Annotated in this window: 55 protein-coding genes (2 of these 55 cut by a window edge); 29 read left to right on the top strand and 26 right to left on the bottom strand. The window is 34.1% G+C overall.

Features of this window, described 5'->3' with window-relative positions:
- Window positions 1-25, bottom strand: the beginning of a protein-coding gene (locus ABD859_RS11200; protein WP_345144276.1) for an ArsR/SmtB family transcription factor. It extends 278 nt beyond the left edge of the window; the window shows 25 of its 303 coding nt (coding positions 1-25); it begins with the start codon at window positions 23-25; the stop codon falls past the left edge of the window.
- A 216-nt stretch (window positions 26-241) separates the two neighbouring features.
- Between ABD859_RS11200 and ABD859_RS11195 the strand changes: the two genes are divergently transcribed.
- From ABD859_RS11195 to ABD859_RS11185, 3 genes are all read left to right on the top strand, one after another.
- Window positions 242-733 carry a TlpA family protein disulfide reductase gene (locus ABD859_RS11195; protein WP_345144274.1) on the top strand — a complete coding sequence of 164 codons (492 nt, stop codon included), beginning with the start codon at window positions 242-244 and terminating at the stop codon, window positions 731-733.
- A 9-nt stretch (window positions 734-742) separates the two neighbouring features.
- Window positions 743-1,099 carry a hypothetical protein gene (locus tag ABD859_RS11190; RefSeq protein ID WP_345144272.1) on the top strand — a complete coding sequence of 119 codons (357 nt, stop codon included), beginning with the start codon at window positions 743-745 and terminating at the stop codon, window positions 1,097-1,099.
- A gap of 186 nt (window positions 1,100-1,285) precedes the next feature.
- Window positions 1,286-1,567 carry a lysozyme inhibitor LprI family protein gene (locus ABD859_RS11185; RefSeq protein ID WP_345144270.1) on the top strand — a complete coding sequence of 94 codons (282 nt, stop codon included), beginning with the start codon at window positions 1,286-1,288 and terminating at the stop codon, window positions 1,565-1,567.
- 66 nt (window positions 1,568-1,633) lie between these two features.
- On the opposite strand, the gene ABD859_RS11180 is transcribed toward ABD859_RS11185, so the two are convergent.
- On the bottom strand, window positions 1,634-2,017 hold the full coding sequence (locus tag ABD859_RS11180) for a hypothetical protein (RefSeq protein WP_345144268.1): 384 nt from the start codon (window positions 2,015-2,017) through the stop codon (window positions 1,634-1,636).
- 209 nt (window positions 2,018-2,226) lie between these two features.
- Between ABD859_RS11180 and galA the strand changes: the two genes are divergently transcribed.
- Window positions 2,227-5,049, top strand: a complete 2,823-nt coding sequence (gene galA, locus ABD859_RS11175; RefSeq protein ID WP_345144267.1) for a beta-galactosidase GalA — start codon at window positions 2,227-2,229, stop codon at window positions 5,047-5,049.
- A gap of 153 nt (window positions 5,050-5,202) precedes the next feature.
- On the opposite strand, the gene ABD859_RS11170 is transcribed toward galA, so the two are convergent.
- A complete protein-coding gene (locus ABD859_RS11170) occupies window positions 5,203-5,655 on the bottom strand; it encodes a PaaI family thioesterase (RefSeq protein WP_345144266.1) in 453 nt (150 codons plus the stop codon).
- A gap of 58 nt (window positions 5,656-5,713) precedes the next feature.
- Window positions 5,714-6,304, bottom strand: a complete 591-nt coding sequence (locus ABD859_RS11165) for a TetR/AcrR family transcriptional regulator (protein WP_345144264.1) — start codon at window positions 6,302-6,304, stop codon at window positions 5,714-5,716.
- A gap of 208 nt (window positions 6,305-6,512) precedes the next feature.
- Between ABD859_RS11165 and ABD859_RS11160 the strand changes: the two genes are divergently transcribed.
- Window positions 6,513-7,385: a helix-turn-helix domain-containing protein gene (locus ABD859_RS11160; protein WP_345144262.1), complete on the top strand. Its 873-nt coding sequence runs from the start codon at window positions 6,513-6,515 to the stop codon at window positions 7,383-7,385.
- Window positions 7,386-7,777: 392 nt separating this feature from the next.
- Entirely contained in the window at window positions 7,778-8,185 is a 408-nt protein-coding gene (locus ABD859_RS11155) for a cupin domain-containing protein (protein WP_345144260.1), read from the top strand.
- A gap of 170 nt (window positions 8,186-8,355) precedes the next feature.
- Here the strand turns inward: ABD859_RS11155 and ABD859_RS11150 are convergent, their stop codons facing one another.
- Entirely contained in the window at window positions 8,356-8,946 is a 591-nt protein-coding gene (locus ABD859_RS11150; protein ID WP_345144258.1) for a DUF4142 domain-containing protein, read from the bottom strand.
- An 85-nt stretch (window positions 8,947-9,031) separates the two neighbouring features.
- Here ABD859_RS11150 and ABD859_RS11145 point away from each other — a divergent pair, with 85 nt between their 5' ends.
- From ABD859_RS11145 to ABD859_RS11115, 7 genes are all read left to right on the top strand, one after another.
- Window positions 9,032-9,571 (top strand): hypothetical protein, encoded by a 540-nt coding sequence (locus ABD859_RS11145; RefSeq protein WP_345144256.1) that lies wholly within the window; start codon window positions 9,032-9,034, stop codon window positions 9,569-9,571.
- Between the two features lie 7 nt (window positions 9,572-9,578).
- Entirely contained in the window at window positions 9,579-9,896 is a 318-nt protein-coding gene (locus tag ABD859_RS11140) for a hypothetical protein (RefSeq protein WP_345144254.1), read from the top strand.
- 15 nt (window positions 9,897-9,911) lie between these two features.
- Window positions 9,912-10,784 carry an XAC2610-related protein gene (locus tag ABD859_RS11135; protein ID WP_345144252.1) on the top strand — a complete coding sequence of 291 codons (873 nt, stop codon included), beginning with the start codon at window positions 9,912-9,914 and terminating at the stop codon, window positions 10,782-10,784.
- 185 nt (window positions 10,785-10,969) lie between these two features.
- Window positions 10,970-11,209: a DUF7218 family protein gene (locus ABD859_RS11130; protein ID WP_345144250.1), complete on the top strand. Its 240-nt coding sequence runs from the start codon at window positions 10,970-10,972 to the stop codon at window positions 11,207-11,209.
- Between the two features lie 103 nt (window positions 11,210-11,312).
- Window positions 11,313-12,395: a DNA topoisomerase IB gene (locus tag ABD859_RS11125; protein WP_425554255.1), complete on the top strand. Its 1,083-nt coding sequence runs from the start codon at window positions 11,313-11,315 to the stop codon at window positions 12,393-12,395.
- Window positions 12,396-12,503: 108 nt separating this feature from the next.
- On the top strand, window positions 12,504-12,665 hold the full coding sequence (locus ABD859_RS11120; protein WP_035644678.1) for a DUF1328 family protein: 162 nt from the start codon (window positions 12,504-12,506) through the stop codon (window positions 12,663-12,665).
- A 295-nt stretch (window positions 12,666-12,960) separates the two neighbouring features.
- Window positions 12,961-13,386, top strand: a complete 426-nt coding sequence (locus ABD859_RS11115) for a helix-turn-helix domain-containing protein (RefSeq protein ID WP_345144246.1) — start codon at window positions 12,961-12,963, stop codon at window positions 13,384-13,386.
- 70 nt (window positions 13,387-13,456) lie between these two features.
- Here ABD859_RS11115 and ABD859_RS11110 read toward each other — a convergent pair whose 3' ends face one another.
- Window positions 13,457-13,993 carry a hypothetical protein gene (locus ABD859_RS11110; RefSeq protein WP_345144244.1) on the bottom strand — a complete coding sequence of 179 codons (537 nt, stop codon included), beginning with the start codon at window positions 13,991-13,993 and terminating at the stop codon, window positions 13,457-13,459.
- Window positions 13,994-14,181: 188 nt separating this feature from the next.
- Between ABD859_RS11110 and ABD859_RS11105 the strand changes: the two genes are divergently transcribed.
- The 3 genes from ABD859_RS11105 (at window position 14,182) to ABD859_RS11095 (ending at window position 16,281) form a co-directional block, all read left to right on the top strand.
- The gene (locus ABD859_RS11105; RefSeq protein WP_345144242.1) at window positions 14,182-14,763 is read left to right on the top strand and encodes a YciE/YciF ferroxidase family protein; all 582 of its coding nucleotides are present in this window, start codon (window positions 14,182-14,184) and stop codon (window positions 14,761-14,763) included.
- Between the two features lie 76 nt (window positions 14,764-14,839).
- Window positions 14,840-15,571 carry a DNA-formamidopyrimidine glycosylase family protein gene (locus tag ABD859_RS11100; RefSeq protein ID WP_345144240.1) on the top strand — a complete coding sequence of 244 codons (732 nt, stop codon included), beginning with the start codon at window positions 14,840-14,842 and terminating at the stop codon, window positions 15,569-15,571.
- Window positions 15,568-16,281 carry a DUF72 domain-containing protein gene (locus tag ABD859_RS11095; RefSeq protein ID WP_345144238.1) on the top strand — a complete coding sequence of 238 codons (714 nt, stop codon included), beginning with the start codon at window positions 15,568-15,570 and terminating at the stop codon, window positions 16,279-16,281. The genes ABD859_RS11100 and ABD859_RS11095 overlap by 4 nt, the downstream gene beginning before the upstream one ends.
- Before the next feature lie 397 nt (window positions 16,282-16,678).
- Here the strand turns inward: ABD859_RS11095 and ABD859_RS11090 are convergent, their stop codons facing one another.
- Entirely contained in the window at window positions 16,679-17,179 is a 501-nt protein-coding gene (locus ABD859_RS11090) for a pyridoxamine 5'-phosphate oxidase family protein (protein ID WP_345144236.1), read from the bottom strand.
- Between the two features lie 214 nt (window positions 17,180-17,393).
- Here ABD859_RS11090 and ABD859_RS11085 point away from each other — a divergent pair, with 214 nt between their 5' ends.
- On the top strand, window positions 17,394-17,825 hold the full coding sequence (locus ABD859_RS11085; protein ID WP_345144234.1) for a response regulator: 432 nt from the start codon (window positions 17,394-17,396) through the stop codon (window positions 17,823-17,825).
- Window positions 17,826-17,885: 60 nt separating this feature from the next.
- On the opposite strand, the gene ABD859_RS11080 is transcribed toward ABD859_RS11085, so the two are convergent.
- Entirely contained in the window at window positions 17,886-21,092 is a 3,207-nt protein-coding gene (locus ABD859_RS11080) for a PAS domain-containing protein (RefSeq protein WP_345144232.1), read from the bottom strand.
- 228 nt (window positions 21,093-21,320) lie between these two features.
- On the opposite strand from ABD859_RS11080, the gene ABD859_RS11075 reads away from it, so the two are divergent.
- Window positions 21,321-21,662, top strand: coding sequence for a hypothetical protein (locus ABD859_RS11075; RefSeq protein WP_345144230.1), 342 nt, complete (start codon window positions 21,321-21,323; stop codon window positions 21,660-21,662).
- Between the two features lie 284 nt (window positions 21,663-21,946).
- Window positions 21,947-22,741, top strand: coding sequence for a hypothetical protein (locus ABD859_RS11070; RefSeq protein WP_345144228.1), 795 nt, complete (start codon window positions 21,947-21,949; stop codon window positions 22,739-22,741).
- A gap of 155 nt (window positions 22,742-22,896) precedes the next feature.
- On the opposite strand, the gene ABD859_RS11065 is transcribed toward ABD859_RS11070, so the two are convergent.
- Together ABD859_RS11065 and ABD859_RS11060 are read right to left on the bottom strand one after the other, a co-directional pair.
- Window positions 22,897-23,157: a SemiSWEET family sugar transporter gene (locus tag ABD859_RS11065; RefSeq protein WP_345144226.1), complete on the bottom strand. Its 261-nt coding sequence runs from the start codon at window positions 23,155-23,157 to the stop codon at window positions 22,897-22,899.
- 147 nt (window positions 23,158-23,304) lie between these two features.
- Window positions 23,305-24,159 (bottom strand): SDR family oxidoreductase, encoded by an 855-nt coding sequence (locus tag ABD859_RS11060; RefSeq protein WP_345144224.1) that lies wholly within the window; start codon window positions 24,157-24,159, stop codon window positions 23,305-23,307.
- A gap of 366 nt (window positions 24,160-24,525) precedes the next feature.
- Between ABD859_RS11060 and ABD859_RS11055 the strand changes: the two genes are divergently transcribed.
- The 5 genes from ABD859_RS11055 to ABD859_RS11035 all read left to right on the top strand — a co-directional run bounded on the left by ABD859_RS11055 (window position 24,526) and on the right by ABD859_RS11035 (window position 31,146).
- Entirely contained in the window at window positions 24,526-25,746 is a 1,221-nt protein-coding gene (locus ABD859_RS11055) for a hybrid sensor histidine kinase/response regulator (protein ID WP_345144222.1), read from the top strand.
- A gap of 10 nt (window positions 25,747-25,756) precedes the next feature.
- Window positions 25,757-29,329, top strand: a complete 3,573-nt coding sequence (locus ABD859_RS11050) for a response regulator (protein ID WP_345144220.1) — start codon at window positions 25,757-25,759, stop codon at window positions 29,327-29,329.
- A 68-nt stretch (window positions 29,330-29,397) separates the two neighbouring features.
- Window positions 29,398-29,763 (top strand): response regulator, encoded by a 366-nt coding sequence (locus ABD859_RS11045; RefSeq protein ID WP_345144218.1) that lies wholly within the window; start codon window positions 29,398-29,400, stop codon window positions 29,761-29,763.
- 7 nt (window positions 29,764-29,770) lie between these two features.
- Window positions 29,771-30,580 carry a CheR family methyltransferase gene (locus ABD859_RS11040; RefSeq protein WP_345144216.1) on the top strand — a complete coding sequence of 270 codons (810 nt, stop codon included), beginning with the start codon at window positions 29,771-29,773 and terminating at the stop codon, window positions 30,578-30,580.
- Entirely contained in the window at window positions 30,562-31,146 is a 585-nt protein-coding gene (locus ABD859_RS11035) for a chemotaxis protein CheB (RefSeq protein ID WP_345144214.1), read from the top strand. The genes ABD859_RS11040 and ABD859_RS11035 overlap by 19 nt, the downstream gene beginning before the upstream one ends.
- Here the strand turns inward: ABD859_RS11035 and ABD859_RS11030 are convergent, their stop codons facing one another.
- Both ABD859_RS11030 and ABD859_RS11025 read right to left on the bottom strand, forming a co-directional pair.
- The gene (locus tag ABD859_RS11030) at window positions 31,147-31,917 is read right to left on the bottom strand and encodes a porin family protein (RefSeq protein ID WP_345144212.1); all 771 of its coding nucleotides are present in this window, start codon (window positions 31,915-31,917) and stop codon (window positions 31,147-31,149) included.
- A gap of 10 nt (window positions 31,918-31,927) precedes the next feature.
- Window positions 31,928-33,052 carry a hypothetical protein gene (locus ABD859_RS11025; RefSeq protein ID WP_345144209.1) on the bottom strand — a complete coding sequence of 375 codons (1,125 nt, stop codon included), beginning with the start codon at window positions 33,050-33,052 and terminating at the stop codon, window positions 31,928-31,930.
- A 318-nt stretch (window positions 33,053-33,370) separates the two neighbouring features.
- Between ABD859_RS11025 and ABD859_RS11020 the strand changes: the two genes are divergently transcribed.
- The 5 genes from ABD859_RS11020 (at window position 33,371) to ABD859_RS11000 (ending at window position 41,894) form a co-directional block, all read left to right on the top strand.
- Window positions 33,371-33,694 carry a DUF6660 family protein gene (locus tag ABD859_RS11020; RefSeq protein WP_345144207.1) on the top strand — a complete coding sequence of 108 codons (324 nt, stop codon included), beginning with the start codon at window positions 33,371-33,373 and terminating at the stop codon, window positions 33,692-33,694.
- Between the two features lie 120 nt (window positions 33,695-33,814).
- Window positions 33,815-36,955: an efflux RND transporter permease subunit gene (locus ABD859_RS11015; protein ID WP_345144205.1), complete on the top strand. Its 3,141-nt coding sequence runs from the start codon at window positions 33,815-33,817 to the stop codon at window positions 36,953-36,955.
- Between the two features lie 98 nt (window positions 36,956-37,053).
- Window positions 37,054-38,235, top strand: coding sequence for a TolC family protein (locus ABD859_RS11010; RefSeq protein WP_345144203.1), 1,182 nt, complete (start codon window positions 37,054-37,056; stop codon window positions 38,233-38,235).
- A 2-nt stretch (window positions 38,236-38,237) separates the two neighbouring features.
- The gene (locus ABD859_RS11005; RefSeq protein WP_345144201.1) at window positions 38,238-39,500 is read left to right on the top strand and encodes an efflux RND transporter periplasmic adaptor subunit; all 1,263 of its coding nucleotides are present in this window, start codon (window positions 38,238-38,240) and stop codon (window positions 39,498-39,500) included.
- A gap of 393 nt (window positions 39,501-39,893) precedes the next feature.
- Window positions 39,894-41,894: a heavy metal translocating P-type ATPase gene (locus tag ABD859_RS11000; RefSeq protein ID WP_345144199.1), complete on the top strand. Its 2,001-nt coding sequence runs from the start codon at window positions 39,894-39,896 to the stop codon at window positions 41,892-41,894.
- Window positions 41,895-41,920: 26 nt separating this feature from the next.
- On the opposite strand, the gene ABD859_RS10995 is transcribed toward ABD859_RS11000, so the two are convergent.
- From ABD859_RS10995 to ABD859_RS10930, 14 genes are all read right to left on the bottom strand, one after another.
- On the bottom strand, window positions 41,921-42,628 hold the full coding sequence (locus ABD859_RS10995) for a hypothetical protein (protein WP_345144197.1): 708 nt from the start codon (window positions 42,626-42,628) through the stop codon (window positions 41,921-41,923).
- Window positions 42,629-42,774: 146 nt separating this feature from the next.
- Window positions 42,775-43,179 (bottom strand): tautomerase family protein, encoded by a 405-nt coding sequence (locus ABD859_RS10990; protein WP_345144195.1) that lies wholly within the window; start codon window positions 43,177-43,179, stop codon window positions 42,775-42,777.
- 45 nt (window positions 43,180-43,224) lie between these two features.
- Window positions 43,225-43,875 (bottom strand): VOC family protein, encoded by a 651-nt coding sequence (locus ABD859_RS10985; protein ID WP_345144193.1) that lies wholly within the window; start codon window positions 43,873-43,875, stop codon window positions 43,225-43,227.
- A gap of 198 nt (window positions 43,876-44,073) precedes the next feature.
- Complete coding sequence (locus ABD859_RS10980; RefSeq protein ID WP_345144192.1) at window positions 44,074-44,496, bottom strand: hypothetical protein; 423 nt, start codon at window positions 44,494-44,496, stop codon at window positions 44,074-44,076.
- Window positions 44,497-44,682: 186 nt separating this feature from the next.
- Window positions 44,683-45,069: a hypothetical protein gene (locus ABD859_RS10975; protein ID WP_345144191.1), complete on the bottom strand. Its 387-nt coding sequence runs from the start codon at window positions 45,067-45,069 to the stop codon at window positions 44,683-44,685.
- Between the two features lie 172 nt (window positions 45,070-45,241).
- On the bottom strand, window positions 45,242-45,856 hold the full coding sequence (locus ABD859_RS10970; protein ID WP_345144189.1) for a hypothetical protein: 615 nt from the start codon (window positions 45,854-45,856) through the stop codon (window positions 45,242-45,244).
- A 336-nt stretch (window positions 45,857-46,192) separates the two neighbouring features.
- Window positions 46,193-47,335, bottom strand: coding sequence for a cytochrome-c peroxidase (locus ABD859_RS10965; protein WP_345144188.1), 1,143 nt, complete (start codon window positions 47,333-47,335; stop codon window positions 46,193-46,195).
- 234 nt (window positions 47,336-47,569) lie between these two features.
- The gene (locus tag ABD859_RS10960) at window positions 47,570-49,036 is read right to left on the bottom strand and encodes a hypothetical protein (protein ID WP_345144186.1); all 1,467 of its coding nucleotides are present in this window, start codon (window positions 49,034-49,036) and stop codon (window positions 47,570-47,572) included.
- Window positions 49,023-50,483 carry a RagB/SusD family nutrient uptake outer membrane protein gene (locus tag ABD859_RS10955; RefSeq protein ID WP_345144184.1) on the bottom strand — a complete coding sequence of 487 codons (1,461 nt, stop codon included), beginning with the start codon at window positions 50,481-50,483 and terminating at the stop codon, window positions 49,023-49,025. Before ABD859_RS10955 ends, ABD859_RS10960 begins: the two co-directional genes overlap by 14 nt.
- Window positions 50,484-50,487: 4 nt before the next feature.
- Entirely contained in the window at window positions 50,488-53,844 is a 3,357-nt protein-coding gene (locus ABD859_RS10950) for a SusC/RagA family TonB-linked outer membrane protein (protein ID WP_345144182.1), read from the bottom strand.
- Between the two features lie 10 nt (window positions 53,845-53,854).
- Window positions 53,855-54,958, bottom strand: coding sequence for a FecR family protein (locus tag ABD859_RS10945; protein WP_345144180.1), 1,104 nt, complete (start codon window positions 54,956-54,958; stop codon window positions 53,855-53,857).
- Between the two features lie 67 nt (window positions 54,959-55,025).
- A complete protein-coding gene (locus ABD859_RS10940) occupies window positions 55,026-55,625 on the bottom strand; it encodes an RNA polymerase sigma-70 factor (RefSeq protein WP_345144178.1) in 600 nt (199 codons plus the stop codon).
- Window positions 55,626-55,918: 293 nt separating this feature from the next.
- Entirely contained in the window at window positions 55,919-57,268 is a 1,350-nt protein-coding gene (locus tag ABD859_RS10935) for a DUF3526 domain-containing protein (RefSeq protein ID WP_345144176.1), read from the bottom strand.
- A gap of 1 nt (window position 57,269) precedes the next feature.
- Window positions 57,270-57,671 carry the end of an ABC transporter permease gene (locus ABD859_RS10930; RefSeq protein ID WP_345144174.1) on the bottom strand. Its footprint extends 1,050 nt past the window's final position, so 402 of the gene's 1,452 nt are visible here — the last part of the coding sequence; the start codon falls outside the window, past its right edge — the gene reads right to left on this strand; the stop codon is at window positions 57,270-57,272.

The raw sequence follows: 57,671 nt of genomic DNA, 5'->3' as shown, positions 1-57,671 counted from the left end.
CCTTAAAAATATCTATATTTTCCATGACACAAATATATCGACTTTTCCCGATATACCAATTTCCCGATATGCTTTTGTGATAATTTTATGATTGGAGCAGGGGAAGTTTTGTTTTTCAGAAGAATGTTTTCAAAGAAAAAATTATATTTGTTATTGATTTAATCTTGATAAGTCAAATCTTTTCTCATTTTATAAGATTATCAATTAATTAAAGCCCCAAACAAATAAACGTAATCCAATTATGAAAAAAATCTACTTAGTCTTAACTTTTACATTCTTTAATTTATTTATAAGCAACGCACAAGTCGTAGGAACAGATATTGGCGATATTGCTCCCGAAATTGATCTTCCTGATACTAAAGGAGAAAAAATAGCACTTTCTTCTTTAAGAGGTTCTCTTGTGTTGGTTGATTTTTGGGCATCATGGTGCGGACCATGTATAAAAGAACAGCCATTATTGCTAAAACTGTATAATGCTTATCCTGACAAATTATCGATTTACGGTGTTTCTATGGATACGAAAAAGCCATTATGGACGGCTGCAATTGCAAAAGGAAAATTACCATGGACAAATGTTAGCGATTTAAAATACTGGACTTCGCCTGTTGTGGGAGATTACATGCTTCAATCTGTTCCTTTGAATTTTTTAGTAGACAGAAACGGAATTATCATTGCAAAGAATATTCATGGAAAAGCATTAGAAGACATGGTTAATAGTTTACTGGCACAATAATTTAATTAAATGAAGTTTCATAATTTATATATAGATACTAATAATTCTTTAGAAATTTATCAGAAAATAACGGATTTGTTAGGAGTCGAACCTAGCGAAAAAGAAGAAGGATTTGATATATGGACTTATCAAATCGTTACAGATGAAAATGATAAATATTTTGATTTCATAAATGTCTTTTTAGATATACTAGAACCAAATTTTGAAAAACTTAATGATTTAAATATATCAAAAGATGATATAATGATTTGGCTTTTTTATGAATATAACCAGCAATGTTCAGTGTCATTTAGTCCTCAGGAAATGAAGAGATTAGGTGAAAGCGGAATTGCATTTAATATTGATTGTATTAAACAAAATGACTGATTAAATCAAATACTATACATAAAGATTTTTCTTTTTTGTATAAGAAAATATAAAGATGAAATTATGATACAAAAATCAATCTTATTACTTTTTTTTCTGACGTCTATATATTGTAATTCACAAACACTTGAAGCGGTATATAAAATGAAATCCGATTATCAAAAATGTTTGAACAAAGGCCAAAACATGCGTAACTGCGCCTTTGAATATTATAATAAGTCAGACAGTCTGCTGAATGTTTCGTATAAAAATCTTAAAGCGAAGATGAGTTCAAAAGAACAATCGAAGTTAAAGAAAGAACAATTAGAATGGCTTAAAAAGCGTGATCAGTTTTTTCAAAAAGTATACTCAGATACTAAAAAAGAAGGGAATTTTATTGAAGGAACACAAGACTTTGAGATGATTATTTATGATGAACAGGCAAAATTTGTGTTTGGCAGAGTTAAAGAACTTATTAATAAAGGTTAAACTTTTTAAGTATAATAAAAAAAGCCCATTTCGATAGAAATGGGCTTTTTGGTTGTTTACATTTAGTTACTCGTTTTCTGATGGAGTTTTCTTTACACCGCCAAAATTCGTTTTCATCATTTCCCTAATCTGAAACTGAGTTTTATTTCTGGTTACGCTTTTCCATTGGTCAAAATCATAAATATGAATTTGGTCTGCATATGGATTCGTTACAAAGAAAAGTCTTGATATAGAGAATTTGTAATATTTTAATTCATGCGAAATGTGGCGGTCGGGTACGACAATAAGAATCGTATCCCAATCCAGAAAATTCTTAGGAACATCCTCTCTTTCTGTTAATCCAAGAGATTCAAAAAAGGCCAGTATCTTTTGATCATTATTCTTATCGATCTTTTCATCGATTCGTTTAATGGTGCTAAGAAGCTTTTTTTCATCTTTAATAACACTCATATAATCTCTGTTTTTTAAATTTTTATATAAAATTACATCAAATCAAAATCATTTTATAAAGTATAGCCAATAGAATGATTCTAAATTTTAGGGACACATTTTAGGGGGTATAAGAGAGTTATTGTGTGTATTTTGATAAAATACTATTGAATTAAACCAATTCTGTGCGTTATTTTTATATTTTCTAACTTTGACTAACCTGCACTTTTATGAAAACTGTTTTCTTTAAAAGAATTTTTCTGTTTTATACTTTTTTGATTTCATGTCTGGCTTCTGCCCAAAATGAATCTGAAAGAGAATTGATTTTAATTGATAAAGACTGGCGTTTTTCATTTGGACATGTATACGATACAAAAAAAGATTTCAATCATGCCGAAGGTTATTTTTCATACCTCACTAAAACCGGATTTGGCGACGGGCCGGCTGCAAAAGATTTTGATGATCGTGCCTGGAGAAAATTAGATTTGCCTCACGATTGGGCAGTTGAACAGTCTTTTAGCGAAAGCGGCAGTTTCAGCCACGGATTTAAAACTGCTGGTAAAGGTTTTCCGGAAAAAAGTATTGGCTGGTATCGAAAAAAAATCAACATTCCGGAATCAGATAAAGGCAAAATTATAAGCCTGAAGTTTGACGGAGTTTTTAGAAATTCAAAAGTATTTTTTAACGGTTATTATCTGGGAACAGAAGAAAGTGGTTATAACGGATTTGAATACGATATTTCGGCTTATGTAAATTATGGCGGAGAAAACACAATTGTTGTCCGTGCCGATGCTTCAATGGAAGAAGGCTGGTTTTATGAAGGTGCCGGAATTTACAGACACGTTTATCTGCAAAAAACAAATCCGGTTTATGTGGCGCTAAACGGAACATATATTACTTCTGAAATTAAAAATAACGAAGCAAAAGTTACTGCACAAGTTACTATAGAAAATAAAGGAAACTATAAAGGTTTAATTGAAATTGTTCAGACTATTTTTGATGCCTCCGGTAAAGAAATTTCAATAACACAAGAAAAAGTAAAGGCACCTGATTTTTATAAAACAGCAGTTTTTACATCAAACCTAAATGTGAAAAATCCGCTTTTGTGGGATCTTGATTCTCCAAATTTGTATCGTTTAGTAACTCAGATTAAGCAAAGCGAAAAGGTGATTGACCGTTATGAAACTGCTTTTGGAATTAGAACCATTAAATTTGATCCTGAAAATGGCTTTTTTCTAAATGGAAAATCACTTAAGCTAAAAGGAACCAACAATCATCAGGATCATGCCGGAATTGGAACGGCTCTGCCAGACGAAATTCAATATTACAGAATTAAAAAACTTAAAGAAATGGGCTCAAATGCCTATCGCTGTTCACATCATCCGCCAACACCAGAATTGCTAAAAGCCTGTGATGAACTGGGAATGCTGGTAATTGATGAAACACGTTTAATGGGAATTAACGATTATCATTTAAATGATTTAAAGCGAATGATGGAGCGCGACCGAAATCATCCAAGTATTTTTTGCTGGTCGGTTGGAAATGAAGAATGGAATATTGAAGGCAATATTACGGGTGAACGTATAACGAATATTATGCAGGATTTTGCCAAAACTATCGATTCGACAAGATCTGTAACGGTGGGAATCAGCAGCGGATTTAAAAGTGGGATTTCGTCTGTGGTAGAAATTATGGGTTATAATTATCTCGGAAACGGCGATATTGATGCGCATAGAAATCAATTTAAGAATCAGCCGGGAATGGGAACTGAAGAAGGTTCGACTTTTGCGACACGAGGTATTTATTTTACTGATGATGCCAGACATTACCAAAGCGCTTATGACAAAAAACCACGCCCCACATTTTACAGTATTGAAGAAGGCTGGAAGTTTTATGCCGAAAGACCTTATCTGGTCGGAATTTTTATCTGGACAGGATTTGATTATCGCGGTGAGCCAACGCCTTATGGCTGGCCTTCGGTAACGTCGTATTTTGGAATGATGGATGTGTGCGGTTTTCCTAAAGACAATGTTTTTTATTTAAAATCGTGGTGGGGAAAAGAACCTGTTTTGCATTTGTTGCCGCACTGGAACTGGAGTGGGAAAGAAGGACAGGAAATCGATGTCTGGGCTTATTCGAATTGTGATGAAGTCGAACTTTTTCTAAATAAAAAGAGTTTAGGAAAAAAGAAAATGGAATTGAACAGCCATTTAGAATGGAAAGTAAAATACCAAGCCGGAACTCTGGAAGCAGTAGGTTATAAGAATGGCAAAAAAGTTTTAACCGAAACTCAAAAAACAACCGGAAATCCGGAAAATATCAAACTTTCTTTAGATAAAGAAAATTTGCCTAAATCAAAAGTAAGTGTGATTACGGCTGAAGTTACAGATAAAAAAGGACTTCGTGTTCCAACAGCCGATAATGAAATTACATTCGATATAAAAGGAGGGAAAATTTTAGGAGTTGGCAACGGCGATCCAACTTCGTTAGAAAAAGATCAATTTATAGATCAAACCACTTTAGTTTCGATAACAAATTTTCAGGAACAAAACGGAACAACAACAGTTTTACCTGAACAGCTTTCTTCTTATTCAGAAAAGGATTGGAAAGAAGCATTTAAGGACAGAGATTATAAAAAACAGGCTCCATCTTATATATATAGAGGCCAATTTGAGTTAAAAAATAATCTGCCTTCAAACATCGTAAGTTTCTTTTACAAAAAAATAGGAATTGAAACGGTAGTTTTTGTAAACGGAAATAAAATTAATCCAAGCAATGAAGATTCTCAAAAGTATATTTTGAATTCTGGCATCTTAAAAGAAGGAAAAAACACAATCTACATTGCTGCAACGCCTTTGCAAAAAATAAAAGACTGGGATGTTATGAATACTGATCCCGGAATTATTCAGATTGTAACGCCTGCTGAAGCCTGGAAAAGAAAGCTTTTTAATGGTTATGCACAAATCATTATTCAAAAAGATGAAAATGCAAAAGAAGTTCTTTTATCTGCATTTTCGAAGGGATTAAAAACCGGAAGTTTGATTATTCCGTAACGAATTCTTATCCTAAACCCGTTGCGTGAAAGACGAACTGCGACGCGTTTCTACAATGAAATGGTGATGATGCTATTTTATACAAAGTACATTCGTAGAGACGCACCGCAGTGCGTCTAACTAACGTTTTAATAATCCCAAAGCATTGCTTTATTACTGCAGTGTCTTTTTTACAACATTTGTTTTAAACAAATTAGAAGTTGCTCTTGCAATTAATCGGGTTTCATTTGCATTCCAAATTTCACATTGGGCATTTACCATTTGTCTTCCTTTTTTTATAATGAGTGTTTTAGCCAAAATCGTATCGCCAACGTGCGCTGGAGCAAAATAATCAACAACAAGATTTATAGTCGTATAAAAACTTTCTTCATTTAGCGAAAACATAGTTGCGCCAATACAATCGTCAGCAATAGCGGCTGTAACGCCACCGTGCAGACTTTTAATTGGGTTCGACATTTCTTCTCTAATAACATATTTAAAAGTTACCGTTCCTTCTTCGGCAGCTAATACTATCGGACGCATCCAAAGCATAAATGGGGAAGGAGAAGCTGTAAATTCTCTGTTTATATGATCTTGTAATACTTGTAATCTTGTTTTTGTTTCCATTTGTATTTACTGTTAAAATTTTAAATATACCAATTGGTATATTTTGTAATAAAAAAAATTATTCTAAATCTTCAATAATCTTAGTAAGCGACTGCATAATGTCTGTTAGACTAGATAAGTTTCCGGTAATTTTAGCAATCATAACGGCTCCTTCAATAATGGCAATCATGGTTAATGCCGTTTTTTCGGGGTTTATTGATTTTGCTTTAAATTCTCCCGAAACAATGCCTTGTTCTATAAAATAAACCAATTGCTCTTTCCATGACAAAATCACTCGTTCTACTTTTTTTCTAAGAACGGGATGTGTGTCATCGGCTTCTGTTGCAGTATTAATTATAGGACAGCCGCCCTGAGTAACTCTTAAGTCGTAATAATCAGAATAAAGATGTGGATAAACTAACAATTTTCCTTTAAATGTTTTTTCTTTTTCAATTTCCCTTGAAAAAATATCGTGCAGTTTTTTGACGTTAAACCTAAATGCTGCCAGTGCAACTTCATCTTTATTAGCAAAATTACCATAAATGCTTCCTTTTGTTAATCCGGTTGCATCTGTAATATCGCTCATAGACGTACCGCTGTAACCCTTCATATTAAAGATTGGAGCCGTTTTTTCAATTATAAATTGTTTAGTTCTTTGAGCTTTAGTCATTATAAATCCAATTAGAATGCAAATATATACCGATTGGTATTATTTTTAAACTTTTTCGTGGTTTTTTTATTCCGCAATTCAAAAAGGTTTAGGCTGATTGGCAAAGTTTTTTTCTTCGAGTTCTTAGCACAGTCTTCGCATCTTTTTCAGTTAAATCATCTTTAAAACAAAAAATTAAAATTTTATTTGATTTTCATAACTTTGCTGCATGAATAATGAAACAGAAATTCAAAATTGCGACTCTGCAAGTTCAGAATTAATAACAAAAGGCTTTAAGGTTTATAAACTGCAGGAGGACGTTAGTAAAATTCCGGTTTACAGCCGTAGAGATTTTTACAAAATCTGTATTAATACCAGTCAGAGCCGTATACATTATGCCGACAGGGGTATTGAAACCGACGGAACGATTTTGTTTTTCGGTAATCCAATTATTCCGTATTCCTGGGAAACTATTTCAGACACGTATGAAGGTTATGCCTGCGTTTTTACAGAAGAATTCCTAAAAACCAAAGACCGCTCTGAAACACTTCATGAATCGCCTTTGTTTAAAATTGGCGGTACGCCTATTTTTAATTTAGCTCCTGAGCAAAAGGTGTTTATCGATTCATTATTTCAAAAAATGATTGAAGAACAGCAGACAGATTATGTATTTAAAGATGATTTAATGCGTAATTATATCAACCTGATTATTCATGAATCAATGAAGATGCAGCCAACAGATAATTTCTTTAAGCCTAAAAATGCTTCTTCGAGAATTACGTCTTTGTTTTTAGAATTACTGGAAAGACAATTTCCAATAGAAACCAAAAACCAGCCTTTGAGCTTAAAAACGCCGCAGGATTTTGCACAAAGTCTTGCTGTACACGTAAATCATTTAAACCGGTCTGTAAAAGAAGTGACCGGAAAACCCACTACGGCCCATATTACCGAAAGAATTATAAGTGAAGCAAAAGCATTGATTCTGCATACAGACTGGAGTATTTCGGATATTGGATATTCGCTTGGTTTTGAATATCCAAGTTATTTTAATAATTACTTCAAAAGACTTACGGGAACGGTGCCAAAATCGCTTCGAATGTAAAATTGTTTCAATTTCATAATTTTTTGTTTGAATATTGTTATTTTCAGAAAGCATTGTCATAGTACTTTTGCTCTAAATTCGTATTAACTCATTTATCAGTTTTAACACACTAAATAATCTACTTCATAAAGCGCACTCTAGCTTTTTCAATTTAGTACTTCTGATTCTGATAAATCTCAAACAATAAAAATTTATGGAAAAATCTGTTAATCTATATTATCATATCGTTTTCTAAGGAAATCAAATGCCTGAGAAAATTTCAAACAAACATATTATAATGTTTGTTCTTTAAAGATGTATTAGTGCAAAATCAAGCGGGTTGCAGACTGACTTGAAATGGTACTGATGTTAGTTTTAAAAAAAATCAATCTCAAAAAATAAATTAATAAATTATGTCGACAAATTATTCAGCCGTTATCGAAGAAGGAAAAGTCCCTAATACATATATGACGGGTGACGTTTCCTATAAAAAACAAAGCAGTGATATTCATCCGGAAAATACTGTTATTAAGGAAGTGACTTTTGAGCCTTGTGCGAGAAGTAATTGGCATAGTAATGCAGGTTTACAAATGCTGATTGCAAAACAAGGTGCGGGATATTATCAGGAAAGAGGATCTGCCGTAAGAGTACTTAAAAAAGATGAGGTAGTTACCATTTTACCCGGAGTAGAACACTGGTATGGTGCAACTCCGTTTGAGAAATTCTCTTATGTTGCCATTATTACAGAAATTGATAAAGGCCACGGAGAATGGTTAGAAAAAGTAACCGATGGAGAATATTTTCTATTAAGCGGGAAATAGTTTTTTTTAAAGAGGCTAAGATTCTAAGCTGGTAAGATTTTGCCACTAAAAATAAAACTTAGAACCTTATCATCTTAGCCGCTCAGAACCTTTTAAAAAAAGCAACCCCCTTAAGCAATTCAACTCTTAAGGGGGTTTTTAAAAATAAATAATAACCAATTAAATTTATTTTACTTTTTCTTATCCAGATTTTGCTTCAATAATTTAGCGTGTTCTAAATGTGAAGTTAAACCCGCAATATTATTCGTAGCCCACATTTTAACATCTTCGTCATGTGCATCTTTTGCAGCTTTTTGAAGTTTGTCAATTGCTTTTTGGTGGCCGTCGATCATCATATCAGCGAATTTTTTGTCAAAATCAAGACCAGATTTTTCGTTTAGTTTTTTATATTCATCCTGACCTTCTTCTGTTAAAGATGTTGGCAGTGTAAAGTTTTTTGCTTTTGCTAAGGCACTAACTTCCGATGCTGATTTTGTATGTTCATCAACCAGCATTTTTCCGAATTTTTTTACTTCCGGGTCAGTTCCTTTTTGTTGTGCCAGTTTTCCAATTTCAATTTCGGCTAAATTAATTTCAGCTTGATCTACTAAAAATTCAGAATCATCTTCTTTATTGTCTATAGTATCAAATTTAGCTTCGTTTGCATCTTCTGCCACTTCTTTAGGATCTTCTTGTTTCGTTTCGTTTTTACAAGAATTAAGAGATATAATAATAAGTCCTGCTCCTAAAATAGCTTTACTGGCTAATAATAACTTTTTCATGATTTTATAGTTTAAATGTTATGATGTAAAATTATTATAACTTGTAATGAATGACTTACACGATTTTTAGAGATTGTTATATGATTTGGATGCTGAGAAATGTTCAGCTTCATTTGTTAACCTTACAAATAACTCTATATTTGTTTTCCTAAGAAAAGTAATAATAATTAAGGGTAGGATGTATATCACTTCAGAATTCAGGAAAATAGTAGGAATAAGAATAATAGCGGGTTTCATCTTATTTGTAATAACGTTATCATATGTTTTGTATAATGGTTTTTCAACTTTAGAAATAAATCCATTAGTAGTAATGGCATATATGTTTTTGTTTTTTCTGCTATATTGTTTTCCAGATTTGTTTAAGATTTATAAATTGACAATTACTGAGAAAGGAATTGAAAAAACTTTAGTGATTACAGGTGCAAAACAATTTATATCTTTTGATAGTATACAATATATTAAAAAAGGAAAGGTTAAACTGAGAAGTAAAACTGGTGATATCTCTGATGGTTATCACTTTACTACTTTAATACTCGAAAATAAAAAGAGTTTGGTGATCTCGCCGGATCATTTTGAAAATTATTTAATTCTAATGAATAACATTCAAGATAATTTTAAAGCCTGAGTTTATTATGTATTCAAAGAAAATCTTCTTCAAGTTATGCTTATTTGCAGGCTTAATTTTCATTGCTGTTGGTATTATAATGAATATTTTAGAAATATCATCTTCAGGAATGACCTATAGTAAAAGAGGAGCATCCTGGGGGACATTAACCGGAAGCGGAGTTTTTACTATTGCTTTTGTAATGCTGGCATTATCCGGAATATCCTACCTATTATATAAGACAGATCTGGAAGAAAGAGAAAGAAGAAAAAGCAGTGATCAGGAAAAACCGGTTCGTATCTGGAAAAATAAAACAACCCAAAAGAAAAGAAAAAGAAAAAAATAATCCTTATTATATATAATGAAGCAAAACATTACCTTATTAATAGCTTTCGTTACAACTGTATTTGCATCAGCCCAAATAAGCTATACAGGTTTTATCGATAAATATCCAATAGAGCTGGTGACTAATATTTATTCAGATGGAGTAGGAAGTGCCATATATACTTATTCTAATCATGATACTCCAATTGATTTAGATGCCAAAATGGTACAAAAAACGCTGACATTAATTGAAAAAGATAAAAATGGTAAACAGAGCGCGAAATTCATCTTTCAAAACTATAACTCAAAAAGCGCAGATTTAAGCGGAATATGGAAAGATAATTCGGGTAAAGAATTAAAAATCAGTTTAAAAAAGGTTTTTGATCTTGATGAATATAAGAACAGAGACTTTAGCGGAAAGGAAATTTTACAGTCTGTTTCTTTTAAGGATAAGTATTTTAAATTGATTCTTACTAAAGAGAAAAACGATTTTGAGGCAAAAGTTACAGGTGTGAAAATTATCGAAAAAAAGACCGATAAATTAATACAGCAGTTTGATGTCGACCGCCAGCTTTTAGGTGTAAACAGTATTAGTATCGATGATTACAATTTTGACGGTATATCCGATTTTTCTGTTTACGAAGGTGGTACGGCTGGTCCTGATAGTACAAGTCTGTATTTTTTATACGATCCTAAAACTGGTAAATATTTTGAAAGCAGTTTTAGCGGCACTTCTTTAGAGTTTGACAGTAAAACTAAACGGATTTATGAACACAATCAATGTTGTGCAGGAAGAAGCTTTATCAAAGCAGAATATAAAGTGGTTAACAACAAGATGATTTTATTAAAACAGACCTGTATGGAATATGACGACAAAACAGGAGATTATAAAAAGATTAAATGTAATTGATAAAAATCAAAAATATTCAAATCCCATTCGCAAACCGAATGGGATTTTTTTATGACCAAAAACCAAAAAGCCCCCATAACCTTAATTATGAAAGTTATAACCAAAATTGTATAACAGAAAAATCTTTCTTTTAGGGAACTTTGAATCAACATACAAACTGATTTGTTAACCTAAAAATTACAGTCATGCCAGATCCAAGAATTAAAAACGAAGCCCAATACGAAGCCCTTGTAAAAAAAGGATACAGTAAAGAAAAATCTGCACGTATTGCGAATACTCCAAATGCAGGGGAAAAAGGCGGAAAAGCAAAGCCTTATGAAGAATGGACAAAAGAAGAGCTGTATGAACAAGCCAAAAAAGTTGGTGTTCCGGGACGCTCTTACATGAATAAAAAAAGTTTGATTAAATCTTTAAGAACTAATTAATGCTGCAGACTGCACAGGTTCATCTAGAAGTTGATGAATATACATGCTGAAAGATAATCTTTTTGGATCTGTGCAGTCTGCCGTAAAAAATACAAGAATACTCATGAATACCGCCAGAACTCAAAAACTAATGACACAGCTGATTAAAACACCGCACAAGGTGTTGGAAAAACTGGAATTAGTTTATGTAAACAACCAAAATTTACCAATTGAAAGATGTCAGGGAGAAGACGGCTTTATTTATAAAAAAAATGGACGCTGTATAAAGCAAAAAAGTGAATTAAAGCGTTTTAGCAGTCTGGTTTTACCGCCGGCGTGGGTTAATGTAAAAATATCCGACTTATCAAACGGACATTTGCAGGCGGTAGGTTTAGATGTGAAAAACAGAAAGCAGTATCGATATCATCCTAAATGGAATTTAATCCGAAATCAAACCAAGTTCTATAAAATCGCAGAATTTGGACAAAAGCTTCCCGCTATACGAAAACAGGTTGATATTGATTTAGAACAAAAAGAATGGTCGAAAGAAAAAGTGGTAGCGCTTGTGATTCGGTTAATGGAAGAAACCCATATTAGGATTGGAAACGAAAAATACGCCAAAACAAACAAATCATACGGGCTTTCGACTTTGCGAAAAAGACATATTAACATCAATAGAAATTCCCTTCGGTTTGAATTCATCGGCAAAAAAGGAAAACAGCATACTATAACAACCAGAAATAAACAATTAATAAAACTGGTAAGCCGCTGTGAAGAAATTCCGGGTTGGGAAGTATTTAAATATTACGACAAAAACGGCGAGCGAAAAGTTTTAGACAGTCACATGGTCAATGAATATCTGCATAAAATTTCAGGCGAATATTTCAGTGCCAAAGATTTTAGAACCTGGGCCGCTTCGATTATATTCTTCGAAAATTTGATGGAACTTGGGGTAACATCAAACGAAAAAGAAATTAAAAAAAATATTGTTCTGGCTTATGATGCCACTGCCGAAGCCTTAGGAAACACAAGAAATGTCTGCAAGAATTATTACGTACATCCGCTTTTGGTTTCAACCTACGAAGACGGATCGATACAGGAATATTTTGACAAAGTAAAAAAGAGCCGAAGCAACAAAAAATACTTTACCCGAACTGAAACTGTTTTTGCAGAATTAATCGAAAAATATCAGGTTAATTTATTGTAATTACAATTTTAGAACGTTGTAAATAAAATCTTTAGAGTTAATGCATCTTCTTAAAAAGCATGAAATTTATATAAAAAACAAATCATTATTAACTAAAAATCAATTATTATGTTACGTTGGACAGTCATATTTATTATTCTGGCAATTATTGCAGGAATATTTGGTTTTGGTGGTATTGCTGCCGGAGCCGCTAGTATAGCAAAAATCTTATTCTTTATATTCTTAGTATTATTTATTATCTCGCTTATCAGCGGTCGAAGAAGTGTTTAATACAAGATTCAGTAAAATAAGTACGAAATTAAAAACGACACATATATCTTGGTAAATGTGTCGTTTATTTTTTAAACAAACAGTCGATTAAGAAATAAATCGCATACAAAAAGCCGTTAAGTTTTATTCTTAACGGCTTTTTTGTTGAAGACAATTAGGTGTTTTTTCATGTAAAATATTTTGTATGAAAAATTGTATTTTTGCACCTAAAAAATCTATTTTCTGTATCGTACATTAAAAATGCAGTATCGTACATTTTTTTAATTTCTTATATCAAAATTAGTATCTTTGAATTATGAGCACACTAACAAAATCAAATCATATAGGGCGAAAAATAAGCCGTATTCGTGAACTAAAAGACATGAAACAGGAAGCTCTTGCGCAGGCCTTGGGCACAAATCAGCAGGCTGTTTCGGCAATTGAAAATAGTGAAACTGTCGATGAAGAAAAACTTATTCAAATTGCAAAAGCTTTAGGAGTAAGTGTAGAAGCTATTAAAAATTTTTCAGAAGAAGGTGTGATTAATTATTTCAATACTTTTACAGATAATGACTTCAGTAATAGTCAAGGGACTAATTTTGGAAGTAATAATGCGTGTACTTTTAATCCTTTAGATAAACTTGTTGAATATTTCGAAGAAAACAAAAAACTTTACGAGCGTTTATTGGAAGTTGAAAAGGAAAAAGCAGCTTTTTTAGAGAGATTATTGAAATCAAAATAAATTTAAAGCCCATAAAAAAGCCGTTAAGAATAAAAACTTAACGGCTTTTTTATTTCAGTTTCCTGAAAAACTATAATCTTCTTTTGTGTTCATCGTTGTAATCATTGTCTTCCTGAACATCATCTTCGACATAATCATTGTTTTCTTCATCTTCAATTTCATCGTCAATGTCTTCCAGATCTTCTTCAGTTTCGGTAAAGTCGTTTTCAAAAGTATCAGACGGATTATCAAATTCATCATTATCTAAATCTTCGTCTAATTCTTCTTCCACATACTCTTCTTCGTCGTCAAGATCATCTTCATCTTCTAAAACAACCTCATAAATATCGTCATTGTTATCTTCTAAATCGCGATCTTTATGAAAATCATCATTTAAATCATCCAAATCGTCGTCGTAGACGCTCGATCTCTCATCCGGATTAGGTTTGTTAGGGTTATGGCCATTTCGTACCGTATAACCGCGCTCTGCGTCTTCTGCGCGGCTGCTTTGGGTTTCCTGAGTATTCAAATCATACAATTCTTCGTTCATAACCCCATTTCTGTCTTCTCTATTTGGATTTCCCGGATCTTTAGGAAAAGTGCCGTTTTTTCTATCTGTAGTTTCCATGATAATTGCGTTTTTAATATTTACATATACAAAGCTACTACCATTGTAAAGGCTTTCTTTATAAAATTATTTTTCGCAATTGTATAATTAACAGATGTTTAGAATAGAATTTAATCAAAAAATTTTATAACTCATTCCTTGCTTGCCGCAGTAATTTTGGAATAGTTAATTACTAAAAAATTTATACCATGAAAACTACAAATAACAAAAAGGAAACCACGCCGAAACAAACGGTTAAAAGAGGAGTTACAAAACCAAAGTCAAATGCCGCAGCAGGCTTAACTGAATTGTTTGAAGACAGCCTTAAAGATTTGTACTGGGCAGAAAAAGCCTTAACAAAAGCATTGCCTACAATGGCTAAAAATGCAACTTCAGAAGAATTAATCGATGCTATTAATAATCACTTAACAGAAACTGAAGAACACGTAACACGTTTAGAAAAAGTTTTTGAACTTATTGGTAAAAAAGCATCGGCTAAAAAATGCGATGCTATGGAAGGTTTAATTGAAGAAGGAAAAGGAATTCTTGAAGAAACAGAAATTGGAGTAGTGCGAGATGCCGGAATTATTGCCGCAAGCCAAAAAATCGAACATTATGAAATTGCTACTTACGGAACTTTAAGACAATTTGCAGAAACTTTAGGTCTTGAAGAAGTAGCAACTTTGTTAGAACAAACTCTTGATGAAGAAAAAGGAGCAGACAAACTGCTTACAGAAGTTGCTGTAAATGCCATAAATCTTGAAGCTGCAGAAGTAGAAATGGAAGAATAACAAGATGATCATTATTTGAAAAGTGCAGTCTTTAAAAACTGCACTTTTTTTTCATTAAAAATTTAAAAAGAAAGTTATGCCCGAAGGTCCGTCAATATTGATTTTAAAAGAAGAAGTACAGCAGTTTACCGGAAAAACCGTTATTGAGGTTTCTGGAAATGCAGCCATTGATCTGGATCGTTTAAGGGATAAGAAAATCTTGTCTTTTAAAACCTGGGGAAAACACTTTTTAATTTGTTTTGAAGATTTTACAATAAAAATCCACATGCTCATGTTTGGAACCTACCGAATTAATGAGAAAAAGGATACTGCACCAAGGTTGCATTTAGGTTTTTCGAGCGGAGAAATCAACTTTTACACTTGTTCAGTTAAAGTTTTGGAAGGAGAAATAAACGACTATTACGATTGGAGCGTAGACGTTTTAAATGAAAACTGGGATCCAAAAAAGGCAAAAAGAAGCCTTGAGAAAATGCCGGATCAAATGATTTGCGATGCCGTTTTAGATCAGGATATTTTTTCGGGAGTAGGGAATATTATTAAAAATGAAGTTTTGTACCGATGTTTTATTCATCCTGAATCTTTGGTTGGAAAAATTCCGCACGAAAAAATCGACGAACTCATAGCCGAATGTTCCATTTACAGTTTTGAATTTTTGTATTGGAAAAAGAAATTCGAACTCAAAAAACACTGGCTTGCATATTCAAAAAAAGAATGCAAAAGATGTAATTTACCCTTTATTAAAAAACCTACGGGGAAGAAAAACCGCCGAAGTTTTTATTGTACAAACTGTCAGCAGCTGCATATATGAAAAATCAAATTTTAATAGGGTGTTCGAGTTACAATAATCGGTATTGGAAGGGAATTTTCTACCCTGACAATCTGACATACTCGCAATGGTTTCAGTTTTATTCCCAGCACTTTAGCACGTATGAGTTCAACGGAAGCTTTTATAAGTTTCCAACCATCAGAGTGTTAACGAATTGGTATAATAAAGCGCCCGAAAATTTCCTTTTTTCGGTAAAAGCGCCAAAAGAAATTACGCATATTAAACAATTTTTAGACTGCGAAAATTTGATTTCAGATTTTTATAATGTCTGCGAAATGGGCTTAAAAGAAAAGCTCGCCTGTGTACTTTTTCAGTTCCCGCCCAGTTATTATTTTACAGCAGAAAGATTACAGCATATTATCAGTAATTTAAACTTAGAATTTAAAAACGTTGTTGAATTTCGCCATAAAAGCTGGTGGATTCCAGAGGTTTGGGATGCTTTCCGCCAAAATCAAATTACATTTTGCAGTGTAAGTCATCCGCAGTTACCGCAGACAATTTTTACAGATTTCCCTCTTGTTTACATTCGTTTACATGGAGTTCCTAAAATGTTTTACTCCAGTTATCCACTTCAAGAATTACTTCATATAAGAGATGAAACTCATTTAGAATCAGGATTTATATATTTTAATAATACAGCAAGCGAAGCCGGAATTCTTAATGCATTAGAACTGCAGAGAATTGTTGTTTGAGGTTTTGTATTAACCGCAAAGAGCGCAAAGATTTACGCAATGCTCGGCAGTAATTTAAACTAAGCGAACCCCTGCGTAAATCTTTGCGCTCTTTGCGTTTAGATTTTTAAGAAAAAAACAAAATGAAAAACGTAAAGAACGCCAGTAATTTAAACTTAGCGAACCCTGCGTAAATCTTTGCGCTCTTTGCGTTTAGATTTTTAAGAAAAAAAACAAAATGAAAAACGCAAAGCACGCCAGTAATTTAAACTTAGCGAACCCTGCGTAAATCTTTGCGCTCTTTGTGGTTAAATTCTTAATGACAAAGTCCGCAAAGAAAATACGCAGAGCACCCAAGAAAAATTATCTTAGCGAACTTTGCGCAAACCCTTGCGAACCTTGCGTTTAAGTAAAAATCTTATAATTTTAGATTTCCTTCAATACCGTCATCCATAGTTTTTCCGGTTACATAAGCCGTTGCCATTTTTGCTATAGCGACCATTTTTCCGTGTTTGTTGTTCCAGTAATAACCATCTTCAGGCGTAAAAGTTATAACGCTCAAATTTGGATCATCTTCACCGCCAGGCATCCATACCTTTACAATTGGGTCGTACAATTCTTTAATCGTTTCCCTGTCGTATGAAATTGTAGCTGTTCCGTGCAGTGTAAGGAACTTATCGTGCGGTTCAGAGAAAAATATCTCAACCGTTGGATTTAGCGTTATTTCTGCATTTTGACTGCTGTTTCGGTCAGATAAAAACCAAAGACGTCCTAAATCATCAATTTTTTGAACAGACATTGGTCTGGACTGCAGTCTGTCGCTGTTGTACGTACAAAACATGCATGTTTTTATGTTTTCTGCCAGATCTTTGATTTTATCGACAGCAAATTCTTCGGTTAGGTCTTTATGATCTCCCATGACTTTATCGTTTTAAAAGTTTTATAATAGTAGTTTGTGCTTATAATATCACTTAAAACAAAGTTGCTATTTTTATAACCGACTGAATTATAGAATTATATTTTTAAATTATTATATTTCAATTATTATTTTTGTGAGAATTTTATAACAGATTGTTGAAAATTGCCTAATTTCTCCTATCTTTGAGGGAAACAGATTTATCCCCAAAAAATATATGAAAAAAATTACTATTTTTTATACTGATGATGACGAAGATGATCTAGATATCTTTACAGATGCTGTCGAGTCATTGTCTAGAGATATAAACCTCCAGACTTACTCGGGCGGGGAAAAATTATTAAACGCTATTTATCACCCGCCGCCTACGCCAAGTGTTATCTTTTTAGATTTAAACATGCCCGGAAAAAACGGTTTTGATGTTTTAAACGAACTCAAAGGTTCGAAAGATAAAAGCGATATTCCGGTTATTATTTTTTCAACATCAAATGAACCCGGAATTATAGAAAAATGCCTAAAACTAGGCGCTAATTATTTTATTACAAAGCCTGTTTTAATGAAAGATATTGTCAAATCTATCGAGCATTCGCTTTCTATAAACTGGAAAGAGTTTGTACCAGACAGTAAGACTTTTGTGTACAAGCTGTAATTACATTTTTGATGTAGAAGAAACACCAAACTTATTTACTAAAATGAGTTTGGTGTTTTTTTATAGTTCAGGCAGAAAGATTTTAAAAGTAGCTCCCTGACCTTTTTCGCTGTGTGCTTTTATAACGCCTTTGTGGTTCTCGACAATCTTTTTTACAATTGCAAGTCCAATGCCAGTGCCGGAAAACTCACTTTCTGTATTCAGTCTTTGGAAAACCTCAAAAATTCGTTCCTTGTACTCATCGTCAAAACCAATTCCGTTATCAGCAATTCGTAGGCATAAATAGATTTTATTGGGATAATCAACTTTAAAATTTAGTTTATGACCCACAACACGTCTGGCTTTAACCTGAATTTCAGGCGGTACATCTTTGCGGGAGAATTTTAAAGCATTTCCAATCAAATTATGCAGTAATTGTCTAAACTGGAACGGCATAACGGTTCCTTCGCCCAGCGGATGAAGTTCTATAACAGCTTTCTTTTCTTCAATACGTTCAGAAAAGTCCATTATAACTTCTTCAACAATTTCATCCAGATTGGTTTTTACAAAAACTCTCTCGGCAGAATTGGTTCTGGAATAGGTAAGAAGGTCCTGAATCAGCGTTTGCATTCGTTTTGCCGAAACTTCAATACGCTCTAAATAAGTTTTGGCTTTCGCCGAAATATTCTGATCATCTAATTCAGCCAGACGGCTTGCAAAAGTTTGAATTTTTCGAAGCGGTTCCTGTAAATCGTGGCTTGAAATATAGGCAAAAGACTGAAGCTCAATATTCATATTTATCAAATCCCGGTTCTTTAATTCGAGTTCTTCCGTACGATCGTGAACCTGTTTGGCCAGCATATCTGTAAAATCTCTTTGGTTCTGAATATCAGTACTTGTACCAACCCACATTTGAATCTTTCCTTCAGCATTTCTCTGCGGGATTGCGCGACTCAATTGCCAGCGGTATTCGCCATCATGACGGCGAAAACGGTTTTCAAATAAATATTCATTTCCGGTTTTAATAGATTCCATCCAGCGGTTTATATTGGCCTCTCGGTCTTCGGGATGAATAAACTGCAGCCAGCCGTTTTTCTCAACATCTTCTTTAGAAATTCCCGTAAAATCATACAGCGACTGATTAAAATAATCTATATTTCCCATGGCATCGCTGGTCCAGACAAATTGCGGCATAGAATCAGCAAGAACCCTGAATTTCTCTTCACTTTTCATTAAAATTTCATGTCGGGTCTTTTCATCAGTAACATCCATTACCGTTCCCAGCATTTTGACAGGGTTTTGCAGTTCGTCAAAAAATATTTTGCCATGTACGCGTATCCAGCACATTGTGTCGTCTGGTTTAAGCACACGCGCTTCGTATTTGTAAATATTGGTTTTTAAAGCCGTTTGATATGCTTTTTCAAGTACAGGAAGATCAGCAATAAAAAACCTGTCCAGAACCTGCTGACGGGATATTTTAATATCTTTTTTTAATCCAAATAACTTCGGAAGATTATCAGAATAAATTAATTCCTGTGTATGAATATTAAGATCCCAGGTTACGATTTCAGCAATTTCTGAAGCCAGACGCGCTCTTTCTTCGGCATCTTCGACTTTTTTTCGGGCTTCGACTTTTTCAGAAACATCGTTTACAGTAATCATAACCGATGATATTTCGCCGTTTTTTTCAAAAAGAGGTGTGTATTGATAGTCGAGATAAAACTTTTCTAATCTGCCCCGAATATCGATATACGCAACAGCTTCGTTTTCTCGAACTGTTTTACCGTTGTATAGTACTTCATCTAGTAATTCGGGAAACTTTTGATTTAAGAGCTCCGGAAACACCTCAAAAGCGGGTTTGCCAATTACTTCGTGCGGCTGTTTCTGCCAAATTTCATTCAGCATAACCGTATTGGCAAGTTCAATGATATAATCATGGCCTTTAAAAATGGTCATGGCAATAGGCGACTGCATAACCAGATTTCTAAATGCTTTTTCGCTTTCTGATAAAAAATATCGTGCTTTTACAGAACTTGTGACTTCATAACCTACGACAATTACGCCCGTAACTTCATTATTTTCTTCATAAAGCGGATGAAAAACCAAATTAAAATAACAGTCTTCTTCTTTTCCGTATCGGTTTAAAGTTACGAGTAGTTCATTTGTAAAATACGGAATTCCGTCTTCATAAACCTGCGAGAGCAGGGGATGAACTGTTTGTTCTGCTTCGGGTATAGAATCAAAAATAGATTTGTGAAGTGTTTCCTGTTCGGTTTTATCGACAATTTGCAAGTATGTGTCATTAACCATTTCTACCACTAAATCAGCGCCTTTTAAAATGGCAATTCCCAACGGTACTTGTTTTACGATATTTTTAAAACGCTTTTCGCTTTCTTCAATCGCATTTCGGGCAATTACCTGAAGTGTTACGTCGTTGGCACTTGCAACAATTCCATATATTTTGCCATCCGGATCTTTAAGCGCTTCATAAACCACGTTAATAAAAGTGTCTACTACTTTACCGTTTCGGGTTAGTTTTACCGGAAGTTCATTGGCCGTAAACCTTTCTCCGGTAATGTAAACATGCAGTAAAATATCTTCTAAACCTCGGCCGGCCGCTTCGGGAAGTGATTTAAAAATGGGTTTATTGAGTACTTCATGTTCTTTTCGTTCCCATATTTCCAGCATGGGTTCGTTTGCCATCTCTACAACAAAATCACTGCCTCTAAAAATACACATAGCATTTGGCGTCTGCATAAGATTATCACGGTAACGTTTGTTGCTTTCTTCAAGGTTTTTTCTAATGTTTACCTTATCGGTAGTTTCAGTACAGATTACCAAAACTCCTTCAATATTTCCGTCGTCATTTTTTACTGGACTGTAACTAAATGTCCAGTAAACATCTTCCATTTTTCCGTTTCTGTAAATAGGCAAAAAGAGATCTTCGTGCCATGTTGCTTCGCCTTCTGATAAAACCTGATCGATTAACGGGCCTATAAAATGCCAGATTTCCGGCCAGTATTCTGCACCTTTTTGTCCTAGTATATGCGGATGTTTTCCATCGTTGCCCAGACTTGGACGATAGGCATCATTATAAAAGCAAATATGTTCGGGTCCCCAGAATAAAAACATGGGGAATTTTGAGTTCAATAGAATTCCAAGGGTCGTGCAAAGACTTTGAGGCCAGTTTTCGATAGCGCCAACTGGTGTTTTACTCCAGTCTTTGGTACGCGTTAACAGACCCATTTCGCCTCCTTTGGCAAGGAAATCGTAATTTTTGTTGTTCATTAAAAATTTGTTTTTGTTTTCAGTTAAAACAATAAAATTTATGTAATAAATATAGTACTTTTTACTAGATATCGACATAAAATTTAAAATTAGTGAAAATTAATTTTGATTCGATTTTGTTTTTTTGAATGAGCTAACATTAAATTCTATTGAGTTAATTTTCATTGATTTTAATAAGGAACTTTGAATTAAACAAAGATTGTAACTAATCTCAAATCATTAAAAATCATGAAACGAGAACAAAAACACGAAACCGACTATATACAGAAATATCAGGATGAAGGCTATACTAAGAATTATTTATTTGAAAATGGCTGTCTTATAGATTCTGAAACAAAATATGCCTATCAGCCAGATGAAATATATATTGTAGCCCATCACCGTTATGAAGGTATGAGCGATCCGGATGATATGTCAATTTTGTATATTATTGAAACCAAAGATCAGCAAAAAGGAACACACTTACTGGGTTACGGGCCTACCGCTGATCTGGAAGAAGCTGAGTTTTTTAAAGATATTCCGAAAAAGAACTATTCAAAAAACGGAGAAGACAATGGCGAACTTACTTAAAATAAAATAGATAAGTATTTTTATTTTGCTGAGGAGCAGTTGTTCCAGATTTAATCTGGGGCAGCTGTTTTTTCTTTTTTAAGCTGCTGAGATTATGAGTTTCTAAGAAACTTAGAAGTTTAGAACCTTAAATAAAAATTATGAAATTTCTGATTGAAATTCTATAAGACTTTGATTTGTAATTAGTACGAAATTTGAATTATAGAAAATGAGAAATTAAATATGAATTGTTTTTATACAGATATATAAGTATTGAAACGATTCTCTAACAGCAAAAATAAAAAATGAGAAAACTTTACTTAAATACTGGAGAATTTGATGCCGTTTTTAACGATCTGAAAGAAAGTTTCAGCGGTAAACTTACAGCAAAAAACAATGAATATAATTTAGAAATCAATTCTAAATGGACAAAAGGTTCTATAAAAGGAACCCGTTTTGATGATAAAGTTCTTTTTATGCATTTTGATCTTGAGTTTCATCAGGAAGTAAGTATGAGCATCGAATCTGTAAAAACAGCGCCGGTATTTTTTGTTTACTGCGAAAACGGAAATGTAAGCCACAGTTTTGGGGCAAATGGAGAAAAGAAAGTTTTAAGCAAAAATCAGTCGGCTGTTTTAAGTAATTCATCAGTAATAAACAGTGTTTTGTATTTTGAAAGCTATAAACGAATTCAGTTTACGTTATTAGGAATGCCAACACTGACTAATAAAAATACAGAATTGACAGCGCAGGTAAAACAGCGTTTTACAAACGATTCAGGAAATTATATTTATGTGGGAAAAGAGAATTCGAAAATCTCAGACAAAATTCAGGAATACAAAACCGTTCCGCAAAAAGGTGCAGTAGGAACGCTGCTTAAAAAAAGCATTTTGAAAGATATTGTAGAAATGGAAGTAGAGCAGCACAGTTTTAATTACCTGAAAACATTTGATCCTGTTGTAAATATTGCGAAGAAACAAATCAGCGAAATTAAACGAATTTCGACAATGAATTTTTCTGAAATGATTTCTGCAGCCAAACTTTTAAGAACGAAATATCACTTTTCGTTTAAGCCATACAACCAAAAATTAGCTAGCTAAGAAGCATTATATATATTAACTACTATTACGAAAAAAAACAGCTTTCCTAAAGAGCTGTTTTTTTTATTTAAGTTGCTGAGCTTCTAAGTTTCTAAGCTTTTTAGTTTTTCAGATATTGAGGTTTCCTTAAGAACCTTAGCATCTTCAAAAAAAAACTATTCTTTCTCGTAAGTAATAATAAAATACACCATCGCAAGATTTAAACACAACGAAACGCTGTTGGTGATTATAATGGGAAGATCTTCTTTTAAAATGCCGTAAATTACCCATACCAGGATTCCAAAAGTCAGGATGCCGAAAGTTTTAAGCGAAATATCTTTTACTTTCTTAGTTCTCCAAACTTTTAAAATCTGCGGAATTGTAGATATTGTAACACATGTTCCGGCAAATAAACCTATTATGTCTATGTAGTTCATTTTTTTTAAGATGCTAAGGTTCTGAGATTCTAAGTTTTTTCTTTTAACCGCAAAGACGCAAAGGTTCGCAAAGTATTTTACAAGAGTCCTAGAAATAAGCATTGCGTTCTTCGTGTTAAACCTGGCGTCTTTGCGTTTAGATAAAAATCAGCCTCCAACTAATTCTCCTCCGTTAATATGAATAAATTGTCCGGTAATATAACTGCTGTCTTCGCAGGCCAGAAAAACGTATGCAGGTCCAACTTCAGAAGGCTGTCCGGCTCTTTCCATTGGATTGTCTTTTCCAAAATCCGAAACTTTGTCAAAACTGGCCACAATAAGCGGTGTCCAGATTGGTCCGGGTGCTACGCCGTTTACTCTGATTTTTCTTTTGGCCAGCATGGTCGATAATGATCTTGTAAAACTTACAATGGCGCCTTTTGTACTCGCATAATCTGCCAGATGTTCGCTGCCTCGATAAGCCGTTACAGAACTGGTATTGATAATTGCGTCGCCTTCTTTTAAATGCGGCAGTGCAGCTTTTGTAATATAGAAATACGGATAAATATTGGTTTCAAAAGTTTTTTGCAATTGTGCGGCAGTAATTTTTTCCAATTCATTTTGCGGAAACTGAACCGCTGCATTGTTTACCAAAACGTTGATGGTTTTAAAAGCAGTGATGCATTTTTTAATGGCGTCTTTACAAAACTTTTCATCTTTTAAATCACCGCTTATAAGCAGGCACTGCTGACCTTCTTTTTCAATCATGGCTTTGGTTTCCTTTGCGTCTTTGTCTTCTTTTAAATATACAATGGCAACATTGGCGCCTTCACGTGCAAAATGTACTGCGGCGCTTCGGCCAATCCCGCTGTCGCCACCAGTTATAAAAGCCGTTTTTCCAAGAAGTTTTCCGCTTCCGGTATAGTTTTCTCGTATTATTTCCGGTTCTGGATTCATTTTATGTTCATTTCCCGGAAGCGTTTGTTTTTGCTGCGGGAATTTTTTAGGTTTTTTCGTTTCCATAGTCATAGTCATTATTTTGATTATTAAAGTTACGGCAGGAACTGAATAAAAAGGGACTGTAATAATTTTTAGGTTATCTCAATAAAATAGAAAAGAAAGAAAAAAGCTATACTTTTTTTGATAAATTGCTAAAATTTGATTATTTCAACAGGCTGAGTTTCATAAATTCTATTAAAAATGATAGTCGTACATGGGAATTATGTAACGATTTTAATTTTGAATGCAATACCATTGTATCTTAATTTTCTAAATTTGAAAGTTTGACCAACCCTCATTTAGAATAGGATCAGATGTTTTAAGTGAGATCATTTCATAAACCATGAATCAAACTTTTTTCATTAATAACGCTTTATCCCCCATAACAGCATGGTATTAATTGTTGACGACATTAAGGCAAATATTATTGCTTTAAAGAAAACATTAGAACTGCACGATATTGAAGTTGATACGGCAGAATCCGGTGAAGAAGCGCTGAAGAAAATCTTAAAGACTAATTATTGTCTTATTATTATGGATGTTCAGATGCCCGGACTTGACGGCTTTGAAGTTGTTAAGATTCTTTCGGGAAATAAACGAACCAAGGATATTCCGGTAATTTTTCTTTCGGCTTTAAACATTGAAAAGAAATATATTTTTAAAGGGTATGAAACCGGCGCTGTAGAATATATCACAAAACCCGTTGATACAGATTTGCTGATGCTGAAAGTAAAAACTTTCCTCAAAATCTACGAACAGCAAAATGAATTAAAATTAACCAAGGAACTTCTTTCTAAAGAAATCAAAATTAGAAAAGAAGCTCAGGATAATCTTGAAATCAAAATCGCGGAAAGAACCAAAGAACTGGTTTTGAAAAATGAAGAATTAGAGTTAAAAAACCACGAATTACAGCAGTTTGCCTGGGTGGTTTCTCATGATTTAAATGAACCTATCCGCAAAATCCAGATTTTTATTAAAATAATCAAAGAACTTTATCTTAAAGATGACGAAAAGGGAATTAATTATGTCGACAGAACGATAAAATCTGCAGAGAGAATGCAGACTCTTATTACGGATCTGCTGGCGTATTCTCGTTTGTCTGCACAGGTTAAACCTGAAGTTACAGATTTAAACATTGTGCTGCAGGAAGTACTTTCTGATTTTGATTATTTAATTGAAAGAAAAAATGCAGCTGTAAAAACTACAGAACTTCCTACGATTGACAGTATTCCAAGCCAGTTGAGACAAGTGTTTCAGAATTTGATTGGAAATGCACTGAAATTTTCGGGTGTCAATGAACCGCCGTTAATCGAAATAACTTCAGAATTAATTGTCGACAAATCGTTTGACAGTCCAACTTCCCCGGAAGGGAAATACTGCCGCATTATTGTAAAAGACAACGGAATTGGTTTTGATGAAATATATCTGGACAGGATTTTTATCATTTTCCAAAGCTTAAACGACCGTCAGACTTACGAAGGAACGGGAATTGGTCTTGCCATTGCTAAAAAAATCATCGAAAAACACAACGGATTAATAACTGCTAAAAGTGAAGTAGGCAAAGGCGCAAGCTTTATTATTGTTCTTCCTTTAAAATACGAATTAAAATAATTTAGAATATATGAATGGTAACTTTAAAAGAAATCTGCTAATAAGTTCATTAGTTTCATTATTAGTACTTACTATTAGTTCTGTTGCTTCTTTTATCAGCATTAAAAGCTTATTAAACAGCAATTTTTGGGTAAATCACACTCAGGATGTAATTTATAATCTAAACGAAGGTTCGTCGATTATTACAGAAGCCCAAACCAGTATGCGTGGTTATCTTTTAACCGGAGACGAGCAGTTTGTTGACCGTTTTAACGATTCTGAAGCAAAATCAAATGCTTATTTTGAAAAACTGGATGAACTTACTGTAGACAATCCTTCACAGCAAAGACTGCTCGAAGATTTAAGAGATAAACGTTCAGGTTTCTTTAAATATCTCAATAATCAAATCGTAAAAAAGCGTTTAAGCAAGGCAACACTTATTTTTGATTTAAACGAAGGCCGAAACATGATGAATGAAATGAGGGCTATTATTAGAAAAATTGAAAATTCAGAACAAAAACTTCTACAAGAACGCAATGCTAATTCTGAACGTTACGGAACATATAGTTTAGTATTAATTATTATTGCCTTTTTTATTGCCTTTATTATTTCGATTGTTTTTTTAATCAGAATTTTAAAAGATTATAATGAACGTTCTTTATTGCAGCAGGAACTGGAGAAAAAAGATATAGAAACCGGACAGAGGATAGAAGTCATCAGCACTATTGCCAGTAATATTTCTAAAGGAAATTACGACATTCGCGTAGACGATACAAAAGCCGATGCACTTGGAAGCGTTGGAGAATCATTAAATGCAATGGGAGTTTCTCTTAGAACTTCTTTCGATTTATTATCGCAAAAAGAATGGCTTCAAACGGGAATTGCAGAACTAAACAATGTTATGCTGGGCGATAAAGCGCAGCAAAAACTTTCTAAAGATATTATCGAATTCTTATGTCAGTACACCAACAGCAGTGCAGGAATTTTATATATTTTAGAAGAAAATGAACTTATTTCTTCGGGAGGATACAGCTATATACCCAATAAAAACCGTGAACGCATTCAAAAAGGGCAGGGATTAATAGGCCAGGCGATTACATCAGGAAAATTACTGGAATTAAAAACATTATCTCCAGACGATATTCAGATTAATTACGCTTTGGGTCAGGTAAAACCAACACATATAGTGGCTTTTCCTTTAATTGATAACAAAATTGAAGGCGCTATAGAGCTTGCCAGTATTTATGGATTTTCAGACCTGCATTTAGAATTCCTGAAAACGGTGGCTAATAATATTGGAATTGCCGTAAGATCGACTCAAAATAGAAGACGTGTTATGGAATTACTGGAAGAAACCAAATCACAGTCTGAAGAACTTCAAATGCAGCACAGCGAACTTGAAGCAATTAATGCCGAATTAGAAGCGCAGACCGAAAAACTGCAGGCTTCTGAAGAAGAATTACGAGTACAGCAGGAAGAACTGGAGCAAACCAACGAAGAACTTTCGGAAAGAAGTGTTCTTTTGGAAGAGAAAAACAATGAAATCCAGAAAAAATCAGAAGCTCTGGAATTAACAACACGTTACAAGTCAGAGTTTTTGGCCAATATGTCGCACGAATTACGAACGCCTCTTAACTCAATTTTACTTCTAAGCCGATTGTTATCTGAAAATAATAACAAAAGCATGAATAATGAAGAAATTGAATTTGCAAAAGTAATTCAGAGTTCAGGAAACAGTTTGTTAGGTTTAATTGATGAAATTCTGGATTTATCTAAAATCGAAGCCGGTAAAATGGAACTGGAGTTTTTAGATGTTTCGACTAAAGAAATTACAGATACACTTTGGAATTTATTCAATCTGGTTGCCAAAGAAAAAGGAATTGAATTTGAAATTATTTCTAAAGATGCGCCTCTTGTTATTAAAACAGACAAAATGCGTTTAGAACAAATTTTGAAAAACCTGATTTCAAACGCGGTTAAATTTACTGAAAAAGGAAAAGTAAGTCTGGAAATAAAAGTTGATACTGATGATGATAAAATCATTTGCTTTATTGTAAAAGATACCGGAATTGGAATTCCGTTAGAAAAACAGCCATTGGTTTTTGAAGCATTCCAGCAGGCAGACGGTTCTACAAAACGCAAATACGGCGGAACAGGTTTAGGATTGTCTATAAGCAGGGAACTTGCTAAATTATTAAGAGGAGAAATTGTGCTTCACAGTAAAGTAAACGAAGGAAGTACCTTTACGTTATGTCTGCCGGTATTTGGTTCTGCACTTCATAAACTAAATGTAGAAAAAATTCCGCCGACAGATTTTACAGAACCGGAAGCAGAATCTGAACCCAATATTCTAACTAAAAAATACATAAGTCCTGTAATTCCTGACGAAATCGACGACGACAGAGATAGTATTAAACAAGGCGATAAAGTAATTTTAATTATAGAAGACGATATTAATTTTGCCAAATCATTACTGGCATTTACACGTCAAAAAGGATATAAAGGAATTGTAGCCGTTCGCGGTGATTATGCTCTAAACTTTACTTTATTGTATAAACCTGTTGGCGTTTTACTGGATATTGAACTTCCGGTAAAAAGCGGGTGGGAAGTTCTGGAAGAGCTGAAAGATCACGCCGAAACCAAACATATTCCGGTTCATATCATGTCATCGCATAAACTAAAACAGGAAAGTTTATTAAAAGGAGCCGTTGATTTCTTAGATAAACCGGTTGCATTTGACAAAATTCCGGATGTGTTTTTACGCATCGAACATATTATTAATAAAGAAGCCCAAAAGGTTTTAATTATTGAAGATAACCCAAAACACGCAAAAGCACTGGCTTATTTCTTAGAAACGTATAATATTAATTCAGAAATTAAAAGTGAAGTTTCCGACGGAATTCAGGCGCTTGGCAAAACCGAAGTCGACTGTGTAATTCTGGATATGGGAATTCCGGATAAACAGGCTTATCAGATTCTGGACGGCGTGAAGAAAAATCCGGGACTGGAAAAACTTCCGGTAATTGTATTTACAGGAAAAAGTCTTTCGCTGAAAGAAGAAGTAAAAATTAAGAAATATGCTGATTCTATTATCGTAAAAACGGCTCATTCTTACCAAAGAATGCTCGATGAGGTTTCTTTATTCCTGCATTTGGTAGAAGAGAAAAAAGAAGGAAATGATAAAAAAGAAGGATATAAAAAGCTAAATTTACTAAACAATATTCTGCACGATAAAAAAGTACTTATTGTTGACGATGATGTTCGTAACATTTATTCGCTTACAAAAGCACTGGAAGCCTTTAAAATGACTATTATTACAGCTTTTGACGGAAATGACGCTATTAAAGTTTTAAATGAAAACCCAGATACTGATATTGTTTTATTAGATATGATGATGCCGAATATGGATGGTTACGAAACAGCGGAGAAAATTCGTGACAATCCTAAGTTCTTAAATCTGCCTTTAATTGCTGTAACGGCAAAAGCCATGACCGGAGACAGGGAAAAATGCATTAAAGCAGGCGCATCAGATTATATTACCAAACCGGTAGACGTAGACCAGTTATTATCGCTATTGCGCGTTTGGCTTTACGATAAAGTTTAAAATGAAATGATTTCAATAAACATCTGACAGGCTTTAAAAACCTGTCAGATTTGATAAAATAACACTAAATGAGTAAAAAACGACTTTTAATTGTTGATGACGATTCCAGAAATATCTTTGCATTAGAACACACACTGCGAGTTAGATCATACGATTGTGTATCCTGCACGAGCGCCGAAGAAGCTTTAAAACTGCTAAAATCCGATGAAAAGATTGATGCCGTTTTATTAGATATGATGATGCCCGAAATGGATGGATACGAAGCGATTCCGTTAATTAAAAGCATTCCGTCACGAAAATCAATTTTCGTTATAGCCCTTACAGCACAAGCCATGGCAGGCGATAAAGAAAAATGTTTAGAAGCAGGAGCAGATGAATACATTTCAAAACCGGTAGATGTAGATAAGTTACTCATAATATTGAGCAAAATTTGAATAGATTATGATTGAAGATATTGAGCTCGAAACACTTATTAATGAAGTTTATGAGTATTATGGTTTTGATTTTGGCAGTTATTCCAGAGCATCATTAAAACGACGTGTCTACAGAGTATACCAGCTGGATGGATTTACCCATTTTCATGAATTCCTTTCAAAAGTCCGTACAGATCCGGAATATTATAAAAGAATGGTCGACGAAATCACGGTTAACGTAACCGAAATGTTTCGCGATCCGGCATTTTATACCGTGCTTAGAAAGGAAATCCTGCCGCAATTAGGCACAAAACCATTCATTAGATTATGGCATGCAGGCTGTTCTACTGGTGAAGAAGTATATTCTATGGCCATAATGCTCAAAGAAGCTGGTTTGCTGCATAAATCCTTAATTTATGCTACAGATATTAATGCCACAGTTCTGGATACAGCAAAAAAAGGGATTTTTCCGCTTAGGATGATGAAGGAGTATTCACAAAACTATCGCGATGCAGGCGGACAGGAAGATTTTTCGAGCTATTATACCGCAAATTATGGTATTGCCAAGTTCAATGAAGAACTGTCGCAAAAAATGGTTTATTCGCAGCACAATTTAGTTTCAGACACATCATTCAACGAATTTGATATGATTTTGTGTCGTAACGTTTTAATTTATTTTGATAATGAACTTCAAAAGAGGGTCATAAATTTATTTGATGAAAGTTTAGCCGTTTTAGGATTTCTGGCCTTAGGCACAAAAGAAACTATAAAATATTCAATTTCTCCGGGCAAATACAAACAGTTTGAAAAAGAGAAAATATGGAGGAAAATAAAATAATATCACATTGCAGATTAGTTATAATAGGAGGTTCAGCAGGAAGTTTAAATGCCTTAATGCAGATTTTACCGGGATTAAAAAAACTTAACCATTTTGCTGTTGTTATCGTATTACACCGCAAAAGCACCGATGATCAGACATTAGAAGAACTAATTACCTTAAAATCCAGCGTTCCTGTAAAAGCCATAGAAGACAAAACCACACTTAAAACCGGTTTTGTATACGTTGCGCCGTCTAATTATCATTTATTATTTGAAAAAGACGATACAATGGCGCTTGATATTTCAGAAAAAATCAATTACAGCCGTCCAAGCATAGATGTTTCTTTCGAATCGGCGGCAGAAATTTATGGAGATTCATTAGTAGGAATTCTGCTTTCAGGATCAAACGCAGACGGAACAGAAGGTTTGAAAGCCATTCAGGCTGCAGGCGGAAAAGTTGTTATACAAAACCCGCTTTCGGCAGATATGCCTTTTATGCCCAACAACGCTATTTTGTTTACAATACCAGATTATGTCCTTAACAACCAAGAAATATTAGAATTACTCAATTCAATAAATACCTGATTATTTTTTAGGTTTTGGCGTTTCCTCTTCCGGAAGGATAACTTTATAACGTTCTGCATCTTCTTCAGCACGCCTTTGAGCCGCTTTTCCTTTTCCTATAGGAATTCCGGCAGTTAAATACAAAGACCTGTTGTAAACATTTGGTCCGTCGCCTTTCATTACAGGGACAAGTCCGTAATAATACTGAATGGTAATATTAAGTCCGTTGCCCACATTCATGTGGTAGCCGGTTCCTAAGGCCACACCAGCATCGATGACACGAATTTCGTCCCGAATTTTTTTCTTGTACACAACATCATTTTTATTGATTTCATTTTTAAATTCATCAAAAGCAGAAGCCAAAAGTCCAAACTGCGGTCCTGCTTTAAGATAAATTCTATTTTTAAACTGATATTTAATTAAAATAGGCACATTAAAATAACGAATTTCGCGATTAACCGTTCCGCCTGCAAAAGTTTCATCTAAGTTAACATCATCTAAAGAATATACCGGAATGTGACGTGCACCCATTGGCGATTTTACAATAACGCCGGTATTGATCATCCAGGCAGGATTTTGTTTAGACCGAATATCGAAATAAAAACCAAGATTAAAACCCGGGTTCATTCCAGAGCTGTCAAGATTCGAAATATCAGATAAATTAAGACCGCCTTCCAGACCAAATTCTAAGAAAGGAGAATTTAGTTTATCTCCAAATATCAATGAAATCAGGACCTGCGAATTTGTCTGAGTAAGACTGAACAGGAAAACGAGTAAAAAATACTTTTTCATTTGTCTCGAATTATAAACCAAATCGATATTGAATACCTCCTAAAACCTGTGTACGGCTTCCAAGAAAACCGGCTTCAAACCTAAACATAAGATGCGGATTTAACTGATATTGCGATCCCACAATAAAATTCCACATATCCTTAGGTCTTTTTTGAAGCGAATATTGTACCGAAGAAGAATCTGCAGTACTCAAAGCCCCGTCTAAAGTAGCCAGAATAGTTCCCGCACTTTCTAAAGCCCGATTTGCAGTATTGTGTTTTACAACATTCGATGGATTTTTTTGTTCAGCGGGTGTAAGACCGTTCCACCAGTCATCTACTTTAGTTTGGTTTTCGGCAACTTTAGCCAGACCATCATCCACTTTTTGCTGTGCATTATCTAAATCCAGAAAATCAGAAAGCGGAAGATTTCCGTTTGTATCACCACTTATATGAACTCTAAAACCACCTACCCAAAAAGCAATATTTTGATCCGGATCTTTAAAAAACTTGAAAGTTTTTCCTAATCGGGGTCCAAAAACATACGAAAAAGCAGGTTTGTCAAGAGAACTAATATCAGTCCAGGCCATATTCATATCCAGAGCCAGCCAGCCGCCGCCAATTCCTATAGTGGGCGTCATACCAAATCCAAACGTTGTAGCATTAAAATTTGCTTTAGTACTAAAAGATGCCGCCTGCGACCAGTTATTGTCAGCATCCGGAATCCATATTCCGGCATTAATTTTTGTTGCGGTATTGGCTTTTCCAAAAACACCATATATATTAAGGAAAGGAAGAAGCCAGATATCCGGGCGTATGGTAAGTGCTCCGGCTTCTACATGAGATTTGTCAAATCGTACAATTTCATCGAGATTGTACATAGGGCCATTATTAAAACCAACATTAAGATCGCTGATTACAATTTCAGAATCCTGCCAGAAATAATTAACAGAAAGTCCGGCAGAGTATGGAAGTTTATAACCTTTTTTGGCTACTTTATCGCCCCAGATAGGAAGGGCATAAGGATAATCAGCGACTTTAAGACTGTCTTTAAGTTCCTGATTTTTTTCTCCTACAATTTTATCAGTGTAGACTTGTGCAGAGATTTGAAAGCTGTATAAAAATAAAAAGGCTGATATTAGTCGTTTACATTTCATTTGTTTGAGTGTTTTAAAATTAATTAATCGAACTGCGTAAATAAAAGTGTACTAATGTATTCTGAGGTGAATTTCGGCTTATTATCTTGTTTTACAGGAGTGTATAAGATTTAAGTTTTATATGTAGTAAGAGCAAATAATGTGTTTATTAGTGTTAAAGTTAATTATTTTTTTTTAACATTTGAGATTTTTTTTGAGAAAGTAGTTTTGTAATCAAAAGATAATCAGATAGTTTTGATTTAAAAGGGGTTTTCGAGCATAAAATCATTTTTGACACTACAGCTATTTTGTAAAAGAATATATCTTATTTTTGCTTTTGTGAAATGGATAGCGATCATATTATCAATTTACTTAATGGCACTTTCTAATATGCCCTGCGCAGATATGGAAGTAAACAGCGCTGCCCATAAAACGGCTCAGTTTGCCTCAGAAGACAATCATTCGCATGATAAAGACAATGATTTATGTTCTCCATTTTGTGCCTGTAACTGCTGTGGAGCTCAGGTTTTAAGCTATCAGTCTGCCGTAAGCTTTGAGTTTCCTAAACCTTACACACAAATTTCTATTTCTTTACCCACTTATAATTCTGTTTTTATTTCCAATTTCTACGGAAGTATCTGGCAGCCCCCTCAAATAGCATAAATGATAATGCCTGTGTAGTTCCGATAACTATCGGAATCGAAAACGGGCGGGAGAGTTGTGGTCTTTCCACACATTTACGGGCAATTTATTGCCTCATTTCTCACGTCATTATATATTCAAATGTTAGATAAAATTATACAGTTTAGTATACGAAACAAATTCGTTATACTGCTATTTACCCTTGTGCTTATTGCCTGGGGAAGTTATTCGCTTAAAAAATTACCGCTCGATGCCCTGCCGGATGTAACCAATAATCAGGTGCAGATTATTACAACCGCACCCACACTGGCAAGTCAAGAAGTCGAGCAGTTAATTACCTATCCGCTCGAAAGAGCCGTAAAAACAGTTCCGGATATTCTTGAACTCCGCAGTATTTCCCGTTTCGGATTATCAGTCGTAACCGTTGTATTTGAAGACGATGTCGATATTTACTGGGCACGCGAGCAGATATTTCAACGCTTAAAACAAGCCGAAGAAAATATTCCGGATTATGTAAATTCTCCGGAATTAGCCCCAATAACAACAGGTTTAGGAGAAATTTACCAATACGATGTATACGCCAAAAAAGGCTACGAAAACAAATACAGTGCCGTAGAACTCCGCACCATTCAGGATTGGATTATTATTCCGCAATTACAGGGAATAAAAGGCGTTGCTGATGTAAGTACATGGGGCGGAAAACTCAAACAGTTTGAAATAGCCGTAAACCCAAATATGCTCAACAGTCTGGGTGTTACGATTACCGAAATTTTTGATGCTTTAGCAAAAAACAATCAAAATACCGGAGGCGCTTATATCGAAAAAGATCAATACACGTACTTCATTCGCGGTGTTGGAATGGCAAAAGGCGTAAAGGACCTTGAAAATGTCGTGGTAAAAAACCGAAACGGTTCACCCGTTCTAGTTCGGAATGTAGCGCAGGTACGCGAAGGCGTGGCATTGCGTTACGGAGCTTCTACAAAAGACGGAAAAGGAGAAATTGTTTCGGGAATGGTTTTGATGCTTAAAGGTGAAAATTCCAGCGCTGTTGTAAACCGCGTTCACGAAAAAATGGCGCAGATAAACAAAAGCCTTCCCGAAGGAATCGTTGCCGAAGCCTTTATTGACAGAGGAAAACTCGTAGATAATTCCATTAAAACCGTTGCCAAGAACTTATTAGAAGGAGCTTTAATCGTAATTTTTGTTCTGATTTTATTTTTAGGAAACCTTCGCGCCGGATTAATCGTCGCTTCGGTTATTCCGCTTGCAATGCTTTTTGCTGTTATTTTAATGAATGCCTTTGGTGTAAGCGGAAACCTAATGAGTCTCGGTGCGATAGATTTCGGAATTATAGTCGACGGAGCCGTGATTATTGTAGAAGCCACGATGCATCATTTGCAGAAATTCAAAAATAAAAAAGAATTAACGCAGGAAGAAATGGATGCTGAGGTTTACAATTCGGCTTCAAAAATCAGGAACAGCGCCGCTTTTGGTGAAATTATTATTCTAATCGTTTATCTGCCGATTCTGGCTTTAATTGGAACCGAAGGAAAAATGTTCAAACCCATGGCTATGACGGTTGGTTTTGCCATTATTGGTGCTTTTATTCTTTCGCTGACTTATATCCCAATGATGAGCGCGTTGTTTCTTTCCAAAAAAACAGAACACAAAGAAAATTTCAGCGACCTCATGATTCTTTGGCTCGAAAGCCATTATACACCGTTATTGAAAAAAGCTTTAGAATTTAAAAAAGTTGTTCTTTCTGTTGCTGTTGGATTATTTGCTTTGGCATTTATTGTTTTTCAAAATATGGGTGGCGAATTTATTCCAACAATCGAAGAAGGCGATTTAGCCATCAATGCGACGATTATGACGGGAAGTTCGCTTACGCAGATGGTTGAAACCACGACAAAATACGAACAGATTCTAAAAGCGAAATTCCCTGAAATTAAAACCATTGTAACTAAAATAGGAAGCGGTGAAATCCCAACCGATCCAATGCCCATTGAAAGCGGAGATTTGATTATTGTTTTAAAAGACAAAAAAGAATGGAAAGGAAAATACCGTAATTGGGAACAGCTTGCCAACGCCATGAAAGAGGAAATGGAAGTAATTCCAGGAGCGAATATCGAAATCTCACAGCCTATTCAAATGCGTTTTAATGAATTAATGACGGGAAGCCGTTCTGATATTGCGATTAAGATTTTTGGAGACGATTTAGAAATTCTCGATGCAAAAGCGGCAGAATTAATTTCGAAGATAAAAGGAATCGAAGGAATTGGAGATCTTAAAGCCGACAAAGTAACGGGATTGCCTCAAATCACGGTTAAATACGATTACGATAAAATAGCCCTTTACGGATTGAATATTTCCGATATCAATCAAATTATCCGTTCGTCATTTGCCGGAGAAAGCGCCGGAAAAATCTACGACGAAAGCAAAAGATTTGATGTCGTTGTGCGAATGGACGAAAACAACCGCGCCGATATTACCGATGTAAGCAATTTGTTTATTCCGCTGCCAAACGGACAGCAGGTACCGCTTTCTCAAGTTGCTTCGGTAGAATATGAGCAAGGTCCCGTGCAGGTCATCCGCGAAGACGGAAAACGAAGAATCACCGTTGGTTTAAATGTCCGCGGACGCGATATTAAAAGTGTGGTTGAAGAAATTCAGGCTAAACTAGATACAAGTTTTAAACTTCCTGCGGGTTATTATGTCACGTATGGCGGACAATTTCAAAATTTGATTGAAGCAACAGAGCGACTTTCTGTTGCTTTGCCAATCGCTTTGGGACTGATTTTGGTTTTGCTGTATTTTACTTTTAAAAGTATCAAACAAGCGTTGTTGATTTTTACAGCCATTCCGTTATCAGCCATTGGAGGTGTTTTTGCGCTTTCGCTGAGAGGAATGCCCTTTAGTATTTCTGCGGGAATTGGTTTTATTGCTTTATTCGGAATCGCGGTTCTCAACGGAATTGTATTGATTTCGTATTTCAATCAATTAAAATCAGAAGGAGTTTTAGATCCTTTCCAGAGAATTCTCATCGGAACCAAAACACGTCTGCGTCCGGTTTTAATGACCGCAGCCGTGGCTTCATTAGGGTTTTTACCCATGGCTTTATCAACCAGCGGTGGAGCTGAAGTACAGAAACCATTAGCAACCGTAGTAATTGGAGGTTTAATGTCGGCAACACTTTTAACCTTAATCGTTTTACCGATTTTGTATTTACTATTGGAGAGATTTAACCGCAAAGAGCGCAAAGAATTACGCGAAGAACGCTAAGAAATTTAAAAAAGAAAAGAATGAATTCAATATGTAAAATACAGCATAAAGCCTTTGCGAACTTTGCGAAAAAAACCTTGCGAACTTTGCGGTTAAATATGTGGTTAAGCACGTTCCTATTAACAGGAATGGCAACATTTGCACAGCAATCAATAAGCTTAGAAAAAGCAATAGAACTTGCCAAATCCAACAACATCGACTTAAAAATAGCCGATAAAGAAATCGAAAAACAAACCGTTCTTAAAAAAGCGGCTTTTCAGCCAGATCCGTTACAGGTTCAATATCAGGGCGGACAATTCAATAGTGTCGATTACGATCATAATGTTTCGGTCCAGCAGTTTTTTCCGTTAGGAAACATTACAAAAGCGAACCGACAATTACAGGAAGAACTGGCAAAGCTGGCCGAAAAACGAAAAGGATTATCCGCTTACGAAATTGAAAAAGCGGTGACTTTGGCGTATTATCAATATTTGTATGGTGTTTCGATTCAGAAACTCAATTCAGAACTGAATGATATTTATACCAAATTCCTAAAGAATGCCGAGCTGCGTTTTAAAACCGGAGAAAGCGGGAACATAGAAGTAATAAGTGCGAAAGCCAAAGTAAAAGAAATCGAAACGCAGAAAGCGCAATTAGAATACGATTTGGCGATGTATCAAAAACAGCTTCAGTTTTTTATTCAAACGGATGAAAATATCGTTCCGGATTCAAATACAGCTTTGCAATACGCTTTTATAGAAAATCAGGAAAATACAAAAGCTGAAACTTTGATGACCGATTTTTATCAACAGCAAATTTCGGTTTATCAAAAAGAAGCCGGAACATTTAAAGCTTTGCGGACGCCAAAAGTGGGTTTAGGCTATTTTGCGCAAACCATTAATACCGAATCTTTATTTCAGGGATTTACTGCCGGATTGCAGATTCCGATTTTTGGAGGCGTAAATACAACCAAAGCCAAAGCAGCAGAAATCAGTATTTCGCAGTCGCAATTGGCATTAGATAAAAATAAAATGATCCTCAATCTGCAAAAAGAAGAATTGCAGAACAACTTTAAAAAGCAGCAGAAAAACGTAGCTTATTTTCAAAATGAAGGTCTGCATTATGCCGATCAGATTATTGATACTGCACAGAAAAGTTATGCCAACGGCGACATGAGTTATTGGTCGTACATCAGTTTTTTAAATCAGGCAATCGACATTAAAAAGCAATTTGCAGAAGCTACGCACAGCTATAATCAAAGTGCTATTGAACTTCAGTTTCCAACCATCAAAAACAATTAAAAATGAAAAATATACCTTATTATTTAACCGCAAAGTTCGCAAAGAAAAAGTGCGAAGTCCGCAAGGAAATTAAAATTAGCGTTTTTAGCGCATTCTTAGCGCTCTTTGCGGTTACCTTTCAAAGCTGTAATGAAAAGAAAACAGAAGAAACTCAGGAAGAAGAAAAATCAACAACAGAAGTTGCTTTAACCGTTTCTCAATACAAAACTGTCGGAATTGAAACGGGAATTGTTGAAAACCGAAATTTGAACAAAATCATTAAAGCAAATGGTTATACGACCGTTCCTCCGCAAAATTCGGCTGAGGTTTCGACTTTGATTGGTGGGACAGTAAAAGATATTTATGTTTTAGAAGGAACTTTTGTAAACAAAGGAAAAGTTTTGGCTACGATTCAGAATCTTGAAGTTATCGAAATGCAGGAAGATTATCAATCAGCAATTGCCAATGTAGAATATCTTCAGTTAGAATTTAACCGCCAAAAAACATTAAGCGATGAAAATGTAAATCCGAGAAAGGTTTTTCAGGAAGTAAAAGCCAAATTAGCTGCCGAAAGAGCCCGCGCACAGGCAGCAAAAAACAAACTTGATGCTTTGCATGTTTCGACAAAAGGAACTACTTCGGTTGTACCTATTGTTTCGCCAATAAATGGTTTTGTTGGGAAAATTAATATTGCTAAAGGTGCTTTTGCCAATACTGGAGTTTCACTTTTTGAAGTGGTCGACAACAGCCAGATGCATTTGGATTTGAATGTGTACGAGAAAGATTTAGGTTCGATTTCTATAGGGCAGGTAATTGATTTTGTCTTAACGAATCAGTCTAATAAATCGATTAAAGGAAAGATTTTCGGAATCAATAAATCTTTTTCTAACGAAAGTAAAACGGTTGCTGTTCACGCCAAAATTGATCCTGCAGATGCTAAAGGTTTGATTCCGGGAATGTATGTTTCGGCGAATATCAATATTGTAAATGCAACGGTTCCGGCTCTTCCAAAAGATGCCGTTGTCCGCAATGCCGATAAATATTTTGTATTTGTGAAAGATGAAAATCACAAAGAAGAAAAACACGAACATAAGGAAGGCGAAAAAGAAGAAGCACACGAAGAAGAAGTTCATTTTAAAGCCATTGAAGTAATTCCGGGAACTACAGATTTAGGTTTTACAGAAATTAAGTTTGTAAACGAAGTTCCGGCAAATGCTAAAATTGTTACAAAAGGTGCGTTTTATCTGCTTTCAGCAATGAAAGGCGGAGGAGAGCATGAGCATTGATCTTTTTAAAGGTGCTGAGGTTCTAAGGTTCTAAGATGCTGAGTTTTTTACTGGAGTCAAATATGCTCGCAAAGGCGCGAAGTCACAAAGTTTTTTATGAAAATTATCCTCAATCTTGTCATTTCGACGAAGGAGAAATCTTCGCGGGCAGCTCGACAAAGTTTGGCGAAATTCGATGAGGAGTTACTTGTGGAGATTTCTCCTTCGTCGAAATGACAAATGCTCTACGGCTAATTTTCATCAAACAAAAAAACTTAGTGACTTTGCGTCTTTGCGAGATTAAAAAAATATTTGCTGAAGCTTAATTGACTCAAATTGATTAAATTTAGAGCATTATTTTAAACAAAGTTTCAGTGAACCCAAAACCTGAAACTTGAAACCTGAAATTATAAAATGATACATCAAGATAAAGAAGTAAAAAGTACTAAAAATAAAGCCAAACCTTCCTGCTGCTGTTCGCATGATGAGCCTGTTCATAACGATAATGATGGACACGATCACGGAGGTCACGATCATGAACATAATGCCGGCGGAAGTTTGTTTCAATTATTTCTTCCATCGATTATATCCTTTATTTTACTGATTATAGGGATTGGATTAGATAACTATTTTCCGCAAAACTGGTTTACAGGTTATGTTCGAATTGTCTGGTATGCTGTTGCGTATCTTCCGGTTGGACTTCCGGTTTTAAGAGAAGCTTATGAAAGTATTGTAAAAGGCGATGTTTTCTCGGAATTTTTCTTAATGTGTATTGCAACAATCGGCGCATTTGCTATTGGCGAATATCCGGAAGGTGTTGCGGTTATGCTGTTTTACACCATTGGAGAAACCTTTCAGGGAATGGCCGTTAACAGAGCCAAATCGAGTATTAAAAGTCTGCTGGATCAGCGTCCGGATGAGGTTCATGTTTTAGAAAATAATATTGCTGTTAAAGTCAAAGCCAAAGAGGTGAAGATTGGTTCAATTATTCAGCTGAAAGCGGGAGAAAAATTAGGATTAGACGGCGAATTATTATCTGATTCGGCTTCATTTAATACCGCAGCTTTAACTGGAGAAAGTAAACCCGATACTAAGAAGAAAGGCGAAACAGTTTTGGCCGGAATGATAAACGGAAACACCATTGCCGAAGTCAAAGTTACAACGGCCTACAACGACAGTAAATTGTCTAAAATTTTAGAATTAGTCCAAAATGCAACAACCAAAAAAGCACCTGCTGAATTGTTTATCAGAAAGTTTGCTAAAATCTACACGCCAATTGTAGTGTATTTAGCAATTGCAATTTGTTTGGTTCCAATGCTTTTTGTAGACAATTATATTTTTAGCGACTGGTTATACAGAGCTTTAGTTTTCTTGGTAATTTCCTGTCCGTGTGCTTTGGTTATCAGTATTCCGCTAGGTTATTTTGGCGGAATTGGTGCTGCAAGTAAAAATGGAATTCTGTTTAAAGGCAGTAATTTTCTCGACAGTATTTCTACAATTCAAAATGTGGTAGTAGACAAAACCGGAACTATGACCGAAGGCGTTTTTAAAGTTCAGGAAGTAATTATAAAACCAGAATTTGATAAAGAGGAAATTCTAAAACTCGTTAATGCTTTAGAAAACCGAAGCACACATCCTGTTGCAACAGCAATACATAATCATGTCGGGCCAATTGATTCTTCAGTTGAACTGAAAGATATCGAAGAAATTTCGGGACATGGATTAAAAGCAGTTTACAACGAAAAAGAATTATATGTAGGTAATTTTAAACTTTTGGATAAATATTCGATTTCGTACGATATTGATCCTTCTTCTATAGTTTACACGACAATTGCAATTGCTTACGATGGAAAGTTTGCAGGTTATTTAACCATTGCCGACGAAATTAAAGCCGATGCAAAAGAAACGGTTTCTAAACTAAAATCTTTAGGCGTAAAACTAACAATGCTGAGTGGTGATAAAACAAATGTGGTTCAGTTTGTAGCAGATAAACTGGGAATTATAAAGTATTTTGGTGATTTACTACCGGAAGATAAAGTCAATAAAGTAAACGAAATTAAAGCTAAAAACGAAACAATTGCTTTTGTGGGCGATGGTGTAAACGATGCGCCTGTAATTGCTTTAAGTACCGTTGGAATTGCAATGGGAGGTTTAGGAAGCGATGCAGCAATAGAAACTGCTGATATTGTTATTCAGGATGATAAACCAAGTAAAATTGCAATGGCAATTAATATTGGAAAACAAACTAAAAAAATTGTCTGGCAGAATATTATTCTGGCTTTTGTCGTAAAAGCTTTTGTGCTAATTCTAGGTGCGGGCGGACTTGCGACAATGTGGGAAGCAGTTTTTGCCGATGTCGGTGTGGCGCTTTTAGCAATCTTAAATGCCGTTCGAATTCAGAGAATGAAGTTTTAGATAATCTAAATCATTAAATGATTAATTCATTTGAGTTTAGATAAAGCTTCCTTTACTTTAAAAATGAGATGATTTGGGTCTATCTTGCTATTTTTATAAAATTTAAAACTCTTTGTTGTCAGATCGAGTTTAGCAATACCTCCACTCATTCCAATAAAAACATTTTCGTCATTAATTGTGGTTACTGAGTTAATATACAAACCACTCCAAAAAGTATTTTTTAAAATAAGGTATTTTCGATATCCTTTTACAATATAAAAGTTTTTACTCGTTGCAATTAGAAGTTTGTCATTATGGATTGTAAAAGCATGTGGAGCGTCAATAAAATCAACAACTTTTTTTTCAATAAATTTGTCGCCTTTTTTATTTAATTCGTACATGGCTCCAAAACTGAAAGTCATATGGGAAAAACTTTCGATATAGTATATTTTGTCTTTAAAAAGAAAAATGAATATGATATTTCCTCCTGCAATTAAAATTTCTTTTTTTGATATATCATCTGGAACGAAAGTTAATCGTCCTCCCCATTCACCATTATTTGTGCCTTTAAGGGTACCTTTATCTATTTTCAGCTCACAGGTATTGTTTCTTTCTATTTCTTTAATTTGTAATTTTCTGTCTACAATATTTACACTAAAATGGCAAGAATAACTTATTTCATACCATTCTTGCTCGCCAAATTTAGGAAAAATAGATTCTTTAAATTCGTTAGGTATTTCTATTGCGTTTGACATTTCTATCAATTTATTATTTATTTGTCAAATATAGAAAAAAACAATTATGTAAGAATATTCCTTTTTTAAAACAATAAACAATATTTAATGTTTTAAAACCTAAAAGAAAAGCTCAATTCATTTGTTTTGAATTAGGCTTTTCTTATTTAGAGTAATTTCTTCAAATGTTCTGGCTCCTGAATTTCACCATTGCCAAAAGACCAATTTTCCAGACCATTATTTTCAAGTAAAATAATGATGACGTTATTGATTGTAAATTCTGTTGAGGTGCTGATTTTTGTTGCTATTTGATGATAGAGTTTTTTCTTTTGTTCTAAAGTTCTTCCTTGTCCTGCAGTTATTTGCACGTAAACGATTTCTTCAGAATGTGAAATTCCCAAATAACTTTTAGGATATTTTATCTGATGCGTTTCTAATTCTTCAATAACATGAAAATAATCGTCTGCAGGAATATGAAATTCTTCAATTAAAGATTGATGTACAGCTTCCGAAATATTGTTTTTGGTTTCTAGCGAAAGTTTTTTAGGCAGACTGATTCTTACGAAAGGCATTTTGGTTAAATTAAAATTTAGATAAAAATACGGAACTTTAAACTTTTAAAAATTCAATTCAATAATATTTTCATTATTCTCCAAAGTAATTTTGACTGGATTGCTTTCAGAAGGAATTTGAGTTGGATACCAATTTCGGTTGGGCTGTACCAGAATTAATAAGCCATGATGATCGCCGATTGCAGCAAATTTTTCGGTATTCGTATTTTGAGAAAAGAAATGAAGTCCGTGATCTTCAATTAATTGATTTCCTAACTCCATGGGATTTTCGGTAACAATTCCAATCTCGCTTATATTTAAAATCGAGGCTGGGTTAAATTCGCCAACTTGTTCATTATTAAGATCATGTCGGGCAATGAATTCCAGCAAATTTCCATTTTGGTCGTAAAAATAAACCGAGTGTGCATTCCAGTTTTCAAAATGGGTAACGACACTTTTATCTTCTAAAACGATTAAATCTACTTTGTCCTGGCACCATTTAATGGCTTCTTCAAGCTGGTTTGCAGGAATATTAAAGGCGTAATGGTAAATTGAATTAAATTCAGAGTCTTCAACAAATTTTAAGATAGAAGTTCCTGCCTGAAATGTTATTGATTTTTGGTCATTTTCAAGAACAAAAAGTCCTAACACATTTTGATAAAATGCTTTTATTTTTTGAATATCGTTTGTTTTAATTTGAATCTGATCTATTCTCATGATGGTAGTGTTTATAAAAGAAAAAGGTTTCTTTTGATTGATAAGACAAATTTAAAAAACACTGTTTGTATTGTAAATACAGTGTTATTTTATGGATTGATGCGAGTATAGTAAATTACTATTTAAAAATGTATCTGGCAATAAAAAAGTCCGTTTTAAATTAATAAAACGGACTTTATATGTTTTAGCATCAATGTTTTAAGCCATGTCGATCAATCCTCTTTTTACAACATAATGATCATCGTTATTTTTTTCCAGCTGAAATTGCGCAACAAATCCAGAAGGTTCGCCCATATAAGTAACGCTTACATCAAAATATCTTGTATCGTTTTCGTTTTCTTCTCCCCACATAAAATCATCCAGAATATCCAGATTTCCAAGCCATTCTAAGTTATTGAGCCATTCTTTTCCTTCAAAAGATTCATCTTCGGCAATTTCGTGAATAAGATAATGATCGCGCCAGATTACATGAATAGATTCTTCCCAGTCGTCATACAAATGATCTACGCTGTTTTTGGCATTTTCTAATTCTCCTTTTTTTAAATAAGCAAAAAAATCTAAAACTTGTTTTTGAGCTTCAAGTTCGGTTGGTTTTTCTTTCCAGGTTTTAAAGGTTGTCATAAAAATTATTGGTTTAAGATGTTGATTTTTGGGGTTTTGAAAGACTATTTCTTTCTGCACAAATAAACTAATTTTCTTGTGATATTCAAGATGGAGGAGATTTATTTTGTAATTTTTTTCTACTTAAAATAAAACTGAAAATAGATTATTTAATAAAGAAAAAAGAGCTGATTTAGAAATAGCTTTTTAACTCACAATCGCTTTAAATGGCGGATAATTTGTTTCTTTATTTTGTAATTGAGAGGGTTTTCTAAATCTTGAACTTGATTCAATTTTAAAAATAATAGTGTCGTTACTATATTCTTTTACAGAAACATTAACCCAAAGAGGAAAATGTTGTTTAGGATATGTAAGTAAATTTATAACTTCATCCAATTCTCTTATTTTATTTGGTATATTATAGTTGTTAAGAACTGCCAATCTCATCCAGTCATCAGCAGAGTTGTGATTTTTTGTAATTTCTGGATCTATTACAACTTCAAACGTGTAAGTTGTAGGGGATTTTTCGCCTGAGGCAATGATTATTTCTTCAATTGTTTTTAAGAGGTTTTCTTTAAACAATTGTTTGTCCATTTGATTTAAATTTTTATTTAATTCCTGTTTTGGCATCAATGAATATCTTTTTTGTAAATATATTTAATTAAGATTTATTGATTGAAAAGTTTAAATAAAAAAGTCCGTTTCAATTAAGAAACGGACTTTAGAGATTCGCAGATTTTTGGGGCAATTTGCAAATCAGTTACATTTATTTTTTGTCCTTATGGCGCTTTTTATGATGATTGTCTCTAAGCTCTATAATTTCAGGATTATTGCTAAAGGCGAATGGGAGTAATTGTTTTGCGGGCATCATCATTAATTCTTCTTTTCTGAATTGCTCAAATAGTGTAATTCTAAGATTTTGAATTTCAGCAGATACCTTAGGATCATTGTTCAAAAATAATTCCTGAAGTCTGTACGGATGTTTGATATTTAATCTTTTTGCAAGTTCAATGACTTCTTCTTTATTTTTCCAGATATGCAAACCAACTCTTTCCCAGGAATAGGTAATTTTTAATTGAGCAAATCTGTAAGCGTCATCATCTTTAAACTCTGCCATTAAAATAACATTTACAGAGTCTGAATATTTTTTGATTTTCACTGGATCAAATCGGTACTCAATAAGCATTTTATCGAAAAGTTCTTTCGATACTTTTATTTTTAAATTTTCATCTAAGTACTTATACTTGTAACCTATGAAATCAATTTTTCTCAACGAATCAATTTTGATCTCTTTTTTGTGTAAAATCTCCTGAATATTATCTTGAGAAAACATAGGAGAAGAAACTAAAAATAGAATAACTAAAATATTTAATGACTTCATAAAACTTGCTTTTAAAATTAATAACTCAAAATTTCAATACGACAAATTATATTGTTTTTAAATTGTTTTTGCTTTTAAAGATTTCTCGCTTTTCGCTAAAAAGAATAAAAGCGGAACCGAAACGATAAAAGGAAATAAAAAAGAAAAAATGATTACTAAATAAGGATTTTTGAACTTGCTTTTATTCTTTAAAACATAATAAATAGAAATGGAAAACAAGATAAAATGCAATAAAAGAGCGATTTGATACAGGAATAAAACTACTTCGAATTGATTTATTAATTTGTTCATAGATAATTATTTAGATTGATTTAGTTTCTAATTCATTTTAAATGATTACTTCGGCATTTCTGGGGTCATAATTCTTCTTGTCGGCGTGCTTAATGTTTCAATGAATGCTAATAAATCACCAATTTCTTCTTTGCTCAAATCTAACTTTCTAAGCATTGGATCTGATTTTGGAATCAATGAATCTCTTGCTGTTCCCAGATATTTTTTCTGAACCGGCGATGGATTTCCTAAATTATACAATTCGACAACATCGAGTAAAGTAGGGAAGTGCCCGTGATGCATCCACGGTTTTGTATTTACCACTTCGCGTAAAGTCGGGGTTCTGAATTTGCCAATATCTTTTACATCTTTGGTTACATTATAACGTCCGAAATCTTCATTTTTTGTTCCGAATAAAGTCTGTCCGTCATTATGGAATTGATTATCACTGAAATAAGGCGTATTGTGGCAGTTAATGCATTGCGCTTTAGTTCTAAACAAATGCATTCCTTTTACTTGCTGATCGGTATAAATGTCTGATTTTCCGCTTACAAACTGATCGAATTTGCTTTTCGGACTATTGATTGATCTTTCAAAAGTTGCAATCGCATATTGAATTCGCTCAAGTGTTACTTTTTTATCTCCAAATGCAGCTGTAAACAGCGAATTATAGCCTTTAATTTTAGCAATTTTATCAACGGCAATCGTTAGTTTTTCGTTCATTTCTAAAGGATCAGAAACAGGAAACTGCGCCTGATCTTCTAAACTCGAAGCACGTCCGTCCCAAAACAAAGATGTGGCATACGCCGAATTTAAAATGGTCATAGAATTACGTTTTCCAGTCTGGCGGTCGTGACCAAAAGAACGAGTAAGATTATCAGTCCATCCTAATTCCGGATTATGGCAGGAAGCACAGGCAATTTGACCGCTTTTTGATAATCTTGGATCAAAAAATAAAATCTTTCCTAAACTTTCTTTTTCCTTCGAATACAGATTATAAGCTGGATAAGGAACAGCAGGAAGCACGCCAATATCCTGAAATTTAGATTTATCGACATTTTCATGCAGTTCTGCAGCGGGCCATTTCGAAACATCTCCGCTGGAATAGATTTTTCGTAATTCCTGAATATCAATGTAATCAGGATTTTCCACGCTTTTATAAGCCGATAAGCTCAGCAGGAAAAGAATAGGGAAGATTAGTTTTTTCAATTTTTTTGTTTTTTTTTGATTTTGTTTTTTTTTGATTTGTTTCAAGTTTCAGGTTACACGTTCTGTTTGAAACCTGAAACCTGAAACCTGAAACTTTTTATTCTAGACTCCAAAAGCTTTGTCAAAGTTTTAAACTTTGACAAAGCTCATTAAGGCTTTTTTGTTTCGAGTTTCATGTTTCAAGTTTCGAATAGAACGTGAAACTTTCAACCTGAAACTTGAAACAACTTAAAATTAAAGCGTAACTTCTTTAGGACATGGAATGCTTAAAGCAGCTGGCTTTGGATATGTTTTGTTGTTATACATTTTATATTGTGTAGAAACTGTTCCTCCAAACAATTCTTCGTTTGTCAGTTTTAATTCAAATGAAATTTCATATAAACCATTGCTGATTTCTTTGTAAGTTCCTTCTCCGGAAATCGCAATAATATGTGTATTTGCTGCACTCGAACCAATTGTTATATCCTGCGGAATTACAAGAACAGTTCCTTCTGTTTTACTATTTCCGTTTGCCGGGAAAAATTCTAAAGCTGAGGTAATATTAAATCCCGGAGAAATTGCTGCTGAGTTACTTTCGTTAGAAAACCATCTTTTTAAACCAAAAGAATTAACTGTATTTGTTCCGCTGGCTACGTTAAAACCTATTTTAAATGCATCGTGATAGATATCATCGTTAGGATTTGTGGTTCCTCTGTCACTGTAAAGTATTGCATTTGGATCGTCTTTGGTAACAATTACAGGAAAAGTTAAGGCGTTGAATGTCTGCCATGCACAATTACCACTAGTATTACTAAACCAATGTTCGCCGTAAGTTAAATAAAATGCATTTGTTGGATCTGTAAATTTAGATGCCGGATACGCCTTAACGTCTCTTGAAGATTTTATTGGTTTTGCAATAGTTAAATTGATATTTCCGGTAGCTGTGTAATTAGGAATGTTGATTAACGTTAATTTAGATTCGTAGCGAACATCATCATTTTGAAGGTCTTCTAAGAGCGTTAAATGATAGTTTACAGAAGTTCTGTTATCGCCGTAATCGTCATGTGTTAACGAATATTCAAAACCGTTTTGGAATTTAAAAATAGAAGCATTTTCAATTTCTTCAGGGAAAAAGCCATTTGGATAATTCACTCTAAAATCAATAGTTTCGCCAATTTCACCTTTAATGTTGTATGATGTTACCGGAAATGTATGATTAGTTGAAATGGCACCTAAATCAATTTTAAAAGTGTCATTAGTATATTCTGTATTCAAATTTCCAATATGAATATCAGGATTGGAAACTGTTTCCAGTTTTAAAGTGATATTTTGGCTTGCAGCCCATCTTTTATCAAAAGAAACATAAATGGTATCTGTTAGTTTATTTCCCTGAAATGAAAGTTCATTTACCGGATTTACACTAAAACTGTCGCTTATACCTGTAGTTTCGGCACTAAAATGAACTGTAACTGATTCTTTTAACGAACGGGCTGTTAAGGCTACCGGAACTTTTAATGTTTTTACAGATTTGTTTTCATAAGTGTTTTGAGGAACTAAACTTCCATTAACAGCCGGATATTCCAAAGGTGTATTATCACTTTTTACTAAAAAATTGAATCTTACAAATGGGTCAATGTCGGAGCCTATTTTATAATCATCTTTTGAACAAGATGTAAATAATATGGCCGTAAATATTATACTGAATATCTTAATACGAGTCATTTTGCTGCAAGTTTGGGTTAAGATTAGTGTTGAATGTTGGTATTGGCAGTACGTATTTTAAAGACGGATAAGTCATACTGCAGACTGTAGCGATACAACCGTCGTTTCTTGAAACATCTTTATGCATTCTGGCGATATCAAAGAATAAAAAGCCTTCAAAGCATAATTCTTTTCTTCTTTCTAAAAAGATATTTTCTTTTAGATTAGCGGTACTGGTTAGTAATGATGCATTTGCGCGGGCGCGGATAATGTTAATATCTGCCATTGCCTGATCTGCACGATTTGTTTCTAAAGCAGCTTCGGCACGAATTAAATACATTTCGCTGAGTCTGAAAGCAACATAACCCGGGTTATCCTGAAATTTTTTAGTAAAATTGTAGTTACGAGTTGTTTGTACACCATCTACAATTGTAAAAAGCGATTTTTCTAAAAATAATTGTTTTCTTAAATCTGTGTTTTCGTATAGATTTATTAAATCATTTGAAGCGGTATATTTTTGAAAGTTTGTATCTGAGGTATATCCAAAAACTTGCGCCATTGATGATGAAACGTTTCCTTCGGTATCTTTTCGAATTGAAAATTCAAGCAGGATTTCTGAAATAGGAAGATCTGGTTTTTCCCATTCTGCAACTAAGCTTTCCTTACTGGTTAATACAACACCAGAATTTGTAATTACATCATTTGCAACATCGTAAGCATTTGTCCAGTCTCCTTTTTGAAGATAAACCCTTGCCAGTAATGCTTTTGTGCTTTTTTGACTGAAAAAAGATGTTGCAGAACCTGTAAGCAATGAACTGTCTGAATAATTGTCAATAGCTGTTTTTAAGTCTTCGATAATTAAAGAATAAGTTTCTGCAGCAGTTTTCCTTGCCGGATATTTTATTCCGGATTTAATAGATTCTGTGCTGTAAATTATTCCTAAATGTGAGGCATCTGGGGTGTATTTATAATCCTGACTGTATACAAGCGATAAAAGAAAATGGGCATAAGCTCTAATAGTCAAAGCTTCTGCTTTTATTTGATTTTTCTCAGTTTCTGTAGCATCAGTTATAGCAGGAGTGTACTCTAAAATTAAATTAGCCTGATTTATTATCTTATAATTAGTATCATAAAATGATTTAAAATTACTGGTTAGAGCTAAATCTTCAAAAGAATAAACTTGCTCGATATTTGATGATATTGAAATTTGTCCTTTAAGACTTCCCGTAGCAGTAGGAGCAAACTTTAGATTACCGCCTTGTAAATCAGCATAAACGGCAAAACGTTCTGGTCTAATATTGCCTTCCAGGTCATAGTAAAGTCCTGTAAGTGCTTGTAAAACACCTTTTTTGTTTTGAAAAAGTTCGTCTATAGAAGTTTCTGTTCCGGGTTCTTGTTCTAAAAAGTCACTACAGCTTTGCAGCGAAAGGATCAGGAAAAATATTGATAGGTATTTTGAATATTTCATTTTCTTAAAATTTAGCATTAACTCCCAGCGAAATTGTTCTTGCCTGAGGATAAGTATAACTATACTCTCGTATTCCATTCATTCCTTTCGGGCTTTTTTCTTTGTACCAGTATGCCACATTTGTAGCATCTGCAAAAACAGAAAGAGCATCCAGAAAACTATTTTTTAACGGAACACTATAACTTAAATTAACATTACTAATTCTGATATAGGTTGCATCATAAATATACTTACTTAAGTTTGGCAGTAGAGGAGATGCCGTAACTGCTGACTGCGAAACATTATCTCCGGGATTTCTCCAGTAATCGTAAGCGTTAACAGATAAATTTCTATTAGAAGTATTTGAATATTTGTCTACAAGAGCATCTGATACCAAGAAATCCCCGCCAATTTGATAATCTCCTCTAATTGATAAAGTTAAATTGTTATAAAAAGTAAAATTATTATAGAAACCTCCATAAGCATCTGCTTGTTTATCTCCAATAGGCTCCCAGTCAGCGATTGTATATAAATCATTATACGTTTTAGCATCGTAAACTTTACCATTTTTTTGCACAAGATCCCTGCCTGTTGCCGGATCTACACCAATCCATTTTACTCCCCATAATGTTGTAGTGCTGTAACCGATTTTTTGTGCCAGAGCTAAATTTGCCACAGAATAATCACTTCCTAAACCTTTTAGATACGTAACTTTACTATCGACTGTTGATATATTGAATGCAGTTGTCCATTTAAAGGCATTACTTTTTATCCATTTAATTCTTGTAGTAAGTTCAAAACCTTTATTATACATGCTTGACGCATTTAGTTGAACAGAACTATAACCGTTTTCTGTTGGAATATCTCTGGAAGTAATTAAGTCACTTTTATTATCGTAATAATATTCTAATGTCAATTCAACTCTTTTGAAAACATTAAAATCAAATCCTGCATTGAATTTTGTGTTTTTTTCCCATTGTAATCTACCATTAGGCGCAGTTCCTACAGTTGCCCCAATTGAACCGTTATATTGGTTTTGGCCAATATTATACAATCCGGCAGATCTGTATGAACCAATTTTAGAATTTCCCGTTGTACCATAACTGGCTTTTAATTTCAAGAAATCAATCCATGAATTAGAATTCAGAAAATTTTCATTGCTTATAATCCATCCTGCTCCCAAACCGCCATTATGAGCCACATCAGTATCGTCTCCAAAAACAGAACTTTGATCACGACGATAATTCGCCAGTAAAAAATAACGTTTTTTATAGTTGTAATTTAATTGTGAGAATAGCGAAACTCTTGAATTATAACTAATTTCACTTCTGTAAGTCTGCCCGCTTTTAGATTCATCAGCTGGTGTATCCGGATTGTCATCTCTTATTGCCTCTGCTACACTGTGAATATATTCCGGATTTAAAAAACCTATTCCAGCTTTGTAATTAACATCAGTTTTATCTTCAGCTAGTTCAAATCCAACTACACCATCAATTTCATTGCTTTCATTTAATTGTTTATTAAATAATGCTTGTCCCTGCCAGTTCCATTTTAAAGAATTTCTTTGATTTATAACACGGCGTCCCCATGCTGGTCTGCTAATTCCGTCGAGGGTAAAAGTTCCATTGTTCTGTCCGCTTTCATTTGCTGCAGAAAAGTAGCGATCCTGTTCTTTATCAGTATAATCCATACCAAAAAGAGTAGAGAATTTGATGTTTTTATTAAGTTTATAAGATAAATTTAAACTACCTAACAGACCGAAAGTTTGTGCTTCATTTTTGTTTTGTTCGATTGCAGCCAAAGGATTTCCTCTGGTTGAACCGCTTACTCCTAAATCAGCATAAGAGCCATCTGCATTATAAACCGCAAGGGTAGGAATATAGGCAAAACTGTAAAAAATATTTGGCGCATCTTTTTGTACAAAACTAGGATTCATCATTAAGTTAATGTCCCACTTTCCGGAATTATAACCTAAATTAATTCCGGCATTTAATTGTTTGGTTTTGTTTCCAATCTGCGGTTCATCAATTTTTGTATAACTAATATTTGTACGGTATGAAAACTTAGAAGTTGAACCAGAAACATTAAAATTGTACTTATTAAAAATACCAGATCTGTTTAATATGTTAAACCAATCTGTATTTATGCCATTGTATGCAAAAGGAACATGGGTTGGCGTAGTATTTTTCAAATATTCGTTTCGAAGCTCTGTGTATTGTTCTCCATTTAAATATTTAATTTGATTAATGGCAGAAGAAACCCCTAACTGATTAGAAAAACCAAACTGTGTTTTTCCCTTTTTTCCCTTTTTGGTAGTAATCAAAATTACACCGTTTGCACCATCGGCACCATAGATACCAACTGCTGCAGCATCTTTCAAAACAGAAATAGTTTCAATGTTTTCTGGAGCAATTTTCATTAATGGATTTGCCAGATTTTCAGCGAAATCACCACTTCCATCAAACGAGTTACTGTCAATAGCAAATTCTTCGCTCATTACGACACCATCAACAATAATAAGAGGCTGAGATGAAGTACCTGTAATAGATCCGTTTAAAGAAGATAAAGTTCCCTGACCACGAACATTGATTTTTACAGGACCACCAACTCCAGACGTATTTTCAACCAAAACTCCTGCAATTTGTCCGGTTATCATTTTATCAAAACTTTCAGAAGCCTGTTCAACAGCAATATCTTTAGCCTGCAATGTCGAAATACTCCCCACAATTTCTTCTTTTAATTTTTCAGTTCCATAAGAAGAAGTAATTACAACCGGATTTAATTCATCTGTAACTTCCTGAAGATAAAAAACAAACGATTTTTTATCTTCGGCTTTTTGAGATTGTGTTTCCATTCCTAAAAATCCCGCTTCAAGAACCAGATTTGGGATATTATTTCCTTTTAACTGATAAACGAATTTTCCGTTAAAATCAGTTATAGCGCCCATTCCGGTTCCTTTTATACGGATTGTCGCGCCCGGAAGAGGCAGTTTATCTTTAGCATTATAAACCGTTCCGGTAATAAATCTTTCCGTTTCATGAGTATCGGCATTCGATGTATCAGGAGCAGCACTGGTTAATAAAACCTGCTTTTTCTGAATGTAAAATGAAATATTTTTATCCTTTAATAACTGTGTTAAAGCCGTTTCAAGAGTCGCATTATTAACATCTAAATCGCCAAGCTGGTCAGTGTCTATTTTTTTAGCATTATAAATTATTCTAAAATCAGTTTGTTCTTCAATTGATTTGATAATTAGGCTTATAGGTTTGTTTTTTACGTGTAATGTTATGAGTTTATTCTGAGAAAATCCTTTAAAACCAGATATGAGAATGGCTAAGAAAAACAGAATTTTTCTTAAAACGGGTTGTATCGCAAATGTCATGTTTATTTATTTATCGAGGATTGGTAATTGTAATTGTTTTATGATCAATTGAATAATTAAAAGGAGTGTCGCGTTTTAGAAGGTCTAAAATGTTCTCGACACTAGATTCGCTGCTATTTATTGTACCAGTAAAATTCTGTCTGGCCAAGTCAGAATTTTGATTGATAATTTCAACGTCGTAGGTGCGCTGAATAATCTTAGCGATTGTAGAAAATGGGGTGTCTTTAAATGCGAGTTCTCCTTTTGTCCAGGCTGAGTAAAGGGAAACATCAACATTTTTGAGGGTAATTTTTTTAGCATTATTCTGCCATGTCGCCATTTGGTTTGGCTCAAGCAAAATTGCATTTGAAGGATCAGCAGTTTCAGACATTTGGATGCTTCCTTCAACTAAAGTACTGTTAACAGTAGGATTTTCGGGATAAGCGCTCACATTAAACTTTGTCCCAAGAACCTTAATATCAACCTGATTGGCATTTACAATAAACGGATGCTCTTTATCTTTGGCTACTTCAAAAAAAGCTTCACCGGTTAAATACACATTTCGGTTTCCGTTTATGCCAAACTGTTCCGGATAACGCAATGAACTTCCGGCGTTTAAACTCACAATAGTGCCGTCAGAAAGTTTAAGTTTAAATCGTTTTCCGTATGGAATAGTAAGTGTGTTGTAAACCACTTTATCATTTGAAGTTTTACCAAAATAAATGATTTGATTAGGAAATCTTTTAGCCACCAAATCTCCTTTGTCATTTACTAAAGTGGTTTCATTTTTTCCAGAAAAATATTCCAGACGGCCGTCGCCCATTTCCAGAACAATTTCTTTTGATGTTTTAGATTTATCGGTAAATAATAAAATAGTTTTTCCTAACCCAATAAGAACTAAAAATACTGCGGCGTAACTTAAATACTTCCTCAGTTTGTTTTTAGGTTTCATTTGAATTAATGGAACAGAATCACTAAAAATATCTTTAGATATGCCGGAAAGAACCCACGCTTTCTTTGCCGTTATAAATTGTTTCTTGTTTTCTGCCGATTCTTCAATCCATTCAAAAAGTGCCTGAACTTCTTGCTCTGAAGCTTCGTTAGAAAGATATTTTTGTATTATTTCCGATGTCATATTTGAGTATTAAAACTTCTCGTTATTGTTAGTACACCTCAGAAATAAAAAACCCTACCTTTTATTCTTAATTATTATAAATAAGGATAAAAATCAAGAACAAATAATCCGATAATTTCGTCTTTAAAATCTTCAAAGCCTTTGTCATGTGGGCTTCAACGGCTTTTAAAGTAACTTCCATTTCTTCGGCGATTTCTGCATTTTTTTTATTCTCGAAGCGTTTTTTTATAAAAACTTCTCTGGTTTTGGGAGGTAATTCGTTAATAGATTCCTGAATAATGCGTTCTAATTCGGTTAGTTCTAAAGTGTCGAATTGCAGCGAATTTAAAACCTCAATATCCAGTTCTCTTTCTTGGTGGTTAAGCAGGTCGTTTTTAAATTTATCCTTTACCTTATTATGGCGGATTAAATTCAAACATTTAGATTTGGCGTAAGTAAACAAAAAAGCCTGAATCCCGTTTATAGATTCTACATTTTCCTTGTTCTGCCATAAGTGCAGTAAAGCTTCCTGAGCCAGATTTTCGGCTTCATCAGCGTCATAAATAAACTGAACGCTGAATGACTGGATTCTTCTGAAATATTTATCGTAAAAAAAAGTATACGCAGTTTCGTCTCCATTCTTAAAAGAATGAAATAGTTCTAATTCGAAACTGGTATTGTTGTTCATTAAACGAAATTTACTTTACAGAAGCCATATAAGTATTTTTGAAAAGTACTTAATTTGCTCAGAAAGCGGCAAATATAGAAGTTTATTTATATTAATTCTAAATAAAATAAAAATAAAGACCTTTACTGAAAATTTTATTCAGAAAAGGTTTGGTTTGACTGTTTTTTAACCGCAAAGCACGCAGGGTTTTGTTGTATACTAAGGCTGTAAAAAACGCAAAGTCCGCAAAGCTTTGTCTAAAAAACTTTGCGGGCTTTGCGTAATTATTAGTGCCTTTGCGGTTAAAAAAAGCCTTAAATAGTAATCTTTCGATTAAAATTTCTCCATCCAAAACCAATCAATAATAAACTGAAAAGCAGTAATGGTAAAAAGGCTTTCATAAAACTCGTTTCAGTGTTATCTGTAAAGGTTTCGACTTTAAAATCTTCCCATTTTTGTTCGTTAACCGGAGCATTATCGAATATTTTTGGATAAAAATGCAGTCTTAGTTTTTCATGAAACTGCGTTGTTTCTTTTAAAAACAAAAGCTGGTTTCGCAAATCAGACTTTGCAATTTCATTTAACTGAATCTGCGTATGAAGCGTTGGAATAAACTGCGCGATTAATTCGCCTGCGCGGTTGCGCTGCAATAGTTTGGTCTCTAATTCTTTTGACTGTACTGCCGATTCATCGTCGCCCATTTGCTGCATGGCGTAATACCAAAGCCAGCTGAATTCTTTATCTGGAAGAAGATAATTTTTAAACTGCGGATAATGTTTGTAGAATTTATCCAGCGTTTCCTGTTTATCCATATCCCATTTTTCATGATACGCATTTCGCTGTGTAAGTGTTAATTCTAAAGCCTCAGGAACTTTGTATCGGTTAATAATGTAAGTATTAATTACCGCAGGCAGAATAATAATCAAAAACAGCCAGACAGTAAGTAAAATAACCGCATTAAAATTTGAGTTTTTTTGAAGCGAAACAACAAAAAAGCAAACCGCAAACCAAAACAAAATATACAAAACTGAAAGTCCGTAAAAAACAAAAAATGCCTTATCAAGCGGAATCTGCAAAAACAAAACTGCGGCTAAAAGTATTAAACTTAAAAGTGTTGTTAAGCTTAAAATTCGAACATAAAACAGTTTTAAAATGTATAAAAAGGTATTAGAACTTTGCGTAGCCACAATTTTCCAAGTTCCTGATTCTTTTTCTTCGGAAATAATATTATATGAAAAAGCAATAATCAAAAGCGGAAACAAATACAAAAGCACAAAGCTGAAATCAATATTTCCGGATAAAAGATTACTTGGATTATTAAGTTCAGAATCGTATTTCTGACCTTCTAAACCGCGTATCGTAACACTTTGAATCGACGGATTTACATCGCGCTGGCCAATTGCCAGACTATTTATAGGAAGCGTTTTATTAACCAGAGAAAATTTGATGTAGTAGAGGAGAAGCCCAATTTCGTCTTTATGAAAAGCAGCATTTCTGGCAATATGTTCCTTTTGATAAACTGCAGCTTCGGCAATATTATTTTGCTGTTTTTCCTGAAACTGACGACCAATTAAAAGGCTTATAAAACCAATAAGAAGTAAAAACAGCAAACCAATTTTGGTACCTTTTGAGCGTATAAAATTTTTAAATAAGAGTACTAACATATTAAATGGCTTTTAGATTTTTAGCAGCAATTCTGATTAAAATAAACAACAGAATTACCCATAAAAGAATAGAAATAACAGAAACAATTTCGGTTTTTAAAACCTCCGCAATACCTTTTGGTTCATAATGAAATTCTTCAACTTCTGCCCAGTGTTCTTTGCCAATTGTAAGCGGTTTATCGTTTGGTCCGGGTTTTTTATTGCTGATGTATTTAACTTGTAAAGCATTCATTTTCTGCGCCATTCCGTAACGATATTTTTCGGCTTGTTTTTGAAAATCGATGTACGAATCATAATCAGTATTTGATAATCCCATCGAAAGATTTTTCATCGCGATATAAGGGTTTAAAAACGATACCGCTTTAGAAAAACTGTTTTGTCTGGCATAAATTTTAAGCAGTTC

The sequence above is a fragment of the Flavobacterium ginsengiterrae genome (genome assembly GCF_039539785.1).
Lineage (GTDB): Bacteria > Bacteroidota > Bacteroidia > Flavobacteriales > Flavobacteriaceae > Flavobacterium > Flavobacterium ginsengiterrae.
Note: the sequence above shows the minus strand (reverse complement) of the source record. Positions and strands in the feature narration are given on the sequence as shown.

Coding starts and splice junctions, on each gene's coding strand:
- ABD859_RS11080 (WP_345144232.1), bottom strand. CDS start 21,092: ATGAACAACAAAAATTACGATTTCCTTGCCAAAGGAGGCGAAATGGGT.
- ABD859_RS11125 (WP_425554255.1), top strand. CDS start 11,313: ATGAATACCGCCAGAACTCAAAAACTAATGACACAGCTGATTAAAACA.
- ABD859_RS10980 (WP_345144192.1), bottom strand. CDS start 44,496: ATGACAACCTTTAAAACCTGGAAAGAAAAACCAACCGAACTTGAAGCT.
- ABD859_RS11135 (WP_345144252.1), top strand. CDS start 9,912: ATGAAGCAAAACATTACCTTATTAATAGCTTTCGTTACAACTGTATTT.
- ABD859_RS11170 (WP_345144266.1), bottom strand. CDS start 5,655: ATGGAAACAAAAACAAGATTACAAGTATTACAAGATCATATAAACAGA.
- ABD859_RS11190 (WP_345144272.1), top strand. CDS start 743: ATGAAGTTTCATAATTTATATATAGATACTAATAATTCTTTAGAAATT.
- ABD859_RS11150 (WP_345144258.1), bottom strand. CDS start 8,946: ATGAAAAAGTTATTATTAGCCAGTAAAGCTATTTTAGGAGCAGGACTT.
- ABD859_RS11195 (WP_345144274.1), top strand. CDS start 242: ATGAAAAAAATCTACTTAGTCTTAACTTTTACATTCTTTAATTTATTT.
- ABD859_RS10960 (WP_345144186.1), bottom strand. CDS start 49,036: ATGACTCGTATTAAGATATTCAGTATAATATTTACGGCCATATTATTT.
- ABD859_RS10935 (WP_345144176.1), bottom strand. CDS start 57,268: ATGTTAGTACTCTTATTTAAAAATTTTATACGCTCAAAAGGTACCAAA.
- ABD859_RS11160 (WP_345144262.1), top strand. CDS start 6,513: ATGAATAATGAAACAGAAATTCAAAATTGCGACTCTGCAAGTTCAGAA.
- ABD859_RS10950 (WP_345144182.1), bottom strand. CDS start 53,844: ATGACATTTGCGATACAACCCGTTTTAAGAAAAATTCTGTTTTTCTTA.
- ABD859_RS10990 (WP_345144195.1), bottom strand. CDS start 43,179: ATGCCTTTCGTAAGAATCAGTCTGCCTAAAAAACTTTCGCTAGAAACC.
- galA (WP_345144267.1), top strand. CDS start 2,227: ATGAAAACTGTTTTCTTTAAAAGAATTTTTCTGTTTTATACTTTTTTG.
- ABD859_RS11015 (WP_345144205.1), top strand. CDS start 33,815: ATGTTAGATAAAATTATACAGTTTAGTATACGAAACAAATTCGTTATA.
- ABD859_RS11115 (WP_345144246.1), top strand. CDS start 12,961: ATGAGCACACTAACAAAATCAAATCATATAGGGCGAAAAATAAGCCGT.
- ABD859_RS11050 (WP_345144220.1), top strand. CDS start 25,757: ATGAATGGTAACTTTAAAAGAAATCTGCTAATAAGTTCATTAGTTTCA.
- ABD859_RS11130 (WP_345144250.1), top strand. CDS start 10,970: ATGCCAGATCCAAGAATTAAAAACGAAGCCCAATACGAAGCCCTTGTA.
- ABD859_RS11140 (WP_345144254.1), top strand. CDS start 9,579: ATGTATTCAAAGAAAATCTTCTTCAAGTTATGCTTATTTGCAGGCTTA.
- ABD859_RS11040 (WP_345144216.1), top strand. CDS start 29,771: ATGATTGAAGATATTGAGCTCGAAACACTTATTAATGAAGTTTATGAG.
- ABD859_RS11030 (WP_345144212.1), bottom strand. CDS start 31,917: ATGAAAAAGTATTTTTTACTCGTTTTCCTGTTCAGTCTTACTCAGACA.
- ABD859_RS11090 (WP_345144236.1), bottom strand. CDS start 17,179: ATGGGAGATCATAAAGACCTAACCGAAGAATTTGCTGTCGATAAAATC.
- ABD859_RS11165 (WP_345144264.1), bottom strand. CDS start 6,304: ATGACTAAAGCTCAAAGAACTAAACAATTTATAATTGAAAAAACGGCT.
- ABD859_RS11105 (WP_345144242.1), top strand. CDS start 14,182: ATGAAAACTACAAATAACAAAAAGGAAACCACGCCGAAACAAACGGTT.
- ABD859_RS10940 (WP_345144178.1), bottom strand. CDS start 55,625: ATGAACAACAATACCAGTTTCGAATTAGAACTATTTCATTCTTTTAAG.
- ABD859_RS10955 (WP_345144184.1), bottom strand. CDS start 50,483: ATGAAATATTCAAAATACCTATCAATATTTTTCCTGATCCTTTCGCTG.
- ABD859_RS11095 (WP_345144238.1), top strand. CDS start 15,568: ATGAAAAATCAAATTTTAATAGGGTGTTCGAGTTACAATAATCGGTAT.
- ABD859_RS10970 (WP_345144189.1), bottom strand. CDS start 45,856: ATGAAGTCATTAAATATTTTAGTTATTCTATTTTTAGTTTCTTCTCCT.
- ABD859_RS11100 (WP_345144240.1), top strand. CDS start 14,840: ATGCCCGAAGGTCCGTCAATATTGATTTTAAAAGAAGAAGTACAGCAG.
- ABD859_RS11045 (WP_345144218.1), top strand. CDS start 29,398: ATGAGTAAAAAACGACTTTTAATTGTTGATGACGATTCCAGAAATATC.
- ABD859_RS11000 (WP_345144199.1), top strand. CDS start 39,894: ATGATACATCAAGATAAAGAAGTAAAAAGTACTAAAAATAAAGCCAAA.
- ABD859_RS11070 (WP_345144228.1), top strand. CDS start 21,947: ATGAGAAAACTTTACTTAAATACTGGAGAATTTGATGCCGTTTTTAAC.
- ABD859_RS10985 (WP_345144193.1), bottom strand. CDS start 43,875: ATGAGAATAGATCAGATTCAAATTAAAACAAACGATATTCAAAAAATA.
- ABD859_RS11035 (WP_345144214.1), top strand. CDS start 30,562: ATGGAGGAAAATAAAATAATATCACATTGCAGATTAGTTATAATAGGA.
- ABD859_RS10995 (WP_345144197.1), bottom strand. CDS start 42,628: ATGTCAAACGCAATAGAAATACCTAACGAATTTAAAGAATCTATTTTT.
- ABD859_RS10975 (WP_345144191.1), bottom strand. CDS start 45,069: ATGGACAAACAATTGTTTAAAGAAAACCTCTTAAAAACAATTGAAGAA.
- ABD859_RS11005 (WP_345144201.1), top strand. CDS start 38,238: ATGAAAAATATACCTTATTATTTAACCGCAAAGTTCGCAAAGAAAAAG.
- ABD859_RS11110 (WP_345144244.1), bottom strand. CDS start 13,993: ATGGAAACTACAGATAGAAAAAACGGCACTTTTCCTAAAGATCCGGGA.
- ABD859_RS11075 (WP_345144230.1), top strand. CDS start 21,321: ATGAAACGAGAACAAAAACACGAAACCGACTATATACAGAAATATCAG.
- ABD859_RS10945 (WP_345144180.1), bottom strand. CDS start 54,958: ATGACATCGGAAATAATACAAAAATATCTTTCTAACGAAGCTTCAGAG.
- ABD859_RS11085 (WP_345144234.1), top strand. CDS start 17,394: ATGAAAAAAATTACTATTTTTTATACTGATGATGACGAAGATGATCTA.
- ABD859_RS11010 (WP_345144203.1), top strand. CDS start 37,054: ATGTGGTTAAGCACGTTCCTATTAACAGGAATGGCAACATTTGCACAG.
- ABD859_RS11065 (WP_345144226.1), bottom strand. CDS start 23,157: ATGAACTACATAGACATAATAGGTTTATTTGCCGGAACATGTGTTACA.
- ABD859_RS11055 (WP_345144222.1), top strand. CDS start 24,526: ATGGTATTAATTGTTGACGACATTAAGGCAAATATTATTGCTTTAAAG.
- ABD859_RS11025 (WP_345144209.1), bottom strand. CDS start 33,052: ATGAAATGTAAACGACTAATATCAGCCTTTTTATTTTTATACAGCTTT.
- ABD859_RS11180 (WP_345144268.1), bottom strand. CDS start 2,017: ATGAGTGTTATTAAAGATGAAAAAAAGCTTCTTAGCACCATTAAACGA.
- ABD859_RS11060 (WP_345144224.1), bottom strand. CDS start 24,159: ATGGAAACGAAAAAACCTAAAAAATTCCCGCAGCAAAAACAAACGCTT.
- ABD859_RS11155 (WP_345144260.1), top strand. CDS start 7,778: ATGTCGACAAATTATTCAGCCGTTATCGAAGAAGGAAAAGTCCCTAAT.
- ABD859_RS11120 (WP_035644678.1), top strand. CDS start 12,504: ATGTTACGTTGGACAGTCATATTTATTATTCTGGCAATTATTGCAGGA.
- ABD859_RS11185 (WP_345144270.1), top strand. CDS start 1,286: ATGCGTAACTGCGCCTTTGAATATTATAATAAGTCAGACAGTCTGCTG.